46 protein-coding genes are annotated in these 47,844 nt (G+C 71.0%); 29 read left to right on the top strand and 17 right to left on the bottom strand.

Annotated elements, in window-relative coordinates:
- The first annotated feature begins 70 nt into the window (after positions 1 to 70).
- The 5 genes from DEJ06_RS16590 to DEJ06_RS16570 all read left to right on the top strand — a co-directional run bounded on the left by DEJ06_RS16590 (position 71) and on the right by DEJ06_RS16570 (position 6,605).
- The gene (locus tag DEJ06_RS16590) at positions 71 to 1,627 is read left to right on the top strand and encodes a hydantoinase/oxoprolinase N-terminal domain-containing protein (RefSeq protein WP_111028775.1); all 1,557 of its coding nucleotides are present in this window, start codon (positions 71 to 73) and stop codon (positions 1,625 to 1,627) included.
- On the top strand, positions 1,624 to 2,778 hold the full coding sequence (locus DEJ06_RS16585; RefSeq protein ID WP_220036526.1) for a DUF917 domain-containing protein: 1,155 nt from the start codon (positions 1,624 to 1,626) through the stop codon (positions 2,776 to 2,778). The genes DEJ06_RS16590 and DEJ06_RS16585 overlap by 4 nt, the downstream gene beginning before the upstream one ends.
- A complete protein-coding gene (locus tag DEJ06_RS16580; protein ID WP_071248827.1) occupies positions 2,775 to 3,899 on the top strand; it encodes a DUF917 domain-containing protein in 1,125 nt (374 codons plus the stop codon). The genes DEJ06_RS16585 and DEJ06_RS16580 overlap by 4 nt, the downstream gene beginning before the upstream one ends.
- Positions 3,900 to 3,990: 91 nt before the next feature.
- Entirely contained in the window at positions 3,991 to 5,085 is a 1,095-nt protein-coding gene (locus DEJ06_RS16575; protein ID WP_084740633.1) for a DUF917 domain-containing protein, read from the top strand.
- Positions 5,082 to 6,605: a helix-turn-helix domain-containing protein gene (locus DEJ06_RS16570; RefSeq protein WP_111040047.1), complete on the top strand. Its 1,524-nt coding sequence runs from the start codon at positions 5,082 to 5,084 to the stop codon at positions 6,603 to 6,605. Before DEJ06_RS16575 ends, DEJ06_RS16570 begins: the two co-directional genes overlap by 4 nt.
- A 12-nt stretch (positions 6,606 to 6,617) precedes the next feature.
- Here the strand turns inward: DEJ06_RS16570 and DEJ06_RS16565 are convergent, their stop codons facing one another.
- Positions 6,618 to 7,925: an MFS transporter gene (locus DEJ06_RS16565; RefSeq protein WP_111040046.1), complete on the bottom strand. Its 1,308-nt coding sequence runs from the start codon at positions 7,923 to 7,925 to the stop codon at positions 6,618 to 6,620.
- A 115-nt stretch (positions 7,926 to 8,040) separates the two neighbouring features.
- Here DEJ06_RS16565 and DEJ06_RS16560 point away from each other — a divergent pair, with 115 nt between their 5' ends.
- The 4 genes from DEJ06_RS16560 to DEJ06_RS18720 all read left to right on the top strand — a co-directional run bounded on the left by DEJ06_RS16560 (position 8,041) and on the right by DEJ06_RS18720 (position 12,516).
- Complete coding sequence (locus DEJ06_RS16560) at positions 8,041 to 9,168, top strand: substrate-binding domain-containing protein (RefSeq protein ID WP_111040045.1); 1,128 nt, start codon at positions 8,041 to 8,043, stop codon at positions 9,166 to 9,168.
- 225 nt (positions 9,169 to 9,393) lie between these two features.
- The gene (locus DEJ06_RS16555) at positions 9,394 to 10,542 is read left to right on the top strand and encodes an SIR2 family protein (RefSeq protein ID WP_111040044.1); all 1,149 of its coding nucleotides are present in this window, start codon (positions 9,394 to 9,396) and stop codon (positions 10,540 to 10,542) included.
- A complete protein-coding gene (locus DEJ06_RS18725; RefSeq protein ID WP_111040043.1) occupies positions 10,535 to 12,298 on the top strand; it encodes an ATP-binding protein in 1,764 nt (587 codons plus the stop codon). Before DEJ06_RS16555 ends, DEJ06_RS18725 begins: the two co-directional genes overlap by 8 nt.
- Positions 12,295 to 12,516, top strand: coding sequence for a KTSC domain-containing protein (locus tag DEJ06_RS18720; RefSeq protein ID WP_220036525.1), 222 nt, complete (start codon positions 12,295 to 12,297; stop codon positions 12,514 to 12,516). The genes DEJ06_RS18725 and DEJ06_RS18720 overlap by 4 nt, the downstream gene beginning before the upstream one ends.
- Before the next feature lie 266 nt (positions 12,517 to 12,782).
- Here the strand turns inward: DEJ06_RS18720 and DEJ06_RS16540 are convergent, their stop codons facing one another.
- On the bottom strand, positions 12,783 to 13,577 hold the full coding sequence (locus DEJ06_RS16540) for an SDR family oxidoreductase (protein ID WP_111040042.1): 795 nt from the start codon (positions 13,575 to 13,577) through the stop codon (positions 12,783 to 12,785).
- Between the two features lie 67 nt (positions 13,578 to 13,644).
- Between DEJ06_RS16540 and DEJ06_RS16535 the strand changes: the two genes are divergently transcribed.
- A complete protein-coding gene (locus DEJ06_RS16535) occupies positions 13,645 to 14,106 on the top strand; it encodes a MarR family winged helix-turn-helix transcriptional regulator (protein ID WP_220036524.1) in 462 nt (153 codons plus the stop codon).
- Positions 14,107 to 14,137: 31 nt separating this feature from the next.
- Here DEJ06_RS16535 and DEJ06_RS16530 read toward each other — a convergent pair whose 3' ends face one another.
- From DEJ06_RS16530 to DEJ06_RS16520, 3 genes are all read right to left on the bottom strand, one after another.
- Complete coding sequence (locus DEJ06_RS16530) at positions 14,138 to 14,563, bottom strand: hypothetical protein (RefSeq protein WP_111040040.1); 426 nt, start codon at positions 14,561 to 14,563, stop codon at positions 14,138 to 14,140.
- A complete protein-coding gene (locus DEJ06_RS16525) occupies positions 14,560 to 15,780 on the bottom strand; it encodes a lipopolysaccharide biosynthesis protein (protein WP_111040039.1) in 1,221 nt (406 codons plus the stop codon). The genes DEJ06_RS16530 and DEJ06_RS16525 overlap by 4 nt, the downstream gene beginning before the upstream one ends.
- A 68-nt stretch (positions 15,781 to 15,848) precedes the next feature.
- Positions 15,849 to 17,159 (bottom strand): MATE family efflux transporter, encoded by a 1,311-nt coding sequence (locus DEJ06_RS16520; RefSeq protein ID WP_111040038.1) that lies wholly within the window; start codon positions 17,157 to 17,159, stop codon positions 15,849 to 15,851.
- 237 nt (positions 17,160 to 17,396) lie between these two features.
- Between DEJ06_RS16520 and DEJ06_RS16515 the strand changes: the two genes are divergently transcribed.
- Together DEJ06_RS16515 and DEJ06_RS16510 are read left to right on the top strand one after the other, a co-directional pair.
- The gene (locus DEJ06_RS16515) at positions 17,397 to 17,972 is read left to right on the top strand and encodes an RNA polymerase sigma factor (protein ID WP_111040037.1); all 576 of its coding nucleotides are present in this window, start codon (positions 17,397 to 17,399) and stop codon (positions 17,970 to 17,972) included.
- The gene (locus DEJ06_RS16510; protein WP_111040036.1) at positions 17,972 to 18,736 is read left to right on the top strand and encodes a hypothetical protein; all 765 of its coding nucleotides are present in this window, start codon (positions 17,972 to 17,974) and stop codon (positions 18,734 to 18,736) included. Before DEJ06_RS16515 ends, DEJ06_RS16510 begins: the two co-directional genes overlap by 1 nt.
- A 165-nt stretch (positions 18,737 to 18,901) precedes the next feature.
- On the opposite strand, the gene DEJ06_RS16505 is transcribed toward DEJ06_RS16510, so the two are convergent.
- Positions 18,902 to 20,239: a uracil-xanthine permease family protein gene (locus DEJ06_RS16505; RefSeq protein ID WP_111040035.1), complete on the bottom strand. Its 1,338-nt coding sequence runs from the start codon at positions 20,237 to 20,239 to the stop codon at positions 18,902 to 18,904.
- Positions 20,240 to 20,320: 81 nt separating this feature from the next.
- On the opposite strand from DEJ06_RS16505, the gene DEJ06_RS16500 reads away from it, so the two are divergent.
- Positions 20,321 to 22,285, top strand: a complete 1,965-nt coding sequence (locus DEJ06_RS16500) for a M13 family metallopeptidase (RefSeq protein ID WP_111040049.1) — start codon at positions 20,321 to 20,323, stop codon at positions 22,283 to 22,285.
- Positions 22,285 to 23,223, top strand: coding sequence for a serine hydrolase (locus DEJ06_RS16495; RefSeq protein WP_111040034.1), 939 nt, complete (start codon positions 22,285 to 22,287; stop codon positions 23,221 to 23,223). Before DEJ06_RS16500 ends, DEJ06_RS16495 begins: the two co-directional genes overlap by 1 nt.
- Positions 23,224 to 23,264: 41 nt before the next feature.
- On the opposite strand, the gene DEJ06_RS16490 is transcribed toward DEJ06_RS16495, so the two are convergent.
- The 3 genes from DEJ06_RS16490 to DEJ06_RS16480 all read right to left on the bottom strand — a co-directional run bounded on the left by DEJ06_RS16490 (position 23,265) and on the right by DEJ06_RS16480 (position 25,438).
- The gene (locus DEJ06_RS16490; protein WP_111040033.1) at positions 23,265 to 24,590 is read right to left on the bottom strand and encodes a hypothetical protein; all 1,326 of its coding nucleotides are present in this window, start codon (positions 24,588 to 24,590) and stop codon (positions 23,265 to 23,267) included.
- 59 nt (positions 24,591 to 24,649) lie between these two features.
- A complete protein-coding gene (locus DEJ06_RS16485) occupies positions 24,650 to 25,069 on the bottom strand; it encodes a GNAT family N-acetyltransferase (protein WP_111040048.1) in 420 nt (139 codons plus the stop codon).
- Positions 25,070 to 25,243: 174 nt separating this feature from the next.
- Positions 25,244 to 25,438 carry a hypothetical protein gene (locus DEJ06_RS16480; protein WP_111040032.1) on the bottom strand — a complete coding sequence of 65 codons (195 nt, stop codon included), beginning with the start codon at positions 25,436 to 25,438 and terminating at the stop codon, positions 25,244 to 25,246.
- A 129-nt stretch (positions 25,439 to 25,567) separates the two neighbouring features.
- Here DEJ06_RS16480 and DEJ06_RS16475 point away from each other — a divergent pair, with 129 nt between their 5' ends.
- The 3 genes from DEJ06_RS16475 to DEJ06_RS16465 all read left to right on the top strand — a co-directional run bounded on the left by DEJ06_RS16475 (position 25,568) and on the right by DEJ06_RS16465 (position 29,736).
- Positions 25,568 to 26,734, top strand: coding sequence for a sensor histidine kinase (locus DEJ06_RS16475; RefSeq protein WP_111040031.1), 1,167 nt, complete (start codon positions 25,568 to 25,570; stop codon positions 26,732 to 26,734).
- Positions 26,731 to 27,390: a response regulator transcription factor gene (locus tag DEJ06_RS16470; protein WP_111022404.1), complete on the top strand. Its 660-nt coding sequence runs from the start codon at positions 26,731 to 26,733 to the stop codon at positions 27,388 to 27,390. Before DEJ06_RS16475 ends, DEJ06_RS16470 begins: the two co-directional genes overlap by 4 nt.
- A 135-nt stretch (positions 27,391 to 27,525) precedes the next feature.
- Positions 27,526 to 29,736: an MMPL family transporter gene (locus DEJ06_RS16465; RefSeq protein WP_111040030.1), complete on the top strand. Its 2,211-nt coding sequence runs from the start codon at positions 27,526 to 27,528 to the stop codon at positions 29,734 to 29,736.
- Between the two features lie 114 nt (positions 29,737 to 29,850).
- On the opposite strand, the gene DEJ06_RS16460 is transcribed toward DEJ06_RS16465, so the two are convergent.
- Positions 29,851 to 30,522: a DUF4232 domain-containing protein gene (locus DEJ06_RS16460; protein ID WP_111040029.1), complete on the bottom strand. Its 672-nt coding sequence runs from the start codon at positions 30,520 to 30,522 to the stop codon at positions 29,851 to 29,853.
- A gap of 99 nt (positions 30,523 to 30,621) precedes the next feature.
- Here DEJ06_RS16460 and DEJ06_RS16455 point away from each other — a divergent pair, with 99 nt between their 5' ends.
- Positions 30,622 to 30,897 (top strand): hypothetical protein, encoded by a 276-nt coding sequence (locus DEJ06_RS16455; protein ID WP_111022401.1) that lies wholly within the window; start codon positions 30,622 to 30,624, stop codon positions 30,895 to 30,897.
- 89 nt (positions 30,898 to 30,986) lie between these two features.
- Here the strand turns inward: DEJ06_RS16455 and DEJ06_RS16450 are convergent, their stop codons facing one another.
- The gene (locus DEJ06_RS16450; RefSeq protein ID WP_111040028.1) at positions 30,987 to 31,385 is read right to left on the bottom strand and encodes an NUDIX domain-containing protein; all 399 of its coding nucleotides are present in this window, start codon (positions 31,383 to 31,385) and stop codon (positions 30,987 to 30,989) included.
- A 35-nt stretch (positions 31,386 to 31,420) separates the two neighbouring features.
- Complete coding sequence (locus tag DEJ06_RS16445; RefSeq protein ID WP_111040027.1) at positions 31,421 to 32,743, bottom strand: glutamyl-tRNA reductase; 1,323 nt, start codon at positions 32,741 to 32,743, stop codon at positions 31,421 to 31,423.
- A 38-nt stretch (positions 32,744 to 32,781) separates the two neighbouring features.
- On the opposite strand from DEJ06_RS16445, the gene hemE reads away from it, so the two are divergent.
- The 11 genes from hemE to hemL all read left to right on the top strand — a co-directional run bounded on the left by hemE (position 32,782) and on the right by hemL (position 42,656).
- Positions 32,782 to 33,918 carry a uroporphyrinogen decarboxylase gene (gene hemE / locus DEJ06_RS16440; protein ID WP_111040026.1) on the top strand — a complete coding sequence of 379 codons (1,137 nt, stop codon included), beginning with the start codon at positions 32,782 to 32,784 and terminating at the stop codon, positions 33,916 to 33,918.
- The gene (locus tag DEJ06_RS16435) at positions 33,915 to 35,231 is read left to right on the top strand and encodes an NAD(P)/FAD-dependent oxidoreductase (protein WP_111040025.1); all 1,317 of its coding nucleotides are present in this window, start codon (positions 33,915 to 33,917) and stop codon (positions 35,229 to 35,231) included. The genes hemE and DEJ06_RS16435 overlap by 4 nt, the downstream gene beginning before the upstream one ends.
- A gap of 100 nt (positions 35,232 to 35,331) precedes the next feature.
- On the top strand, positions 35,332 to 35,586 hold the full coding sequence (locus DEJ06_RS16430; RefSeq protein WP_017887727.1) for a hypothetical protein: 255 nt from the start codon (positions 35,332 to 35,334) through the stop codon (positions 35,584 to 35,586).
- A complete protein-coding gene (locus DEJ06_RS16425) occupies positions 35,583 to 36,041 on the top strand; it encodes a phage holin family protein (RefSeq protein WP_071404474.1) in 459 nt (152 codons plus the stop codon). Before DEJ06_RS16430 ends, DEJ06_RS16425 begins: the two co-directional genes overlap by 4 nt.
- Before the next feature lie 50 nt (positions 36,042 to 36,091).
- On the top strand, positions 36,092 to 36,322 hold the full coding sequence (locus tag DEJ06_RS16420) for a DUF3618 domain-containing protein (protein WP_071404475.1): 231 nt from the start codon (positions 36,092 to 36,094) through the stop codon (positions 36,320 to 36,322).
- 68 nt (positions 36,323 to 36,390) lie between these two features.
- Positions 36,391 to 37,158, top strand: a complete 768-nt coding sequence (hemQ, locus tag DEJ06_RS16415; RefSeq protein WP_175330816.1) for a hydrogen peroxide-dependent heme synthase — start codon at positions 36,391 to 36,393, stop codon at positions 37,156 to 37,158.
- The gene (locus tag DEJ06_RS16410) at positions 37,155 to 38,387 is read left to right on the top strand and encodes a ferrochelatase (protein WP_110863600.1); all 1,233 of its coding nucleotides are present in this window, start codon (positions 37,155 to 37,157) and stop codon (positions 38,385 to 38,387) included. Before hemQ ends, DEJ06_RS16410 begins: the two co-directional genes overlap by 4 nt.
- Positions 38,384 to 39,436 carry a hydroxymethylbilane synthase gene (gene hemC, locus DEJ06_RS16405; protein WP_232536557.1) on the top strand — a complete coding sequence of 351 codons (1,053 nt, stop codon included), beginning with the start codon at positions 38,384 to 38,386 and terminating at the stop codon, positions 39,434 to 39,436. The genes DEJ06_RS16410 and hemC overlap by 4 nt, the downstream gene beginning before the upstream one ends.
- Positions 39,437 to 39,694: 258 nt before the next feature.
- Positions 39,695 to 40,276, top strand: a complete 582-nt coding sequence (locus DEJ06_RS16400) for a uroporphyrinogen-III synthase (RefSeq protein ID WP_258372530.1) — start codon at positions 39,695 to 39,697, stop codon at positions 40,274 to 40,276.
- Positions 40,273 to 41,328 (top strand): porphobilinogen synthase, encoded by a 1,056-nt coding sequence (gene hemB, locus DEJ06_RS16395; RefSeq protein WP_258372529.1) that lies wholly within the window; start codon positions 40,273 to 40,275, stop codon positions 41,326 to 41,328. The genes DEJ06_RS16400 and hemB overlap by 4 nt, the downstream gene beginning before the upstream one ends.
- Entirely contained in the window at positions 41,325 to 42,656 is a 1,332-nt protein-coding gene (gene hemL, locus DEJ06_RS16390) for a glutamate-1-semialdehyde 2,1-aminomutase (RefSeq protein WP_111028754.1), read from the top strand. Before hemB ends, hemL begins: the two co-directional genes overlap by 4 nt.
- A 48-nt stretch (positions 42,657 to 42,704) precedes the next feature.
- Here the strand turns inward: hemL and DEJ06_RS16385 are convergent, their stop codons facing one another.
- From DEJ06_RS16385 to DEJ06_RS16365, 5 genes are all read right to left on the bottom strand, one after another.
- Positions 42,705 to 43,352: a hypothetical protein gene (locus DEJ06_RS16385; protein ID WP_111040022.1), complete on the bottom strand. Its 648-nt coding sequence runs from the start codon at positions 43,350 to 43,352 to the stop codon at positions 42,705 to 42,707.
- Positions 43,353 to 43,451: 99 nt separating this feature from the next.
- A complete protein-coding gene (locus DEJ06_RS16380) occupies positions 43,452 to 44,249 on the bottom strand; it encodes an ABC transporter ATP-binding protein (protein WP_111040021.1) in 798 nt (265 codons plus the stop codon).
- The gene (locus DEJ06_RS16375) at positions 44,246 to 45,568 is read right to left on the bottom strand and encodes a hypothetical protein (RefSeq protein ID WP_111040020.1); all 1,323 of its coding nucleotides are present in this window, start codon (positions 45,566 to 45,568) and stop codon (positions 44,246 to 44,248) included. Before DEJ06_RS16375 ends, DEJ06_RS16380 begins: the two co-directional genes overlap by 4 nt.
- A 3-nt stretch (positions 45,569 to 45,571) precedes the next feature.
- Positions 45,572 to 46,240, bottom strand: coding sequence for a GntR family transcriptional regulator (locus DEJ06_RS16370; protein WP_111040019.1), 669 nt, complete (start codon positions 46,238 to 46,240; stop codon positions 45,572 to 45,574).
- A gap of 92 nt (positions 46,241 to 46,332) precedes the next feature.
- Positions 46,333 to 47,310, bottom strand: a complete 978-nt coding sequence (locus tag DEJ06_RS16365; protein ID WP_111040018.1) for an MDR family oxidoreductase — start codon at positions 47,308 to 47,310, stop codon at positions 46,333 to 46,335.
- Positions 47,311 to 47,844 lie beyond the last annotated feature (534 nt).

The raw sequence follows: 47,844 nt of genomic DNA, 5'->3' as shown, positions 1-47,844 counted from the left end.
CGCGAAGACCCCGCGAACACCCCGCACCCGCACCACCGCACCCGCACCCGCACCACCGAAGGGAACCCCCATGCGCATCGGCATCGACGTCGGCGGCACCAACACGGACGCCGTCCTGATGGACGGCAGCACCGTCCGTGCGGCGGTCAAGCGGTCCACCACCCCCGACGTCACCTCGGGCATCGTCGCCGCGCTCGACGGCCTGCGCGAACAGCACGCCTTCGGCCCCACGGACATCGACGGCGTGATGATCGGCACCACTCACTTCATCAACGCCCTGGTGGAGGCACGCGGCCTCGCCCCGACGGCCGCGGTCCGCCTGGGCCTGCCGGCGACGGCGTCGCTGCCCCCGTTCACGGACTGGCCCGGGCACCTGGTGTCGGCCGTGCACGCGCAGCCGTTCCTGGCCCACGGCGGCCACGAGTTCGACGGCCGCGTCATCTCGGAGCTCGACCCCGAGGAACTGAAGCGGCACGCCGGTGCCATCGCGGCCGCGGGCATCCGCTCCGTCGCGATCTCGTCGGTGTTCTCCCCGATCAACGACGAGTTCGAGCAGCGCGCGCAGGAGATCATGGCCGCCGAGCTCGGGCCGGACGTGGCGTTCTCGCTGTCGTCCGAGATCGGTCGCATCGGCCTGCTCGAGCGCGAGAACGCGACGATCATCAACGCGGCGCTCCGCGAGCTCGCCGACCGCATCGTCGACGGCCTGTCCGGTTCGGTCACGGGCAGCGGCATCGACGCGCCGCTCTTCCTGAGCCAGAACGACGGCACCCTGATGGACGTCGAGTACGCCCGGCGCTACCCGGTCGCGACGTTCGCCTCGGGCCCGACGAACTCGATGCGCGGCGCCGCGGTGCTGTCCGGCTTCGACACCTGCGCGGTCGTCGACGTCGGCGGCACGACGAGCGACGTCGGCGTCCTGACCGCGGGCTTCCCGCGTGAGGCCACGGGCGAGGTCGCCGTCGCCGGCATCCGCACGAACTTCCGGATGCCCGACGTCCTGTCCGTCGGCATCGGCGGCGGCTCCCGCATCCGCGAGGACGGCAGCGTCGTCGGGCCGGACTCCGTCGGGTACCGCCTGACCGAGGAGGGCCTGGTCTTCGGCGGCACCACCCTGACCGCCACCGACGTGGCCGTCCGCGGTGGCCGTGGTGCGATCGGGGACCCGTCGCTCGTCGCCGGGGTGCCGGCCGAGGTCGCCGCCCGTGCGCTCGACGTCATCGCGGAGCGCGTCGCCGACATCGTCGAACGGATGCGCACCTCGTCCGACCCGCTGCCCGTCGTGGCGGTCGGTGGCGGCTCGGTGCTGCTGCCGGACACCCTGCCCGGACTCGGCACCGTGCACCGCCCGGAGCACTACTCGGTCGCGAACGCCATCGGTGCGGCGATCGCGCAGGTCAGCGGCGAGGTCGACAAGGTCTACGCGATCAGCGACGGCCGCCGGTCCGCCGTGGTCGACGAGGCCCGGCAAGAGGCCGTCGACCGTGCCATCGCGGCCGGCGCCGACCCCGGCTCGGTGGACATCGTCGACTTCGACGAGGTCCCGATCCCGTACCTGCCGGGCAACGCGACGCGGATCCGCGCCAAAGCCGTCGGCGACCTGGCACTCGGGGCGCTGGTCCGATGAGCGCCACGCAAGCCGCGCCGCGCACCGCCGCGCCCACAGCACCCCTCACCGCCATCGGCGCCGACTGCTCCGCACTCGCCCGCGGCGCCGCGATCCTCGGCACCGGCGGCGGCGGTGACCCCTACATCGGACGCCTGCTCGCCGAGGCCGCCGTCCGCGCCCACGGCCCGGTCGAGATCGTCCAGGTCGAGGACCTGCCCGACGACGCCGTGGTGCTCTCGGTCGCGATGATCGGCGCTCCCACGGTGATGGTCGAGAAGCTGCCGTCCGCCGGCCAGTTCGCCGAGGCCATCCGCAGCCTGTCGGCGTTCCTCGGGGTCACCCCGACCCACCTGGCCTGCATCGAGGTCGGCGGCGTGAACTCGACGACACCGATCGTCGCCGCGGCCGAGCTCGGCCTGCCCCTGGTCGACGGCGACGGCATGGGTCGCGCCTTCCCCGAGGTGCAGATGGTGCTGCCGACCCTGTCCGGGGTCAGCGCGACACCGATGGCCCTGGCGGACGAGAAGGGCAACACCGTCGTCTTCGACACGGTCGACAACCGGTGGGCAGAGCGGCTCGCCCGCACGGCGACGGTCGAGATGGGCTGTTCCGCGATCACGGCGCAGTACGCCATGTCCGGCGCGCAGGTGAAGGAGTCGTTCGTCCGGGGCAGCCTGTCGCTGAGCGTCCGGCTCGGCGAGACACTGGTCCGCGCACGCAGCGAGAACGCCGACCCCGTCACGGCGGTCACCGAGGTGCTCGGCGGCACGGTCGTGTTCGAGGGCAAGGTCGCCGACATCGAGCGCAAGACCGTCACCGGGTTCGCCCGTGGCACGGCCCGCATCGCCGGTTCCGGCAGCGACACCGGCCTGGAGGCGGTGCTCCGGTTCCAGAACGAGCATCTGCTGGTCGAGGTGGCCGGCCAGGTCCGCACCACGGCTCCCGACCTCATCATCACGTTGGACGCCGAGACCGGCGAGCCGATCACCACCGAGGCCCTGCGCTTCGGCGCCCGCATCCGGATCGTCACCGCACCGGCCGACGAGCGCTGGCACTCCCCGGACGGCCTGCGCCTGGCCGGCCCGCGGTACTTCGGCTACGACACCCCCGCGGTCCGCCACGACGGCACCACGAGCGCGGGCGAGACGAACACGGGAGCGCACCGATGAGCTGGATCCTCGACGTCGACGACCTGCCCGACCTGGCCCGCGGCGCCGCCCTGCTCGGCACCGGCGGCGGAGGCGACCCCACCATCGGGATGCTCCTGGTCCGTGCCGCGATCGAACAGCACGGCCCCGTCACGATCCTCGACCCGTCCGAGGTGCCCGACGACGCCCTCGTCATCCCCACCGCGCAGATGGGCGCACCGACCGTGGTGCTCGAACGCATCCCGGCCGGACCGGAACCCCTCGGCGCCCTCCGTCGGCTCGAAGCCCACCTGGGCCGGACGGCGACCGCCACGATGCCCATCGAGTGCGGCGGCATCAACTCGATGATCCCGCTGCTCGTCGGCGCAACCGGCGGCTTGCCCGTCGTCGACGCGGACGGCATGGGCCGCGCGTTCCCCGAGCTGCAGATGGAGACGTTCTCGGTCTACGGGGTCCCCGGCAGTCCGCTGGCGATCAGCGACGAGAACGGCCACGGCGTCATCATCGAGACCGGCACGGACAACAAGAAGATGGAGTGGCTCGCCCGCGGGGTCACCATCCGGCTCGGCGGCGTCGCCTACATCGCCGAGTACGCCATGTCCGGCCGCCAGGTGCAGGAGACCGCCGTCCCGCGCACGCTCTCCCTGGCACTCGCCGTCGGTCGGGCCATCCGGGTCGCCCGCGAAGCCCACCGCGACCCCATCGACGCGCTCGCCGAGGCCCTCGGCACGACGATCTACACGCACCTGCGCGAGCTGTTCGACGGCAAGGTCGTCGACGTCGAGCGCCGCACGGTCGACGGGTTCGCCCGCGGTCGTGCCACCGTGCAGGGGACCGACGGCTCCGAGCTCGAGCTCCGGTTCCAGAACGAGAACCTCGTCGCCCGGCGTGACGGGCAGCTCGTGGCCGTCGTGCCCGACCTGATCTGCGTCCTCGATGCCGAGACCGCCGAGCCGATCACCACCGAACGCCTGCGGTTCGGGCAGCGCGTCCGGGTCATCGGCATCTCGACCCCCGACCTGATGCGGACCCCGGAGGCGCTCGCCGTGTTCGGGCCGTCGTGCTTCGGGCTCGACGAACCGTTCGTCCCGGTCGAGGACCTGCACGAGCACGTCCGCCCGGCCGCCCCGGCGGTCGGCTGACGAACGGCCGCGCGCCGACCCCGGCGCCCGGCCCGTGCACCCGCCCCCGGGCTCGGGCCCCGAGACGAGACCACGGCAGCAGAATGGACCCATGGACCAGGGTGAGCGGCGGGGCGGCGGTGTGGCGGGCCTCCAGGCCGACGACGCGACCGTCTTCGGACGCGGCACCGCCCTGCTCGGCTGCGGTGGTGGCGGCCGCGTCGACCACATGGTCAGCGCGCTGCGATTCGCGCTCGGCGACCGCAGCGTGCCGGTCGTCGACCTCGACGACCCCGCGCTCGGCTCGGTGGTGGCCGTCGGGCTGATCGGGTCGACGACCGTGCTCGAGGAGAAGATGCCGAGCGGCGAGGAGCTGCCGGCCGCGCTCGCGGCGGTCGAACGCTGGACGGGCGTCCGTGCCGACGCCGTCGTCGCCGCACAGATCGGCGGCGTGACCGGACCGGCCGCGGCCCTCACCGCACACGCCGCCGGACTGCCGCTCGTCGACGCGGACCTGGTCGGCCGCGCGGTCCCGCGCATCGACCAGCTGTCGGTCTTCGTCGGCCCGACCACGACGGTCACGGCGGCGGCTGCGACCACGAGCGGCCTGCGGATCGTCGTCGACGCCCGGCACCCCCACGACGTCGAGACGGTCTGGCGCGAGGCCGTCTCGCACAGCGGCGGCTGGGCGGCCTTCGCGATCGGCCCGGTCCCGGTGGCCCTGCTGCGCGAGCGGGCCGTCGTCGGCAGCGTGCAGCGCGCCCTCCGGATCGGACGCGCAGCGGGCGGCGCACGGGACGCGGCGGAACTCGCCGCGCTCATCGGCGGCCGCGTCGTCGCGCAGGGCCGGGTCATCGACGTCCAGCGCGAGGGGGACGCGCTCGCGTTCGTGCGCAGCAGCCTGGCCATCCGCGACGCCGGCACCGGTGCGGTCGCCCGGGTCGAGGCGGGCAGCGAGTACGTGCACTGCCTGGTCGACGGCCTGCCGGTCGCCAGCACGCCGAGCGTCATCACCGTCGTCGACGCGCGCTCGCTCGCGCCGGTGGCGACCGACCGCACGCGGGTCGGCAACGAGCTCGCTGTGCTCGTGCTGCCGTCGGCGCCGTGGTGGTGGGCGGACCCCGACCGCACCGCGCGCATGGGGCCGCGGGCGTTCGGCATCGACGCGGACGTCGTCCCCGAGGCCGTGGGCCAGGTGCTCGCGTGAACGCCGTCGGCGACCTGCTCCCGCTCCTGCCGCCCGGCACCCGCCTGCTCGTCGGCCCCGGCAGCACCGCGGTCCGGAGCGTCCGCGGGGTGGTGGGGACGCCCGACCAGGTCGGCCGGTCCCTGTCGCAGGGTGACGACGTCGTCGTGCTGCTCACCCCCGTCGACCGCGCGGATGCGCGCTTCGACGTGCTGCTGCGCCGGGCGTCCGCGGCCGGCACCACCCTGCTCGTCGTCGACGGGGCACTGGAACTCGGCCCCGGCACCACGACGCTCGCCGACCGGCTCGGCGTCGCCGTGCTCGCCACCCCGGACCCGTGGGTGACCTCGGTCCGCCTGCACGAACTCATCGGCACCGGGATGGGTCCGGCGGCCCGTGCAGCCCTCGACGCCTCCCGCGTCGCGCTCGACGCCGGTCCCGAACTCGACGACCTGTTCGCCCGGCTCGACCGCTCGCTCGGCCACCCGGTGCGGTTCCTCGACGCCTCGGGCCTGGCACTCCGCGGAGCCGCCGTCGACGACGCGGCCCGCGCCGTGCTCGTCCGCCGCGCCGGCACCAGCGACGTGCTGACCGCCGAGGGCGTCGACGAGACGCTCGTGGCGATCCCGGTCGGCACCGGCATCGGACCGCGCGCCTGGCTGGCCGTCGGCCTGCCCGTCCCGATCGCCGCCGAACAGCAGGTGGTCGCGAGTGCGCTGCAGGTGGCAGCCGTCGCCGTCGGGCACCGGCTGCTGCTCACCCGGCTCGACGACGAGCGTGACGCCCGCTACCGGATGGCGATGCTCGACGAACTCCGCGCGGCCGACGGGGCACCGGCCCCGCAGCTCGTGCAGCGGACCATCGCCGCCGGGTGGCGGCTGGACGCCTGGCACGTCGGCGCGCGCGTGGTCGCGCGGCAGGGCGTCGACCTGGTCGCGCTCCGCCAGCAGGTCGACGCCGCGGTGCGCGCCGAGGGACTCGACGCGGTCGTCGTCGAACAGGCGGACGGCTGGGTGCTGTGGCTGTCGGAACCCGACGAACCCGGCCGGGAGGCAGTGGCCGACATCGCGGGTCGGCTGCGGCGCGCGCAGAACACGCTCCGCACCACCGTGGAGACCAACGTGGGCGTCGGCAGTCTGCAGGCGGGCCCTGCCGGGCTGGTCCGGACGCTCGGCGAGGCGGGCGACGCCGCCCGCCTGGCCGCGAGCCGTCCGGAGTCGGGGCACTTCGTGCACGTCGACCGGCTCGGGCTCGCGCAGCTGCTGCTCGCGTGGACGCAGACGGACACGTTCCTGCCGGCCTCGCGGCAGTTGCTCGCACCGCTCGAGCGCGGTGGCGGGGCGCTCCTGACGACGCTCGCCGCCTACCTGGACGCGGAGTCGTCGATCGCCGAGACCGCCGCGGTGCTCGGCGTGCACCGGAACACCGTGTCCGACCGCATCGCGCGGGTGGAGCGGCTGCTCGGGGTGGACCTGTCCGACCCGGAGACCCGGCTCGCCCTGCACCTGGCGACGCGGGCGCGGGCCGGCGACGGCGGCTGAGGGCGGGGTGCGTCAGCTGCGGCTGGTCTCGCTCGTCTTGTCGGTCTGGCTGGCCTTCTCGGTCTCGCGCTTCGTCGTCCCGCTCGTCTTGGCGGTCCCGCGGGCGGGCCGGGCGGCGGCGCCGGTCTCGCGTGCCGCACCCGAGGCCAGGCCGGCCGCGATGATGAACACGAAGACGATCAGCAGCGCCCCGAGCAGGCCGATCTCCTCACCGAGGAACCCGATCAGGGGCGGCCCGGCCAGGAACGCCACGTAGCCGATCGTCGCGACGGCGCTGACCTTGGCGGCCGCGGTGCGGGGGTCGTCGGCCGCGGCCGACATGCCCATCGGGAAGCCGAGGCTGGCACCGAGGCCCCAGAGCACGACGCCCACGATCGCGAGCGGCACGTTGTCGATGAAGATGAGCATGCCGAGGCCGACCACCGCGACGGCGGCGCTGATGCGCAGGATCGGCACGCGGCCGAACTTGTCGATCAGCGGGCTGCCGGCGACGCGGCCGGCGGTCATCGCGGCCAGGAACACCGTCAGCACGGCAGCACCGCCGGCGTTGTCGAGCCCGTGGCCGTCGATCATCGCGAGGGGCAGCCAGTCGTTCGCGGATCCCTCGGCCAGCGCCATGCCGAGCACGATCACGCCGATGAGCAGCGTGGAGGGCTGTGCCCAGACCTGCCAGCGGGTGAGCGGGGTCGCGACCGGGCTGGTGTCGGTCGACACCGGCTGCTCGACGAGGTGCTCGTCCTGGAACTTCGCGACGGCGACGAGCATGGCGGCGCTCGTGATGACCACGAGCACGATGAAGTGCCACGACACCGGGATCTCGAGCTTCTCGGCCAGGGCGCCGAGGCCTGCACCGGCGAGCGTGCCGAGGCTGAACGCGGCGTGGAACAGCGGCATGATCGTGCGTCCGCCGGCCTTCTCGGCGGCGGCGCCGGAGACGTTCATCGACACGTCGCACAGGCCGTTGCCGAAGCCGAACGCGATGAGCGCGATCCAGATGGCGGCGAAGCCCCACCCGAGCGTGACCGCCACGCCGGCGAAGATCATGCCGACCGCCAGGCACGCCGCAGCCACCTGCACGCCCCGTCTCGCACCGAGCTTCGCGACGATGTGCCCGGCGAAGGTCAGACCGCCGATCGAGCCGACGGCCATGCCGAGCACGAGCAGGCCCATCTCGAACGTGCTCGCCCCGAGGGAGTCGCGGACGCTCGGGATCCGTCCCAGCCACGTCGCGATGTCGAGCCCGGACAGGGTGAACACCACGAACACCGCGATGATCCAGGCCTTGGTGGTCGGGACGGTGCGGGTGGACGGCGTCGTCATGGTGGTTCCCATCGTGCTGCGGCGCGCTCGGTGGTGCGCGTTCTGGTGCGTGTCGGTGCTGGTCTTGCGGCGGTCGAATCGATTCGACTGCTCGTTCCGGCTACGCTAACGGGCGATGGACGAACCGGCAACAGGACCCGGCGCGTCGCCTTCCCGCGGCGGCGTCACCCGTTCGTCGCGCCCGACGCTGGCAGCGGTCGCCCGTGCTGCCGGTGTCGCGCCGTCGACGGCCTCGCTCGCGTTCAGTGGTCTCGGCCCGGTGTCCGAGGACGCCAAGGCCCGCGTGCTCGCCGCTGCCGCCGACCTCGGTTACGGCGGCCCGGATCCCCGTGCGCGTTCCCTGCGCCGCGGTCGCTCGGGTGTCATCGGCGTCGTGATGGACGAGCGTCTGAGCGATGCCTTCCGTGACCCGGTCAACGTCCTGACGCTCGACGGCATCGCCGAGGTCGCCGGTGCCGCAGGTGCCTCGCTGCTGCTCGTCCGGAGTCCGCTCGACGATGAGCAGGGCGCCGGCCCGCTGGTGGATGCCCCGATGGACGCCGTCGTGCTCGTCGGGTGCAACGTCCGGATCGACCCGGCCGTCGCCGTGTTGCGCCGTCGGCAGATCCCCGTCGTCGCGATCGAGGCGGACGAGATCGAGGGCGCTGTCCCCGTCCAGCTCGACAACCGAGATGCCTCACGCCGTGCTGCCGAGTACCTGCAGGGGCTCGGCCACCAGGACGTCACCGTCGTGACCCTGCCCCTCGATGCCGCGCGCCGCCGTGGCCCGATCGACGCAGCCCGGCAGGACGAGGGCATCGCCTTCACCACGCTCGAACGCCTGCGTGGTGTGCGACAGGTCTACCCGGACGCCGTCGCGGTCGAGACCGCCGGCAGCTCGGTGGAAGAGGGGCGTCTCGCCGGCACCGAGCTCTTCGCACCGGACGGCCCCCGCCCCACCGCCGTCATCGCGCAGAGTGACCTGATCGCCGTCGGGGTGATCTCGGCCGCACTCGACGCCGGACTCCGTGTGCCCGAGGACGTCAGCGTCGTCGGCTTCGACGGCATCACGGTGGACGACAGCCTGCTCCACCGCACCCCGATCCGGCACCTGACCACCCTGGTGCAGCCGTTCGTGCAGAAGGGCCAAGCCGCCGCCCGTGCCGCCCTGGCCATGCTCGAGGGTGCGGAACCCCAGCCGGCGTCGTTCACCTCGGAGTTGCGGGTGGGGGACACGACGGGGCCGCCGCCCGCTGTCCACTGAGACTCAGGAAGGCTCGGAGTGTCCCTGGTCGAGCGGTCCGGACACCGACGAGTGTCTTAGAGAGAAGCTGCTGAACTCCTCCTAACGGAGAGCTCCGATTTATGGCGCTGAGGACGGTGGTTCTGGCGAACGTTAGATCACGAAGCCAGGGCCGAGTGCTACAGCTGGCAGCCGTGCGCTGACAAAACGATAGCGGTAATACCGAGGATCCGTTAGATTCGCTTCATGCTCACCCATGACGTTGCAGTCTTCGCTGGCGGACTCAGCGCGAAGCTTGCCACCCGCTCTCGTCACGTATGCACCTTTTTCGGTGCAGGCACATCCAAGGCGTGCGGACTGCCGGATGTGGTTGAGCTGACGAACAAAATCGCTGGAAGTCTAAAAGGGGACCAGCTCGCATCGTTCAAGCGCATCACAAAGTCCCGCAGCCTGGAGGGCGCACTCAGTCGTCTAAGAAGGATTGAGGCTGTTGCCGAAGGGAGCGACACGATCGATGGACTCACGAAAGATTCGGCAAAACGCCTCGACCTCGTTATCTGCAAACTCATCATAAGGGAACTTAGTCTGGCGGAGGTCAATATGGGTCCTGCTGATAGGTTTGCCTCGTGGGTCGCGCGCGCAGACTACCTCCGACCCGTGGAGATTTTTACGGTCAACTACGACTCCGTCCTCGAGTCCGCCCTCGAGGCGAAAGCTATCCCGTACTTTGATGGGTTCATGGGGACATGGCAGGCGCGTTTCCGAACCGACATGGTGGAGGCAACAAACTCGGAGCCAAATTCCCTCCTGCCGTCCTTCTTCGCGCGCTTGTGGAAATTGCACGGCTCAATCAACTGGGCATGGGATAATACGCAGACTGCTGAACAGGTCATTCGATTAGGCGCAGCAGTTCCCGAAAGTGCGATCGCGGCCATCTTCCCCTCTGACACTAAGTATGAGGAATCCCGCCGTATGCCCTTCGTCGTCCTGCAAGACAGGCTCCGACGTGCTCTAAGTGAGCCAGAGACATTGTTCCTTGTGTCCGGCTACTCATGGGCAGATGAGCATCTGAATGAGCTTTTCTTCGAAGCAGCTGCTCGTAGACCACGCTCGGAAATTATTGCGTTCTGCTATTCGGGTATCGCCGAGAATCTAGCCGAGAAGGCTGCTCAAACCCCGAATCTTCAAGTAGTCACGCAAGTTGAAGCAATCATTGGAGGTGTGCGTGCCAACTGGGGGGCGCCTGATGGTGACACTCGGCTTCCGGCCGATATCTGGGATGGCTCGCGATGTGGCCTTGGCGACTTTGGTAAGTTAACTAGCTTCTTGTCGCGGAGTTCCTCTGTCATCGACCGGTTTGGCCCGAGTGACACGTCGGAGCAAATATATGTCTAATAAAGATGAAACCTACGTCGGCCGGGTGCGACATGTGTTGGGATCGAAGCTCACGGTGGAGCTAGATCCCGGGTTGGCCGGGATCGCGCCAATTTATCGAGGGCAGCTTCAGCAGATTGGCCAAATTGGCTCCTTGGTACGATTGCCGCAAGGAATGGTCGATCTTATCGGCACGGTTACGCTGGTAGGGATATCGGAACTGTCGCCCGGGCCTGTTCCAATCGATTCCCGGGCAGCGGGCGAGCGGTGGCTTCAGGTGCAGCTTCTCGGTGAGGTAGACAAGGGAACCGGGCGTTTCAGGCGGGGTGTTGGTTCCTACCCTGGACTTGATGATCCCGTTCATTTCGCTCGGAATGAGGAACTGCAGTCGGTCTACCCCTCGTCGGCAACGACACATCTCCGTGTCGGGCGTTTGTCTGCGGCTGAAGCGATCCCCGTTGCGCTTGACGTCGAGAAGCTCGTGGTACGGCACTCGGCCGTCGTGGGTTCTACGGGCTCGGGGAAAACGAGCGCGGTTGCGTCGCTACTGCAAGGCTTTGCTAACGACGATTGGCCCGATGCAAACATCGTCGTTATCGACAGCCATGGTGAGTACGCGCACGCGTTAGCGGGACACGCGTCGGTGAAGTCGGTGCTCGGTAAAGGAAGCAAGCGGCTTCGTGTGCCGTACTGGGCGCTTCCTGCGGAAGATATCTTGAGAGCTTTCACCGGGGCTAACGCGGGTCCGACAACTCTGAAAACATGGGCGACCCTTGTTGCGGATGCTCGTAGAAGATTTGTCGAATCAGCTAAATGGTTGAACTTGGATCCGGAGGCGGTGACAGCGGACACTCCTGTGCCTTTCGACATTCGAGAGGTCTGGTTGCTGCTGGACTCCGAGAACAGGGAGACTCGTAGGTCTAAAGGCGATCCCGGTACGGCCTGCTTGGAGAAGGGGGGAGATGCGCCTACTCTGAGGTCGGCAATATATAGCCCGCATGGTCCCGGAGGTGCACCCCCGATGCAAGCTCCAAACTTCGGACTCCACGGCAGTACTCCGGAGTTGCTTCGCCTTGGCCTGCTTGACCCTCGCTTGGCTTTCATGCTGGAACCAACGGGCACTGCGGACGGACCTGACCCGCTAGTTGCTACTCTCGAATCTTGGTTGGGTGGGGCTGAGCCGGTTTCGGTTCTTGACTTCAATGGAGTACCCGACGCGGCTGCCGAATTGGCGGTAGGTGTGATTCTCAAGCTACTGTTCGATATTGCGCTACGGACGCCCGACGGTGTGGATGGAATCGGACGTCCAAGTCCGGTGCTTATCGTTCTTGAGGAAGCTCACCGTTACCTGGGTGAGGCCGCAGCCCCTATCGCTCGAAAGTCTGCGAACCGGATAGCGCGGGAAGGTCGTAAGTATGGCGTGGGACTCATGCTTGTAACGCAGAGGCCGTCGGATCTTCCGGACACCGCATTGGCGCAGTGCGGCACCATCATCGCCCTTCGCCTGAGTAACAGTGCTGACCAGGGGCGAATCAGAACTGCTTTACCAGACAGTGTGGTTGGGTTGGCGGAAACCCTGCCCTCTCTTAGGACGGGGGAAGCAATCATAAGTGGTGAAGCGCTGGTACTTCCTACTCGAGTCATCATTGACCGACCGGATCCTCTACCACTTGCGGGGGACCCTTCCCTAGATGCCTGGCACGCGAACAAAGGAACTCGGGATGTGAGTAGTGCACTGGCTATTTGGCGAGGGATCTATGAGCAGGAGGAAAAGTGACCATAGAGTGGCGCTTCGTTGAATCGACTCGGATTGTGGCTGAGGCGTATGATGCTGACACTGAAACCATATATGTGGAGTTCCCTAGAACCGGCGTTCAGTGGTGGTATTCGGACTGTCCGCCCGACATCTGGGAGCAGTTCACAGCTTCAGGGCAGTCGCGGGGGCAGTTCATCCACGAGGTGCTAAATTACAAGCCCCATGGGAGGTACGCCTAACTAGGCAGGACGATGTTACGTTGATTATTTCGGGCTGCCTTTAGTTTCGCCGCTCCATAGGGCGGCCGTCATCGGCGAAGTGATCTCCTGCGATCGGATAGGGGAAGCGGAGAGCTGCGAGGTGGTGCGGAGCCGCGTCGCTGAGCTCCGTGACGAGATGGCCGCACGGGCTGACGAACTCATCCGGCGCCGCGACGCGCTGGCGGCTTCCTTGGCGGCGACGGACCGCAGCGACGCGTTCGCAGCCCGGTAGCGCCTCCGGTTCTTCAGGCGATGTAGCGCTGCGCGAGGCCCGGCTTGATGTTGCCGGAGAGGATCGCCCGTTCCGTCTCGCCCAGCTGCGCCAGCAGTCCCTCGTCCTCCAGGCCCGGCAGGCACACGACTTCGCCGTTCCGGAAGGCCGCCAGTGCGGCCACGGAGACGTCGTCCGGTGTCATCGCCATCGGCGACACCGATGCGCCGCCGTTCCACTCCGACGACACGAGCCCCGGGCAGACGACCGTCGCGTGCACTCCGGTGTCGGCGAGCTCCGAGGCGAGCACACGGGTGAACGCGACCATCCCCGCCTTCGCACCGACGTAGAGGGCCCGGTGCGGGAGCCCCCGACCACCGGCAGGCGCCTGCGCGACGCCGGCGCTGAACGCCAGGTTCGATGCGATCGCGATGATGCCGCCCCGTGCGCGGTCCAACATGCCGGGAAGAGCCGCTCGGGTGAGCAGCGGCGTCGCGTCCGCGTTGAGGGTCCACGCCCGCCGGAGCTCGTCCGGGTCGATCTCGGCGAACGGGCCGTAGGCGCTGACGCCGGCGTTCGAGACCAGGACGTCGATGTCGCCGGATCCGGCGCGATCGACGACGCGTTCCAGGGCGGCGCGGTCGGACAGGTCCGCGACGAGGACCTCCACCGATGCTCCGTGCTCAGCGAGGTGATCCCGTGCTGCCCGGAGGCGGTCGTCGCGGCGCGCGACCAGGACGAGGTCGTGGCCCTGTTTCGCGAGATCGGTGGCGATGGCGGCACCGATGCCGCTGCTGGCACCGGTCACGAGGGCGAGTGGTCGAGTCATGAGAGTCCTAACGTGGTTGTCAACTATCAAGCACTTTATACCCATCAGTCGATGTAGCATCGGAACCGTGACTGACGACCAGAGGCCCTCGCCCTCACCGGCGCCGGCTGATCGGGTCGTGTGGGCGCTCCGCCGTGCCGAGCTCGTCGTGCAGGCTGAGAAGGAGCGGGGCTTGCGTCCGCTCGGTCTCGCACCAGCGCACTACACGTTCCTTGCGTCCTTGCAGGCCGAGCCAGGACTGACCGGCGCCGAACTCGCTCGGCGGCTCGGTGTGACCCCTCAGGCGGTGGCCTCGCTCGTCCGGCGGCTCGAGGAGCGAGCGCTCGTCGAACGGCGCGCACACCCGCGGCACGGACACGTGCACGAGCTGCACCTGACCGCTACCGGACGCGCGGTGTTGATCGACGCGGAGGTCGTCATCGACGCCGTCGAGCAGGAGGTCACGAGCGTCCTCGGAACCGATGGAGCGCAGCAGCTGCGGAGCCAGCTCGAGTTGTTGACGCGCACCATCGGGGGTTCCGTGAACTGACCGGCGACAGGAACAACGCGGCGCGTGCGGGCTAGTCCTTCTCGGCGGACAGTTCCGCCGTCATGCTCCAACCCTGACCTTCTGTCCACGACAGCGTGACCCAGCAGTCCTTCGCCCGCTTGTCGGCAGGGTGCACGAAGACGCCGACGATGGTCGTCACCACCGCATCGTTCGAGGTGACCTTCGCACCCGGTGTCAGGAGCGGCTCGCAGACCTTCCACGCCGTGACCGCGCCGGAACGCTGATCCTGTCCCACCGCCGACACGAAGCGGTGTTCGTCGTGCTCCTCGAGACCCTCGACCGCTGCTTGTCTCGCGGCGGTCTCCGAGGCGTCGGAGGGTTCGCCTCCGACATCGGTCGGGACGTTGTGTCCGGAGCAGCCGGCCAACGCGACCGCGGCGACGATCCCGATGCTCGTGAGCAGCGGGGTCCGCGAGTGGTTCCGTGCGAGCTTCATGCGACATTCCCTACGGATTGTTGAGGCACGGCGCTGGTGCGCACCCCGAGCCCCACCACCGCGACCAGGTTAACCGCACTCCCCACCAAGAATCCCGTGGTGCCACCAGCGACACCTGCGACGGGCCCGAGTACCGCCATGAGCCCAGCCCCGACGACGAACCCGGCGACCGAAGCCAGGGCGACCTGCCGTGAGCGTCCAGCGGCAAGGAGCAACGCCGCCGGCACGAGCCCGACGGTGAACACCCACACCGCGACCATCAGGTACCGCAGGTCGGCGACGGCAGCGGCACCCTCGGCTGGGTAGACGATGGGCAGGAACCACCCGGCGAGCAGTGCGACCAGGCCGAAGACGACGGCGGAAGCAGCAGCGAACCCGACGACGAGCAGCAGCGCCCCGCGAGAGCGCAACGATCCACCATCGGTCCGGTGCGCGAACGCCGGCACGAGCACCTGCCCCAACGCCTGCCCGAGCATCGACGCCGGCGTCGCCAGGGTGAAGGCAGCGGCGTAGACACCGGCGTCGTGCGCCGATGACGTCACCTGCGCCGAGATCATCGTCAGCTGGAGCAACCCGTTCGAGGTCACCACAGCCAGCACGTTCCACGCCGCGAAGCCGAGCACCCCCGCAGCGGGTTCGCGAGCTGCAGCAGCGAAGCCGTTGCCCCGCGGCCAGCACGCGATCGCGAACACCGTGTACCCGATGGCCAGGGGCAGCAGCACGAAGGGCTCGAGCCGGGCGACGCACGCCACCACGAGCAACCCGAGCGCCAGCACGCTCGTCACGGAGTCCCACAGTGCGACCCGCGGCGCCCGGTCGTAGCCGAGCTGCGCGCCGCGGGCGTAGCAGTAGAGGCCGTAGCCGACGACGACCGCGGCACCACCGAGCACCATGCCGGGGCCGTTGCCCCAGGCCAGCGCGATCGGCACGGTGACCGCCGCGAGCACCACGCTCGACACCAGCATGGACACCCCGAGCAGCCGGTTCACGGAGGCATCGGACCGCCGGCCCCGCAGCGCGATCGCCAGGAACCGTGACGCGGTGTTGCCGGCGGCGTTCGGCCAGAGCAGCGCGACGAAGACCGAGAGCGACAGCAGCGCCGTGGTCTGCCCGAGGGTCTCGGTGCCGAACACCCGCCCGACGACGACGGTCACGAGCAGCTTCGCGACGCCCTGCACCCCGATGCCGACCGTGGCGAGCACGGCCGACGAGGCCACCGACGACGACGGTGCTGCAGGAGAATCAGGCCCGGCGGACGAAGCGGGCCCAGCCGGAGACGGCCCGCTCACCGCGCCAACGCCTGTTCCACCCAGCCGCGCCGGTGCGCCCGCACCCCGAGCGTCACCGCCCGGACCCCGATGTACCCGAGGGCGAAGGCCGCCCACAGCCCTGCGAGCGTCCCACCGGCCCACCAGAGCAGCGGCAGGTAGACGACGAGGTTCAGGCCTCCGGCGATGGCCAGGTACCGCGCGTCGCCGGCACCGATCAGCACCCCGTCGAGCACGAAGACGTACCCAGCGACGGGCATCCCGACGGCGATGAGCACCAGCACGACGGGCAGGGCGTCCCGCACCGCCCGCGAGTCCGAGAACACCGGCCCGAGCACGCCGCTCAGCGCCAGGGTAAGCACCCCGAGCAGCACACCACCGGCGATCCCGAGCAGCACGAGCCGTCGCGTCACCAGTCGCACCCGCTCCGGGTCACGCCCGCCGAGTCCGTGCCCGACGAGCGCCTGCCCGGCGATCGCCAGGGCGTCGAGCGCGAACGCCAGTGTCGAGAAGACGGTCAGCCCGACCTGCGTCGTCGCCAGCCCGGTGGTCCCCAGCCCGGCAGCGGCACCGACGGTCGCGAGCATCGCGATCCGCAGCGACGCGGTCCGCAGGAACAGCCATGCCCCCGACCGCAGGGCCCGGGCGACGCCCGAGGCGCCGGGTCGCAGCGGCGCCCCAGACGACCGAGCGGCCCGCACCGCGATGCGCACGTAGACGACGGCCATCGCCCACTGCACGATGACGGTGCCGGCGGCGGATCCCTCGACGCCCCAGCCGGCGCCGTAGATCAGGACGGCGTTGAGCAGCCCGTTCGCGACGAACCCGATGGTCGCGACGACGAGCGGGGTCTTCGTGTCCTGCAGCCCACGCAGCAGTCCGGTCGAGGCCGTCACCACCAGGATGCCGGGCAGCCCGATCAGCGAGATGGTCAGGTACGCGGTCGCGGCGGCCGACACCTCGGCCGAGGCGCCGAACAGGTCGACGAGCGGCCCGGCGAGCGGCCACCCGACCAGCGCCAGCACCACCCCCAGCACGAGCGCGAGCCACATCCCGTCGATGCCGGCGTGCACGGCTCCGCGACGGTCGCCACCACCGAGCGCCCGCGCCACGGCCGGGGTCGTCGAGTACGCCAGGAACACCAGCAGCCCGGTCACCGTCGACAGCACGGCACTCGCGAGCCCGACGGCCGCCAGCGGCGTCGCCCCGAGGTGCCCGACGAGCGCGGTGTCGGTCAGCAGGAACAGCGGCTCGACCACGAGCGCTCCGAGGGCCGGCACCGCCAGCCGCACGATGTCGCGGTCGACCGCGCGCCGCTCAGCGGTCACAGCGGGTCGCGTCGGTCGGTGCACCGACCCATTCTGTCGGCGATGCCGACCCGTCGTCGTCGCCGGGCGGGGTGGGCGTGCCCCCGTGACGGACTGGAGGCCCGTGGCCGTGTCCGCCACGGGCCTCCAGTCCGGTGGTCCCACGTCCTCGGGCTTGCGCCACGGACGACCTCGCTGCGCGACGAGCCGATCCGCGGGCGTCTGTAACGCTGGAGCCATGACCGGACACTCCAGAGTGTGAAGGACGAACAGGACGACGGCCCGCTGTGGACGCGAGCGGTCCGTGATGACGGGGCTGCGTTCGCCGCGCTGTTCGACCGGCACCGACCACGCATCTACCGACGGGCGTTGAGCCTGACGGAGAACTCGCACGACGCCGAGGACATCACGGCGGCGGCGTTCTACGAGCTCTGGCGCAAGCGCAAGAGCGTCACCCTCGTGGCGGGTTCCGTCGCTCCGTGGTTGCTGGTCACGACGGTCAACCTGACCCAGAACCATCGACGCGCAGCGGCGCGGTACCGGAAGCTCCTCGACGCACTCCCTCGGGACGATCCCCACGCTCCAGCCATGGACGCCGAAGACCTCGAGGCCCGCGAACGCCTCAGGACGACGATCCGGGGACTCGCGCCGCAGGACGCCGCACTGCTGGTGCTCACCGGGGTCGAGGAGATGCCGGTCTGGCAGGCCGCGCAGGCGGTCGGTCTCAAACCGCCGGCGGCACGCGTGCGGTTGCACCGGATGCGGCAGCGCCTGCAACGCGACCTGCACGACCTCCGTCCCAGTGTCCGCAACGCACCGGAAGGCACCTACTGATGAGCATCGACATGAACCCCGACGCTGCTGCAGCGGTCCGCTCGGAGCTGGCCGCCATCGGGACACAGCGGAGCGCCCTGCAGCGCCAGCAACGACGTGCACGCATCGGCGTCTCGATCGTCTCCGTTGCGGCGATCGCGGTGACGACGAGCGCCGCCGCCCTGGTCGTCGCCGGGCTCCCGGGCACCACGACGACGGCAGCAGTCGGGCGCACGACCACTGCGACGCACACCGGCCCCGCACTGATCGACATCGGGCAGGCTCCCGACACCGCGGGTGCCGTGATCGTCGACATCACGTGCCGCAACGACGTCGGCATGGTCCGCGTCCTCACCGTCAGAGGTGGCGCATCCGGCCTGAGTTGTCGGGACGAAGGGACGATGCGCGTCGTCGACGGCCGCCTCCCGGAGCGAGGGACCACGACGTTCAGCATCGAAGCGTCGGCGGGGACGCGGTGGACGGCGACGCTGCAGTACGCCACCGCGGTCACGTCGGATTGGGCGGTCAACGACAGGGGCCAGACCTACGGAGTCCCGAACGCGTCGGGTCACCCGGATCTGGTCCCCGGGAGGGCGGACAACGGCCGCGAGGGCTGGGTTCTGTGGAGCGAGCCGGACGGCGGCGACGTGTACGAGTCCGACGGCACGACCGTCGTCGGGCAGTGGACGGCGGGGGTCGCCGATGAGGTCCCGCTCGATCAGCGGTACATCGACGAGCAGGAGTCCGTGCAGACCGCGACCCCGTCGCCCAGCGCGCCCCGCTGAACCGGGCGAGGAGCGCGTGCGGACCGGAGCGACCGACTGGGGGGCGTTCCGGTCCGCAACGCACCACGTGACGGACTGGAGGCCCGTGGCCGTGTCCGCCACGGGCCTCCAGTCCGGTGGTCCCACGTCGTCAGGCCGGACGCGCGTTCCGGCCGACCACTCGCGTCAGTCGGCGCGCGGTTCCACGGGGACGGCGCCGGTGGCGGCGTGCGCGGGGTCGGCGGCCTCGGTCGAGGGCTCGTCGGTGCCGCGGGCCCGGCCGATGACGTCCATCAGGTGGTAGACGACGATCGCGGCGATCGTGCCGACGATGATGCCGCCGAAGCTCGCCTGGCCGAAGCGGAACGTGAAGTCGGCGATGCCGATGATCAGGGCGATGCCGGCGGTCAGCTGGTTCTTCGGCTTCGAGAAGTCGACGCGGTTCTCGACCCAGATCCGGATGCCGATGATGCCGATCAGGCCGTAGAGCGCGGTGGTGGCGCCACCGAGCACGCCCGCGGGCACCGAGGAGATGACGGCGCCGATCCTCGGCGACAGGCCGAGCAGGACGGCCGCGATCGCGGCGACCCAGTATGCGGCGGTGGAGAAGACGCGGGTGGCGGCCATGACGCCGATGTTCTCGCCGTAGGTGGTGGTGGCGGAGCCGCCGCCGACGCCGGCCAGGACGGTCGAGATGCCGTCGGCGAAGAGCGCGCGACCGGTGAGCGGGGTGAGGTCACGGCCGGTCAGCTGCCCGACGCCCTTGACGTGGCCGACGTTCTCGGCGACCAGCGCCAGGACGACCGGCACGAACGCCAGGTAGATCGGGAGCTGGGACGGGTCGAACGCGGGAGCGGTGAAGTCCGGCAGGCCGATCCACGGCTTGTCGCCGACCTTCGAGAAGTCGACCTGACCGCCGATGAGCGCTGCCACGTACCCGACGAGCACGCCGATGACGATCGACAGGCGGCCGATCAGGCCCCTGAACAGGACCGTGACCAGGATGATCGTCGCGAGGGTGATGAGCGCGATGACCGGGGCTTCCGTGAAGTTGTCCCGGGCCGACGGAGCCAGGTTGAAGCCGATCAGGGCGACGATCGCGCCCGAGACCACCGGGGGCATCAGCCGGTCGATCCACCCGGCGCCGGCCAGGTGCACGACGAGCCCGACGATCGCGAGCAGCGCGCCGACGACGATGATGCCGGACAGGGCGAGCGGGATGCCGCCGATCTTGGTCGCCGCACCGATCGGGGCGATGAAGGCGAACGACGAGCCGAGGTAGCTCGGCAGGCGGTTGCCCGTGATGAGCAGGAACAGGATCGTGCCGATGCCGCTGAACAGCAGCGTCGTCGACGGCGGGAACCCGGTGATCAGGGGCACCAGGAACGTGGCGCCGAACATCGCGACGACGTGCTGCACGCCGAGGCCGATGGTCCGGGGCCAGGTGAGCCGTTCGTCGGGTGCCACGATCGTCGTCGCGGAGACGGTCTTGCCGTCGCCGTGCAGCTTCCACGGAAGTCCCATGCGATGACCGTACCGGCAGCCGTGTGCCGGTGACGACCCGGATCGACCTGCCCCATGGGGTCGGTGGCTATCGTGGACCGCATGACCGACGTCGCACGTGCCTCCGGCATCCACACTGACGAACTCGACCCCGCGGTGCGCCCCCAGGACGACCTGTACCGCCACGTGAACGGGACCTGGATCGAGGCGACGCCGATCCCCGACGACAAGGCCCGGTACGGATCCTTCACGGTGCTGGCCGAAGCCGCCGAGATCGCCGTGCGCGACATCATCGAGCGCTCGCAGCAGGCCGCCCCCGGCACCGAGGAGCGCAAGGTCGGCGACCTCTTCACCTCGTTCACCGACGAAGCCCGGCTCGAGGAGCTCGGCACCGCACCGATCGAGCACCTGCTCGCCGAGATCACCGCCATCGAGTCCGTGCCCGAGGTCATCGCCGCCGTCGGCCGCTTCGAGCGCATCGGCCTGCCGAGCTTCCTGCAGCTCTTCGTCGACAACGACCCGGGCGACCCCGAGTCCTACGTCGTGTTCCTGGAGCAGTCCGGCCTCGGGCTGCCCGACGAGTCGTACTACCGCGAAGAGCGCTTTGCCGACATCCGCGAGAAGTACCGCGAGTTCGTCGCGGCGATGTTCCCGCTCGCCGGCCTCGACGACGGCGGCGCCCGCACCGAGCACGTCATCGCGCTCGAGACGGCGCTCGCCGCCCAGCACTGGGACAACGTCACGACCCGCGACAGCCAGAAGACCTACAACAAGCTGCCCTGGGCCGAGGTCGCCGCGCTCGCGAAGGGCGTCGACCTGCAGACCTGGTGGCAGGCCATCGACGCCCCCGCCGGTGCGTTCGAGACCGTCGTGGTGCGCGAGCCCTCGTTCATCACCGGCCTGGCCGACCTGCTGAACGACCAGCCGCTCGAGGTCTGGAAGGACTGGCTGCGCTGGCAGGTCATCCGTGGTTCCGCGGCGTACCTGACGAGCGCGTTCTCGGCCACGAACTTCTCGTTCTACGGCACCGCACTGACCGGTGCACCCAAGCAGCGCGAGCGCTGGAAGCGTGGCGTCTCGCTGGTCGAGGGTGCGATGGGTGAAGCCGTCGGCCGCATCTACGTGCAGGAGCACTTCGACGAGACCTCGAAGGCCAAGATGGACGACCTCGTCGCCAACCTGGTCGAGGCGTACCGGCAGAGCATCACCGCGCTCGACTGGATGACCGACGAGACCCGTGCCCGTGCGCTCGACAAGCTCGACAAGTTCACGCCGAAGATCGGCTACCCGGTGAAGTGGCGCGACTACTCGGCGCTGCCCGTCCTCTCCGACGACCTGGTCGCGAACGTCCGCGCCGTCGCCTCGTTCCAGGTCGACCGCGAGCTCGGCAAGATCGGCAAGCCGATCGACCGCGACGAGTGGTTCATGACCCCGCAGACGATCAACGCGTACTACAACCCCGGCTTCAACGAGATCGTGTTCCCGGCCGCGATCCTGCAGTTCCCGTTCTTCGACGCAGACCGCGACGCCGCCGCGAACTACGGCGCGATCGGTGCCGTCATCGGGCACGAGATCGGCCACGGCTTCGACGACCAGGGGTCGCAGTACGACGGCGACGGCAAGCTCGAGAACTGGTGGACCGAGGCCGACCGCGCGGCGTTCGAGGAGCGTACGAAGGCCCTCATCGCCCAGTACGACGCCCTGGTACCGACCGAGGTGCCCGACAGCCACGTGAACGGTGCCCTGACGATCGGCGAGAACATCGGTGACCTCGGTGGCCTGTCGATCGCGTGGAAGGCGTACCTGCTGTCGCTCGACGGCCAGGAGCCCCCGGTCGTCGACGGACTCACCGGTGCTGAGCGCTTCTTCCTGAGCTGGGCCCAGGCCTGGCGCATGGCGATCCGCCCGGAAGAGGCGGCTCGTCTGCTGAGCATCGACCCGCACTCGCCCAACGAGTTCCGCTGCAACCAGGTCGTGCGGAACATCGACGTCTGGTACGACACCTTCGGCGTGACCGAGCAGGACGCGATGTACCTCGACCCCGCCGAGCGCGTCGCGATCTGGTGATGACGGAGCCGGACGCGGCCCGGTCGTCGCGCCGCCGGCGACCGGACGACCGCCCAGCAGGTGGCGGCCGCGGTCGTGGGCGGCACAGCGGCCGGGCCGACGACCGCTTCACCGCCACCACCGAGGCCATCGGCGCCCTCGCGCTCGAGGGCGCCGGGGTCAGCGCCTCGGTGATCGACACCTCGAGCGGCAAGGCCCTGCTCGCGATCGACGACACCCTGGTGCAGCCGGTCGCGAGCCTGGGCCGCGTCCTGCTGCTCATCGAGGTCGCCGCTCAGCTCGAGGACGGCCGCCTGCACGGTGACCGCCTGCAGCGCATGGCCCGCGACACCGCGACCGGTGCCGGCCTGTGGCAGTTCCTGCAGGAGCCGACCATGCAGGTGCCCGACCTGGCGACCCTGGTCGGGGCGACCGCCGACGCCTGGGCCATGAACGCTTTGCTGTCGACCGTCGGCATCGACGCCGTCCGGGAGCGCGCGGAGTCCCTGGGGATCGAGCGCACCGCGTTGATCGACCGGGTGCGGGACCGCCGCGGCCCGGACGACGCCCCCGACGCCTCCGTCGCACCGACCGGGGAGCTGTCGTGGGTGATGCGCGGGCTGGCGCTCGGCGAGGTCGTCGACGAGGCGGTGTCGAACCGGGTGCTCGGCTGGTTGTCCCTGGCGAGTGACCTGAACCTGGTCGCCGGGTCCTTCGGGCTCGACCCCCTGGCACACCGTGCGCTCGACCACGGGCTGCAGGTCGTCGCGGTCACCGGGTCGAGCACGGGCGTGCGGGCCGAGGCGGGGATCCTGCGGGGGCCCGGGTCGTCGGTCAGCTACGCCGTGACCGTCACGTTCGACGATGCTTCGTTGCAGCGGCGGTTGGCCGTGGTGGAGGCGCTGCGGACCATGGGGACCGAGGTGCTCGAGGCGGTGCACGCGCCGGCTCGTCGCTGACGGCGTTCGATGCTGTTCGTGGCGGGTGCGGTGTCTCCGTGTCAGGACCGGGGGACGCAGACCGACTCGGCGCTCAGGCTCAGCCCGTCGACGGTGCCGCGGATGCTCGCCGTGGCGGGGTCCGCATCCGTTGACGACGACCAGTAGTCCCGCCCCATCGCCCGGCCGCTGACCTCGAGGCCCTCCGACGTCCACAGCGCGGTCACGGCGTCGAACGGCTCCTGCGCGTCGTCGACGATCTGGAACACGGGCACGATGCTGAACGCCGTCGCGCGGGTGCCGGTCGCATCGGGTGACCAGGTCGATCCGGGCGGCGCGCACTGTTCGGTGCCCGTGGTCACGGTCGCCGGGACTCCGGCGGCCTCGGCCGAGCGCTCGAGGAACGCCCGGAGCGTCGCGGCCCGGTCGCTGACGTCGGCGGGCACCCACGGGGTCGGCGACGGGCCCGACGTCGGGGTGCCCGGGGCAGTGGCGTCCTGCGGCTTCTCGGCGTCGAGGGGGAGTCCGAGCCAGCCACTCGTCCCGTCGATGCCGACGGAGAACGCGGTGCGCGGAGCGCGGTGCGCGTCGGCGGCTTCGTCCTTCGTCCGGACGAGGACGTCGGCGACGGCACCGGTTCTGTCGCCGTAGATCGACAGGGAAGGCCGTTCGGGCTCGGGAGCCGCTCCGTGCTCGTCTGCGGGTGCCTGCGCAGCGTCGGCGTAGGTCGTGCCCGGTGAGTAGTACAGGCCCTCGACGTCGTGGTCACCGTCGCGGTCGAACCCGTCGATCGTGCGCAGGAGTGCTCGCCCGGGGTGCGTCGCCGTGATCCCCACCGAAACGTCACCACGGTCCAGCGAGGCCGGGTGGCCAACGACGATCGGACGGGCCTGCGCGACGGCGTCGGTGAAGCTGACGCCCGGCACGAGCCAGATCGTGGAACGTGACGGGGTCGCCCACAGCCGGTGCACGAAGGGCTCCGTGCGCAGCCGTCCGGCCAAGTCGACGACGTCGGGGTCCATCGGGTCGACTGCGACCGGCGCCGACGCCCGGCCGCGGGGCACGTCCACGGTCACCGACAGCGTCGTGCCGGTGACGCCCCGCGCTGCCGTGTGCCGGATCCGTTCGGCGACGGCGAGGTCCGTCGTGTCGGCCTGCACCTCGAGCGAGGTGATCCAGTTCTGCGGGTCGTCCTTCGCGTCGACCTGACGGATCTCGCCCTCGGCCGTGTCGACCCCGGGCAACCGCTCGACCCGGGTGATGAGCTTCGCGAGCGCCGGTTCCGACCCGGCCGGCGGTGGTGGCGACGTGCACGCGGCGAGGGCGAGCACGACGCCGAGCGCGGTCGCGAGGGCTGCCGCTGAACGTGTCCGTGCGCGAGCCCCCATGCGTCCGAGTCTAGGAACGGCGCCGTGCGGGCGGAATCGGTCGCGGGACCCATCCGTGCTCAGCGCAGGAGCACGAAGGAGCGCAGCGGATGGGGTTCGACGTCGTGGACCTCGACGAGGCCACGTGACTCGTAGAACGCTCGCTGCCCCGGCTCGTCGTCGGTGAGCAGGACCGTCTGGCGAACGCCGGCGTACCGCTGCAGGACGGCGTCGAGCAGTGCGCCACCGATGCCGGACCGGTGCGCGGACGGCAGGACGAGGACGTCCTGCACGTACACGATCGTCACCCCGTCCGAGACCGTGCGGACCAGGCCGAGCAGGTGTCCATCGTCGTCGCGGGCGGTCAGCACGGTGTGGGAACCGGCGATCGCCGCGGTGAGGGCTGCGGGGTCCTGCGAGTACGCGGTCCACCCGACGGCGTCGTACAGCGCCACCAGTTCGTCGGTGCCCGGTCGTTCGTCGCTGATCGTGGTGGTCACGGTGCCCATCGTGCCCGAGCCGGACGCGTGATGCGGCCTCGGGATCGCACCGGGGCGACCGTCAGCGATCGGCGGAGTCCGCTCCGCCGGACTCGGCCTCGCGCATGAACGCGGTGATGTCGATCGATCGGGTGTCGGGGAGCGTGATGTCCTCGGGGCGGATGGGACGCACGCTCATGCCTCCTCGTGGTCGATCACGCGTCGGGCGCCGGCTTCGACGCCCATCGCGATGAGCAGGGTCATGAACCCGGCGAAGCGGACGACCTCGGAGACACCCATCAGGGCGGCCCACGCGGTGAGCTGCGGTGCGCGGGTGAGGGAGTGCCGTCGCGTCGTCGGTGCGGAACGGGGAGCGGTGATGATCGTCATGGGGTGCCTTCCGGTGGGATTGGTGCCAATCCTCCGGATCGGGACGCGGCGCCTCGTCGTCGTCGCGGATCGTCGAACCTACTGCGTCCGCAGTACGTGTCGACGGGGTGGAGGCAGGAGACTCGGGGGATGACGAACGACGGTGATCTCGTGCTGCCACCGAACCCGTGGTGGCTCCGGTCCCCGGCGCTCCTGCCCGAGCTGGCCGCGGGTCTCGCCGTGGCCGGTGCAGCGGTGGAGATCGTCCGAGTCCTCGTCGCGGGTGCCGGGGTCTTCCCGTTGGTCGGTGTGCTGCTCGGCATCGCCGGTGTGGCCGTGGCTCGTCGGTACCCGTGGCCGGGGGTGCTGCTCACCGTGGTCGGCTGTGCGGTGGCAGCGGTGCAGGGGTGGGACCCGATCGTGGGGTGGACGATCGTGGTGTTCGCGCTGTTCTCCGTCACCCTCCGCGGTGCGGCCCCGTTTCGCATGGTCGTCGCGACCGCGCTGCCGCTCTACCTCGTGGTCGCGGTGGAGTCCGGTGCGGGGCTGGTCAGTCCCGACGCGTTGGCGGCGGTCGCGGCGTGTGCGGCTGCCGGCGCCACGGGGGCCGCGGTCTGGGCACAGCTCCGGTACTGGTCGGCCCTACGGGAGCAAGCCCGCGAGGCGATAGCGTCACGGGATCTCGAAGCGCGCCGACGCGTGGACGCCGAGCGGCTCCGCATCGCCCGTGACCTGCACGACGTCGTCGGTCACCAGATCGCGGTGGCGAGCATGCACCTGGGTGCGGTCGAGGTCACCGTCGACCGCGACCCGGTGACGGCGGCACGCGCAGCAGGTGACGCGCGTGAGGCGTTGCGGATGGTCACCGCCGAGACGCAGCAGATCCTCGAGCTCCTCCGGTCACGGGATGCCGCTCCGGACCAGACCGTCGCCGGGCTGGGCTCGCTGCCCGCGTTGGTGTCGTCGTTCACGTCGATCGGGCTCGACGTCGTGGCTGACGTCGAGCTGCCGGACGAACCGGTCGCCCCCGTGGTCGAGGTCACCGTCTACCGCGTCGTGCAGGAGGCCCTGACCAACGCACACCGGTACGGGACCGGCCCGGTCACGATCACCGTCCGCGCCGAGCAGGGTCGACTCCACGTGGTCTCCGACAACCCACGCGCGCCGCGGACCAAGCAGACGCAGGGGTCCGGGTTCGGGCTCGTGGGCATGCGCGAACGCGTCGGGGCCGCAGGCGGGACACTGGACGTCGACGAACGACCCGATCGGTTCGTCGTGCACGCCGTGCTGGCGCTGGACGGAAGGAAGCTGTCGTGACGACGATCCTGCTGGTCGACGACCAGGCGATGATCCGCGTCGGGCTCCGCACCATCCTCGAGGCGCACGACGACCTCACCGTCGCCGGCGAGGCCGGCGACGGCTTCGAGGCCCTGCGGTTCCTCGAGACGACGACGGTCGACGTCGTCCTGTTGGACGTGCGGATGCCGGGGATCGACGGCGTCGAGACCACACGCCGCCTCCGTGAGCGGTTCTCCGCCGAGCAGCTCCGCATCGTCATCCTGACGACGTTCGAGCAGGACGAGATCGTGGTCTCGGCGCTCCGGGCGGGTGCGAACGGCTTCCTCGGCAAGACCGTCGGACCCCGCGAGCTCGTGGCGGGCATCAACGAGGTCGTCCTCGGTGGTGGAGCACTCTCCGCGGCTGCGCAGGCCGCGGTCATCGCGCAGGTCAGCTCCCAGTCCGACCGCGTCATCGACACCGATGCGCAGGAACGTCTCCGAGCGCTGACCCCGCGTGAACACGACGTGGTGGTGGCGATCGCCCGCGGTGGCGACAACGACCGGATCGGCCGGGAGATGTTCGTCTCGCCCTACACCGTGAAGACCCACGCCAACCGCGCGATGGCGAAGCTCGGCGTCCGTGATCGTGCGCAGCTGGTGTCCCTCGCCTACCGCGCCGGACTCGTCGACTGACCAGGACCTACTGCGGACGCAGTAGGTCCGTCGCTCCGACGGGACGACGGCCGGACGGAGCGTTGCTCGGAGCATTGAGGAGTACCCGCCGCGACGGTCTCCGCGTGGCTTCCTCTTCTTCTCTCCGGGAGCATCATGCCCAAGGTCCTCGCCGCGATCGGACGCTTCAGCGCCCGGCACCGGCTCATCATCGTCGCCGTGTGGTTGGTGCTCTTCGCGAGCCTCACCGCCGTCACCGCCGCCGGCATGGACACCAGTGCCACCGGCTCGGCCGGCAACAAGACCGCCGCCGCGAAGGCGCTCACCGTCGTCAACGAGAAGTTCGACCTCGGTTCCTCGTCGTCGGGCGACGCGAAGACGCTGCAGCTCGTCCTCCAGGCGCGAGACGGCGCGAAGGTGACCGACCAGGACACCGCCGCCGAGGTGCAGGCAGTCCTCGCCGACGCGAAGAGCCTTCCGCACGTGCAGACGGTCTCGGACCCGTTCGCCCAGCGGAGCCCGATGGTCTCGAAGGACGGCACCACGGTCATCTCCACGCTGACCTTCTCCGGCGTCACCGAGGCGAACCAGGAGAAGACGTACGACACCGTCCTGGACTTCGCAGCCGACCACCGTGCTGCCTTCCACGCCGAGGTCGGCGGTCACCTGTTCGGTGACACCTACGCCACCTTCGGTCCCGGCGAGGTCATCGGGATCCTGGTCGCGTTCCTGGTGCTGTTCCTGACCTTCGGTTCGCTCCTGGCCGCCGGAGCGAACATGCTCGTCGCGATCTCCGGGGTCGCCGTGGGGACGGTCGGTGTCCTCGCGTACTCCGCGATCAACCCGATCCAGGGGACCACCCTGACGCTCGCGACCATGCTCGGCCTCGCCGTCGGGATCGACTACACGCTGTTCATCCTCACCCGGTTCCGCTCGGAGCTCCGCGAGGGACGCAGCGTCGTCGACGCGATCGCCCGGGCCACCGGCACCGCGGGCACCGCAGTCGTGTTCGCGGGCCTCACCGTCATCATCGCCCTCGTGGGTCTCGTCGTGACCGGCAACGAGGTCATCACCGTGATGGGCTTCGCCGGAGCGTTCAGCGTCCTGATCGCGGTGCTGATGGCCCTCACGCTGCTCCCCGTCATCCTGGGGACCCTCGGGTTGCGCGCCCTGCCCCGGAAGCACCGGGAACTCCTCGCCGCCGGCCAGCCGATCCCGCAGCGTCCCGCGAACCGCAAGAACTTCCTCCGCGGGTGGGCCAGGTTCGTCACCGGACGCCCGTGGCTCGCACTCTTCGGCGCCGTCGTCGTCCTCGGGCTCGTCGCCGCACCGGTCCTCGACATGAAGACGGCCTCCAACATCCCCGGTGGCTCCGACCCGACGTCGTCCGAGCGGAAGGCCTACGACCTGATCGTCGACGAGTTCGGCGGCATCCAGTCCCCGTTGCTCGTGCTCGTGCAGGGCGACGACGTCACCAGCAACCTCACCGCGGTCGAGGACGAGATCACGGGCCTCGACCACGTCGAAGCCGTCGTCCCCGGCCAGGTCACGAAGACCGACGACGCCGCACTCCTCACCGTCATCCCGACCGGCGGTCCGATCGCCGAGAGCACGAAGCAGCTCGTCACGGACATCCGCGACGAGACCACGGCGATCAGCGGCGTGCGCGTCGAGGTGACCGGCGAGACCGCGATCGGGCTCGACGACACCGCGCAGATGAACCGGGCACTGATCACCTACATCATCGTGATCGTCGCGCTGTCGTTCCTGCTCCTGATCGTGATGTTCCGATCCCTGCTCGTGCCCCTGTTCGCCACCCTCGGGTACCTGTTCTCCGTCGGGGCGGCGTTCGGTGCATCGGTCGCGATCTTCCAGTGGGGCTGGCTCGACCCGCTCATCGCCGCACCCCAGGGTGACCCGATGTTGAGCCTGCTGCCGATCATCCTGGTCGGGGTCCTGTTCGGGCTGGCGATGGACTACCAGGTGTTCCTCGTGTCCCGGATGAAGGAAGAACACTCCCGCGGGCTGAGCCCGAAGGACGCCGTGTTCTCCGGGTTCACCAAGTCCGGCACCGTCCTCGTCGCAGCAGCCACGATCATGGCCGTCGTCTTCGCGGGCTTCGCCACGAGTGAGATGGCCGTCGCCGCGTCGATCGCCGTCGGGCTGCTCGTCGGGGTCCTCGCAGACGCCTTCATGGTGCGGATGATGATCATGCCGGCGCTCCTCACGCTCTGCGGGGAAGCAGCCTGGTGGATGCCGAAGTGGATGCAGAAGGTCATCCCGAACCTGGACACCGAGGGACACGGACTCGACCGGGCTCCCGAGCCCGACCGGGGGACCGGGGCCGTCCCGGTGCCGGTCAGCTAGTCGGTCAGCACGTCAAGACCGAAGGAGCCGTCCCGCTGCGATCGCAGCGGGACGGCTCCGTCCGTGGCGGCAGCAGCCCGTGCTCGGGACCCGCCGAGACCGGCCGGCTGACCGCTACGAGGTCGCCTGCCCCTCCGGCACGAACGCCTGCACGGACAGCAGTGAGGCATCGGCCGACGCGCATGCCTGGTAGTCGGTGTCCTTCACGAATAGGGACTGCTTCGACCCGGGCGGGTACACGCGGAAGCCGTCCGGGGTCTTGGGCGAGCAGTCGCCCGCCGAGTAGTTCTCGGCCCGGACGATCTTCAGCGGTGCCACGGCGGTCTTGCCGGGAGCGAGTGTGACGGTCGGGTGCGGGGAGCTCTTCTCCGCGACGGCCGCCGCTCCGATCTGCTTGCCGCTGCCGCCCCCGACGAACGAGACGCCGGGCCACCCCTGCACGGTGCAGGTCGTCGACCCGGTGTTCTCGAGCACCAGGTGCACGATGACGCTGCCGGCGGCACCACCACTGCCGGCCTCGATGCGTCCGGCGAGCGACGACACCGCGCACCGGTCGCCGGAAGACGAACCGGTGGACGGCCCAGAACCGGACCCGGAGGACGGTGCCGCCGAGGCGGACTCCTCCGACGACTGCGGGGTGGACGCCGACGCGGACGGCGACGGTGCGGGCGCCGTGACGGTCTCGGTGGCTGCGGGCTGCCCGTCCGAGGCGCACCCCGCCAGTGTCCCGACGGCGACGAGCCCGGTCACGACGAGCAGGAACTTCGATCGGCTGCTGCGTTGCATGGTGCACAGGCAACCACCGAACGCCGCATCCGGTTCGGTCGGCGTCCAGGGACCACGGGCACACTCCGAGGCAAGCAACCCGAGCAGCGGAGGTCGGACATGACGGGCAAGCACGAACAGGCACGAGGCGACGAGGGTCGCGCGGACGGGGTCGAACCCCGCGCCGGAGCCTTCACGGACAGCGAGATCCCGGGCGACGAGCACGTCGAGTCGACGGAGCCCGTCGGCGAGTTCGTCTCGAGCGACATCCCCGGCGAGACGCGTCCGACCGGAACCGGACCCGACGGCGAGTACGTCGACTCGGACATCCCCGGCGAGGCCGAGCCGGCCCAGAACGGCGAGGTCGGGGAGTACACCGACACCGACAAGGCCTGACGAACCCGAGCCGATGCGAGCCCATACTCAAGGATGAGTACTCATCCTTGAGTATGGGCTCCTCTGCGTCGTCGCTCTGCGCCTGACGGTCAGTCGATCAGCTCCGCCGCCACCAGGCGGCGGAGCGTCTCCATGCCCGCAGGCGGGCAGCGGTCCGCGTCGGCGGAGGTGACCCACTCGACCTCGTCCACCTCGGCGGAGGCGACGGGCGTGGCGGAGTCCAGCGGGCCTCCCGGCCGGACCAGGAACAGCGTCATCGCGACCATGGTCCCCGGAGCCTGCCCGTGGGCGGGCTCGAGCACGACGCCGAACGGGTCGACGTCGTCGGCGGTGAGCCGCAGGCCGGTCTCCTCGTAGGCCTCGCGCACGGCGGCCTCGACGTCGGTCTCGTGCGGCTCCGCCTTGCCGCCGGGCAGGTAGAGCACGTCGCGCGCCCGGGCGCGCACCATCAGGACACGTCGGTCACGCACCAGCAGCAGCGCACTCACGCGCAGCGTGGGTGGTTGCGAGCCTGTCTGGAGGCTCAGCTCGCGTCCGCCTGGTCGTCGCGATCCGAGGCGATCGGGTCCAGTGCCGTGCGGTCGGCCAGCGGGACGACGGGCGACGGCAACTCCGGCTCGGCCTCCGGCCGGACGCCGTACAGGGAGTCGATCGCCCCGACGAACTCCTCGCCGCGACCGGCGCGACCGAGCTCACGAGCGCGGACCGAGGGACGGTGCAGCAGGACGCCGACCAGGTGCCGGAGCGCCCGCTCGGTGTGCTCGACGGACTCGCCGTCGGCGTCCGCGCGGCGCTTGGCCCGCTCGATCTCGTCGTCGAGGATGTCGAACACGTGCTTGCGGAACGCCACGAGCGCCGGGGTCGTCGACTGCTCCATCGCCTGCGCGCGGAACCGGGACACGGCGTCGTCGACCATCGCGCGGGCCTCGGACTCGGCGTTCAGCTCGGAGATCGGGGCGTGGATGCTGATCGTCTCGAGGTCGAGCAGTTCGACGCCGTCGACACCGGCGGCCGCGGGGTCGACGTTGCGGGGGAGCCCGAGGTCGATGACGATGCGGCGGACCCCGTCGTCGAGGTCGGCCGGTGCGACGACCGGGACCTCGCTCGAGGTGCAGGTGATCAGGACGTCGCTCTCGCCGATGGCCTGGCGCAGGTCACGGGCGGCGACGAGGTCGTGCTTGGCGGCGAACCAGGGCGCCCGGCCCGAGGGCGAGAAGACCTGGATGTTCGTGGCGCCACGGTCACGCAGGGCGGCGATGGTGGTGGCCGCGTAGCTGCCGGTGCCGACGAGCAGCACGCGGGTGCGGGCCCAGTCGGTGACCCGCGACGAGGCGAGTTCGAGGCCGAGGCGCACGAGGGACCGGCCGGCGGCACCGATGCGGGTGCGGGTCTTGACGCCGCGCGAGGTGTGCGCGGCCTCTTGGAACAGGCGCTCGAGGTCCGAGGTGGTGGTGCCGTTCGACCGGGCGTCCTCGAGCGAGCGACGGACCTGGCCGGAGATCTCGGTCTCGCCGACGACGACGGACTCGAGACCGCTCGACACGGCGAACAGGTGCTGCACGACGTCCTTGCCGTCCAGCACGTTGACCGAGTCCAGGACCTCGGTAGCGTCCAGGTCGCTCGCGGCGGCCACGGCCTGCACGGTGGCGGAGACGGCGGACTCGCTCTCGTCGCCCGCGATGTCGAGGTACGCCTCGAAACGGTTGCAGGTCGCGAGGACCACTGCACCGTCCAGGACGCCGGCATCCGTGACGAGTCGGCTGGCTGCCGCGGGTGCACCGATGCTCAGTCGCTCCAGGAGATCGAAGCTGGCGTTGCGATGCGACGCCGTGAGACAGATGAGCACGTAGTCAATGGTAACGCGCTCGATGGGAGAATCATCCGGTGACCGAAGCGACGACCACATCCCTCCCCGACTCCCACCCCCTGGCATCAGGGCGGACGAGTGGTTCCCGCCTGGTGCGGGCCCTGCGGGGTGACCGTCCGGAGACGCTCCCGGTGTGGTTCATGCGGCAGGCCGGACGGTCCCTGCCGGAGTACCGGGAGCTTCGGATCGGCACAGCCATGCTCGACGCGTGCCTCGACCCGGAGATGGCGTCGGAGATCACCCTGCAGCCGGTCCGCCGGCACGGGGTCGATGCGGGCATCTTCTTCAGCGACATCGTCGTGCCGATCAAGCTCGCCGGTGTGGACGTCGAGATCGTCCCCGGTCGTGGCCCGGTGCTCTCGTCGCCGATCCGGACCCCCGCCGACGTCGACGCCCTCGAGCAGCTCGACCCCGCGGCCCTCGCCCCCATCGAGCAGGCCGTCCGACGCACGGTCGACCAGCTCGGCGACACCCCGCTGATCGGCTTCGCGGGGGCGCCGTTCACCCTCGCCGCCTACCTGGTCGAGGGCGGCCCGTCCAAGGACCACATCCGCGCCCGCACGCTCATGCACGCCGACCCCGAGACCTGGTCGCGGCTGCTCGCCTGGGCCGCCGAGGTGTCCGGGATGTTCCTCCGGGCACAGGTGCTCGCCGGGGCCTCGGCCGTGCAGCTCTTCGACTCGTGGGTCGGGTCGCTCTCCCGCGCCGACTACGTCCGGTCCGTCGCACCGCACTCCGCGCAGGCGATGTCGCACGTCGCCGAGCTCGGGGTGCCGCGCATCCACTTCGGCGTCGGCAGCGGCGAGGTCCTGGCCGACATGACGACCTTCGGCACGGACACCGTCGGCGTCGACGCGGTCGGGGTCGACTGGCGCCTGCCGCTCGACCAGGCGGTCCAGCGTGTCGGCACCGGGGTCAGCGTGCAGGGCAACATCGACCCGGCGATGCTCTCGGCACCGTGGGACGTCCTCGAAGCGCACGTCCGCGACGTCGTCCGTCGGGGCGGCGCCGCACGGGCCCACGTCGTGAACCTCGGCCACGGGGTCCCGCCCGAGACCGACCCGGACGTCCTGACCCGGGTGGTCGAGCTGGTCCACTCGCTCGGCGACGGCCGCGCGGACGACGGTGCAGCGCAGGACGGAGCCGGCGCGTGACCGACGTCGTCGTGGTCGGCGGCGGGATCGCCGGGCTCGTCACCGCCCGTGACCTCGCCAAGGGCGGCGCCCACGTGGTGCTCGTCGAGTCCTCGGGTGCGCTCGGAGGCATGATCCGTCGGCACACCGTCGGCGGGATCGACCTCGACATGGCGGCGGACTCCTTCGCCACCCGCACGGACGCCGTCGGCCGCCTGGCGCTTGAGCTCGGGCTCGGCAACGACGTCGTCGCCCCCGACCCCCGCGGCGCCTGGCTGATGACCCGCGACGGCCGGACCTCCCCGATCCCGGCGACCGGACTCCTCGGCATCCCGAGCACCCCGATGGCCGCCGACGTGCTGGCCGTGGTCGGGCAGAAGGGCGGCCTGCGCGCCCAGATGGACTCGCTGCTGCCGGCACCGGTGGGCGCCAAGGCCTCCTCGCTCGGCGAACTCGTCCGCCGGCGCATGGGGGAGCGGGTGCTCGACGACCTCGTGGTGCCGATCGCCGGTGGGGTGCACTCCACCCACCCCGACCAGCTCGACCCCGACCGGGTGGCCCCGGGCCTGCGCGCCGCGCTGCTGCGCGAGGGCTCGCTCGCCCGGGCCGTCCTGTCGCTGCGGGCACGCGCGGCCGCCGGCACCCCGGTGCAGGGGATCCGCGGTGGGACGGTGCGCCTGGTGGACGAGCTCGTCGCCGACATGGCGACCTACGGGGTGGACGTCCGGCTGCACACCCGGGCGACCCGCATCGAGGCGCACGCGGTCGAGATCGTCGGCGCCGACGGCACGACCGAACGGTTGCCGGCCCAGCACACCCTGTCCTCCGTCGCCGACCCGGAGCGTGCCGCTGCTCCCGACCGGACGGGCATCCAGCTCGTCACGCTCGTCGTCGACCAGCCCGAGCTCGACGCCGCCCCGCGAGGCACCGGGATGCTCGTGCACCCGGACGCGCAGGCCGTGTCGGCGAAGGCCCTCACGCACGCGACGGTGAAGTGGCCGTGGCTGGCCGACGTGGCGGACGGACGCCACGTCCTGCGGCTCAGCTACGCGACCACCGCGACGGACCCTGCGGGCGTGGCCACGAGCCTCCCGGTCGACCCGACCGACCCCGTCGGCAGCCGTGCGCTGCAGGACGCGTCCACGCTGCTCGGTGTGACGATCACGGCCGACCGCGTCAGCGGAGCCGCACGCGTCGGTTGGTACGGACCGGACCTCACCGCGGCCGGGCTGGCCGAGGGCGTCGTCGGGATCGGCGAGGCCTCGACCGGACGCGGCCTGGCGGGCATCATCGGCGCCGCTCGGAAGGCAGCCGACGAGATCCTCGGTTCCTGAGCGGACCGCGCAGCCCCTGAGGGCTACTGTTGGTGAGACCGCCGGACGTATTCCGTTCGGTGCATGACCACCGCACAACCAATGCACGGAGGAATCGCACATGCGCGGAAAGCTCCTGTTCGTCGCCGGCGCCGCACTCGGGTACGTCCTGGGATCGCGAGCCGGACGGGCGCGGTACGAGCAGATCAAGACCGTCAGCGGCAAGGTCTGGAACAGCAACGGCGTCCAGAAGGGCGTGCACGTCGCCGAGGACTTCATCGCCGACAAGACCCCGGACGTCGCCGAGTTCATCGGTGAGACGACCAAGAAGGCCGTCCGCAAGGTCGGCCAGAAGAAGGACACCACCACCTCATGACCGACACCCGCGATCGCAAGTCGCGTTCGCTGTTCGGCCTGGTCGGCGACGTCCCGAAGCTCGTCAAGGGCCTGGTCAAGGGCGAGATCGACCTGCTCAAGGCCGAGATGCTCGCGAAGGCGAAGATCTTCGGCCTCGCAGCCGGTCTGCTGGTCGGTGCGCTCGTCGTCGTGCTCTACGCGATCGGCGTCCTGCTGACCGCAGCCGTGATGGGCCTCGCGACCGTGATGCCGGCGTGGCTGGCCGCACTGGTGGTGGCCGTGGTGATGCTGATCATCGCCGCGATCCTCGGCCTGATCGGCTGGAAGCGCCTGAAGAAGGGCCTGCCGATCACGCCGAAGCGCACGATCGCCAGCGTCAAGGACGACATCAACGCGGTCAAGGGCCTCGGCAAGAAGCCGACCCCGCCGACGCAGTACGGCAGCCGCAAGCCGGACGTCGACGGCCGCTCCTGAGCTCCGACAGCCCCGACAGCCCCGACAGCCGCACCATCGACGGAGGAACCGTGACCGACCCGCACGACGATCTCGCTGCTCGCGTCGCCGCGACCCGCGCCCAGCTGTTCGACACCCTCGACGCGATCGAGGACAAGCTCAACGTCCCGAAGCAGATCGGGATCGCGGCGTCGAAGTTCAAGCGCGGCCTCGACGAGAAGCCGGTGCCCTACCTGGCCGGTCTCGCAGCCGGCGTAGCGGTGGTCGGGGGTATCGTCGTGCTGGTGCTCCGACGGCGGTAGACCGCCCGAGCGCGGTCCACCGGATGCGGGGCGGCCAACACCCTGGCAACCGATAGGACAATGGATCCATGAGCTCCGACGCGCCCACGAACACCGGGCCCGTGCCCGCGCACGACCACCCCCACACGGAACCCGCCGAGACCGGTCAGCCGGACTCCGGGATCGACCCGAACCTGCTGACGGCCTACGCCCTCTGGGCAGTGTTCCGCCGGCCCCTCGGTCCGGTCCACCGCGTCGGCGACGACGCCGTGGCCGAACTCGACACCGTGATCGCCAGCGCCGCCGAGCGCGGGGTCACGATCCGTGGCTTCTACGACGTCTCGGCCTTCCGTGCCGACGCCGACGTCATGGTCTGGCTGCACGGCGACGACGCGCAGGCCATCCAGGCCGTGCTGCGCGAGATCCGTCGCACCGGCCTGTTCCAGGACGCCGAGCCGGTCTGGCACGTCATGGCCATGCACCGCGAGGCCGAGTTCAACAAGCGGCACACCCCCGCGTTCCTGCGCGGCAAGGACCCCGAGGCGTGGATCACGGTGTACCCGTTCGTCCGCTCCTACGAGTGGTACCTGCTGCCGGAAGAGGAGCGCTCGAAGATGCTCCGCGACCACGGGATCGCCGGCGCGAAGTACCGCCGCGTGCTCACGAACACCATCGCGACCTTCGCCCTGAGTGACTACGAGTGGATCCTGCCGCTCGAGAGCCCGGACCTCGTCGACCTCGTCGACCTGATGCGCGATCTCCGCTACACCGAAGCGCGCATGCACGTGCGCGAAGAGGTCCCCTTCTTCACGGGTCGTCGCGTGACGACCGCCGAACTCCCGGAGGTGCTGTCATGACCGACACCAGCATGATCACGAACGGCCAGGTCCTCGCCGCCACCCCCGCGGCGGCGTCCGGTCCCGAGCACGTCGAGACGCCGACCGCGTACGACGCGATCCTGCTCGCCGGCTTCGGCGGCCCCGAGGGCCAGGACGACGTCATCCCCTTCCTGCGCAACGTCACCCGCGGACGCGGGATCCCGGACGAGCGCCTGGAAGAGGTGGCGCACCACTACCGCCACTTCGGCGGCGTGAGCCCGATCAACGCGCAGAACCGTGCGCTGAAGGCCGCGCTCGAGGCCGAGCTGGCGTCGCGCGGCATCGACATGCCGGTCCTCTGGGGCAACCGCAACTGGGAGCCGTACCTGGAGCAGGCCTTCACCGAGGCGGCGGACAAGGGCTACACGAAGCTCGTCGCCATCGCCACGAGCGCGTACTCGTCGTTCTCGAGCTGCCGGCAGTACCGCGAGGACTACGCCCGCGTGCTCAACGAGACCGGTCTGATCGACACCATCCAGATCGACAAGGTCCGCCAGTTCTTCGACCACCCGGGCTTCGTCCGCCCGTTCATCGACGGCGTCCGCGACGGCATGGCCCGCGCGATCGCCGAGAACGAAGGCCTCGACGTCGCGACCGAGCTGCAGGTGCTCTTCTCGACGCACTCGATCCCCTCGACCGACGCCGCCCGCTCGGGCCCCGACTACCGCGGGTTCGACGAGCACGGCGCGTACGAGGCGCAGCACCTGGCCGTCGGCGAGGTCGTCCTCGACCAGGCCTGGGCCGAGCTCCTCGAGCAGCCCGAGCACGCCCACCTGCAGGGCACGTCGAAGCCCGCCTGGAAGCTCGTCTACCAGTCGCGCTCCGGCCCCCCGACGCAGCCGTGGCTCGAGCCCGACATCAACGACTACATGAACGAGGACCTCAAGGGCGGCCCGACCCGTGCCGTGCTGATCGTCCCGCTCGGCTTCGTCAGCGACCACATGGAGGTCATGTGGGACCTCGACGAGGAAGCCACCGAGACCGCCGGTGAGCTCGGCTTCTGGTCGCTCCGCACGCAGACCCCCGGCATCGACCCGGCCTACGTGTCCGGTCTCGTCGACCTGGTGCTCGAGCGGGTCAACGGCACGCCCAAGGCCGAGCGCCCGCACATGACCGACATCGGCCCCTGGTACGACGTGTGCCGTCCGGGGTGCTGCGAGAACGTGCGAGCGGGGTTCAAGCCCGCCGCCGCGGGCGTCGCTCCGTGACCGACACGACCGTGAACGACCCCAGCGCCACAGGGCCCGACGGCCCGACCCCGATCCGGCTCGGCACCCGTGCCAGCCGGCTCGCGGTCGCGCAGTCGCAGGACGTCGCCGACCGCCTGGCGAAGGCGGCCGGCCGCCCCGTCGAGCTCGTCACCGTCACGAGCGAGGGCGACACGAACCGTGCCTCCCTGGCCTCGCTCGGCGGCACCGGTGTCTTCGCCAGCGCCCTGCGTGAAGCGCTCGTCGCGGGCGAGGTCGACGTGCTCGTGCACTCGCTCAAGGACCTGCCGACCGCGCCGTACCCGGGCCTGACGATCGGTGCCGTGCCGAAGCGTGCGGACGCCCGTGACGTCCTCGTCGCCCGGAACGGCGCCACCGTCGACACCCTGCCCGAGGGCGCGAAGGTCGGCACCGGCTCGCCCCGCCGTGCCGCGCAGCTCCGTGCGCAGCGCCCCGACCTCGACGTGGTCGACATCCGCGGCAACATCGACACCCGCCTCGGCCGGGTGGACGACGACCTCGACGCCGTGGTGCTCGCCGCCGCCGGCCTCGGGCGCATCGACCGCCTGTCGGCCGCCACGGAACTGCTCGACCTCGGTTTCTGGCCGAGTGCTCCCGGACAGGGTGCGCTCGCGGTGGAGATCCGCTCGGACGAGACCGACCGTGGGCTGCTCGCCGCACTCCGCAAGATCGAGCACGCCCCCACGCGCCTGACGGTGACGGCCGAGCGCGAGGTCCTCGCCAAGCTCGAGGCCGGCTGCTCCGCCCCGATCGGTGCGACGGCCGTCGTGGACGCCGAGCTCCTGCTCGTGTCCGCGACCGTCTACCGCCCCGACGGCACCGAGTACCGCACCGCGTCGCACGCGGCCGTGCTCGACGGCTCGGCGCAGGAGCGTCTCGACGAAGCACTCGCGGTCGGTGGCCGTGTGGCGACCGAGCTGCTCGAGAACGGCGCCGCTGACCTCGCCGACCTGGCGACCACCGTCGCCGAGGACACCACGGACGGGCCGTACACCGCGGGCCCCGGCCTCGCGACGCCGGCCGAGTAGGCGGTCACCACGGAACCCTCCACCACCGCGACGGACGAGGCGCGACCCCCGGTCGTCCTCGTCCCGCGTGGCGGTGCGTGGGGGGACCGGGTCGCCGAAGCGGCGCGGGCCCGAGGGCTCGCGCCCGTCGTCGTCCCCCTCATCACGGACGCTCCGCCGTCCGACCCTTCCGCGCTCGATGCTGCGGTCCGCCGCCTGGTCGCCTCCGGGGCGGCCGGGAGGAACGGATCACCCGGTCCTGTCGGTGACCGAACCCCTGTGGCTGGTTATGCGTGGGTGGTGGTGACCAGTGCGACGGCCGTGACGGTCCTGTCGGAACGCATGGCGGGCCTCCCGGCCGGGGTGCGCGTCGCCGCGGTCGGCGAGCCGACCGCCCGTGCCGCGCGCGCTGCGGGCTGGGTCGTCGACCTGGTGCCGGACGAGACGTCCGCAGCCGGCCTGGTGCAGGAGTTTCCGGACACCGACGGCACCGTGCTGTTCCCCCGCTCCGAGATCGCGGCACCCACGCTCGTCGACGGCCTCCGTGCCCGCGGCATCGACGTGGACGACGTGGTCGCGTACCGTACCGTGGGGACCGGCGACGAGCCGATCACCCTCGAGACGGCGCCCGCTGCGGTGCTCGTGACGAGCGGCAGCGTCGCCCGCGAGATCGCCCGCCGGATGACCCCGCTCGACCCCCGCACCATCGTGGCCTGCATCGGCCCCGGGACCGCGACCGACGCCCGTGCGGCCGGACTCCCCGTGCACGCCGTCGGACGCACCCGGTCCGCAGAAGCCCTGCTCGACGCCGTCGTCGAGGCACTGAACCCAACCACCCCCCACCAGGAAGGTCACCCGTGACTGGACGCTTCCCCCAGGTCCGCCCCCGTCGGCTGCGCGCCACCCCCGCGATGCGACGACTCGTGGCCGAGACCCGGCTCCACCCCGCCGAGCTCGTGCTGCCGATGTTCATCCGCGAAGGCGCGACCGACGCCGTGGACATCTCGAGCATGCCGGGGGTGCAGCAGCACTCCCTCGACTCGTTCCGCCGCGCGCTGGTCGACGCCGCATCGGTGGGTGTGGGTGGCGTGAACCTGTTCGGCGTGCCGACCACGAAGGACGCGGAGGGCTCCGGCGCGACCGACCCGGACGGGATCCTCAACGTGGCGATCCGCGTCGCTCGGCAGGAGGTGGGGGATGCCCTCGTGGTGCAGTCCGACCTGTGCCTCGACGAGTTCACCGACCACGGACACTGCGGTGTGCTCGCCGCCGACGGCTCCGTCGACAACGACGCCACCCTGCTGCGCTACCGCGACATGGCGGTCGCACAGGCCGAAGCCGGTGCCGAGCTGGTCTGCATGAGCGGCATGATGGACGGCCAGATCGCCGCCGCACGTGACGCCCTCGACGGCGCCGGGCACAGCGGCACCGCGCTGCTCGCCTACGCCGCCAAGTACGCCTCGGCGTTCTACGGTCCCTTCCGCGAGGCCGTGTCGTCGTCACTCGTCGGCGACCGCCGGACGTACCAGATCGACGCCGCGAACGGTCGGCAGGGGCTCCGCGAGGTCGAGCTCGACGTCGACGAGGGCGCCGACATCGTGATGGTGAAGCCGGCGATGAGCTACCTCGACGTGCTCGCCGAGACCGCTGCGACCTCGCCTGTGCCGGTCTGGGCGTACCAGATCTCCGGCGAGTACGCGATGATCACCGCAGCAGCGCAGAACGGGTGGATCGACCGCGACGCCGCCGCGATGGAGTCGCTCGTCGGCATCAAGCGCGCCGGTGCCGACGCGATCCTGACCTACTTCGCCGTCGACATCGCGCGGAAGCTCAACGAGGAAGCGGGCCTCCGCACCTCGGGCAGCACCGCGGACGTCGCCGGCATCGCCTCGACCGGGAAGGCCCCCGAATGACCACGAACGACCAGCTCTTCGGCCGTGCCAAGAACGCGATCCCGGGTGGCGTGAACTCCCCGGTCCGCGCCTACGGGTCGGTCGGCGGCACCCCGCGGTTCCTGGTGTCCGCGAAGGGCGCCTACGTCACCGACGCCGAGGGTCGCGAGTACGTCGACCTCGTCGCGTCGTGGGGTCCCGCGATCCTCGGGCACGCCCACCCCGGCACGGTCGAGGCCGTGCAGCAGGCCGCCGCGCGCGGACTGTCGTTCGGGGCGTCGACCCCGGGGGAGACCGAGCTGGCCGAACTCGTGAAGCAGCGGGTGTCGGTGGACGGCGACGGCCCCATCGAGAAGCTCCGCATGGTGTCGACCGGCACCGAGGCCACGATGACCGCGATCCGGCTGGCCCGTGGCTACACCGGTCGCGACCTGCTCGTGAAGTTCGCCGGGCACTACCACGGGCACTCGGACTCCCTGCTGGCCGAGGCCGGCTCGGGCGTCGCGACCCTGGCGATGCCGGGCAGTGCGGGCATCACCGCCGAGACCGCCGCGCAGACCCTCGTGCTGCCGTACAACGACCTCGACGCCGTCCGCCGGGCCTTCGACGAGCACTCCGAGCGCATCGCCGCCGTCATCGTCGAGTCGGCCGCCGCGAACATGGGCGTCCTGGCACCGGAGCGCGGCTTCAACCGGGCACTGGCGCAGATCACCCGGTCGCACGGCGCGCTGCTCATCGTCGACGAGGTCCTGACCGGGTTCCGCGTCGGCGCTGCCGGCTGGTGGGGCCTCGAGGCGTCGAAGGTCGTGCCGGACGGTGCCGGGTGGAAGCCCGACCTCATCACGTTCGGCAAGGTCATCGGCGGTGGCATGCCCCTCGCCGCACTCGGCGGACGGCGCGAGGTCATGGACTTCCTCGCCCCGCTCGGGCCGGTGTACCAGGCGGGGACCCTGTCGGGGAACCCGTTGGCCGTCGCCGCCGGCATCGCCACGCTGCGGGCCGCGACGCCGTCGGTGTACGAGTCGCTGAACGGTACCGCTGCCGTCATCTCCGCGGCCACGTCGGAGGCCCTGTCGGCCGAGGGCGTCGCCCACACCGTGCAGCGCGCCGGCAACCTGTTCTCGTTCGCGTTCACCGAGCAGGCACCGCGGAACTACGACGACGTGCGGGCGCAGGACGTGTTCCGCTACGCGCCGTTCTTCCACGCGATGCTCGACGCCGGGGTGACCCTGCCGCCGAGCGTCTTCGAGGCGTGGTTCGTCACGGCCGCACACGACGACCGTGCCGTCGGACGGATCCTCGACGCCCTGCCCGCGGCCGCGAAGGCTGCTGCCGCCGCGACCGTGTGACGGGCGCGGAGGCTGCTGCCGCCGCGCCCGCGTGACGGGCGTCGGGGCTCAGGAGCAGTCGGCCTTCGTGAAGGTCGTGTCGACGGTCTTCGACGAGCCCTCGAACTTGTACGTGTACCGCATGTCGACGTCCTCGTCGAGGAGCTTCTTCGTCTCGCTGTTCGAGCAGAGGTTCGGCCCGACGGCGTCGCGGATGGCCCCCTCGGTGATCGAGGCCGGATCGACGTTCGACGACACCGTGTAGTCGTAGTGGATCGCGGCGCCCTCGGCCTCGATCCCGGTCCACGTCGTGACGGAGTCGACCTGCTTGGGCAGGTCGCTCTGCTCGCGGATCTGCTCGACGGCCTTCGAGACCTTCTCTTCCGTGGAGTCGCTGAAGGCCGCGTTGAGGCCCTGGCGGACGAGGAACGCCACCACCACGGCAACGACGACGCCGAGCACCGAGATGAGGACGCGCTTGCCGCGGGAGGACGACGACTTGGGCGGGGGAGCGTAGGGAGCGGCTCCGGCGGGAGCGGCCTGGGCGTACGGCTGGCCGGCGGGCTGCTGCTGCGTGTAGGGCTGGCCGGCGGGCTGCTGCTGGGGCTGGCCGACGGGCTGCTGCGGGTACTGCTGGCCGTTCGGCTGGCCGGCGTTCGGCTGCCCGTCGTTCGGCTGCGGCTCGGACCCCGGGTAGGGCGGCGGCGTGTTCGTCATGGTTCCCCCTGGTGACGGTCCGCGGCGTGACACCGTGGTGCGGTGCCGGGTCCCTCCCCGACACGGGCCGCGGACACTGAACAGCCATTCAAGCACGCGTCAGGCGGATCGGCGTGCCGCCCAGCGCCCTTCCGACCGCAGGATCGCGAGCGGGAAGTCGAACGCGTGCGACACCGCCGACGACGTGATGACCTCGTCCGAGGTTCCCTGGGCCACGACGGCACCGTCGCGGAGCAGCATTGCGTGCGATGTCGAGGCCGGCAGGTCCTCCAGGTGGTGGGTCACCATGACGCTGCCCAGCTCGGGATGCCGGTGCCGCAGCGCGTCGACGGTCTCGAGCAGGTGCTCCCGTGCGGCGACGTCGAGCCCGGTCGCCGGTTCGTCGAGCAGGAGCAGCTGGGGTTCGGACATCAGGGCACGGGCGATGAGGGCGCGTCCCCGCTCACCCTGCGAGAGCACCGGCCAGCGGGCGTCCCGTCGAGCGGTGAGTCCGACGTCGGCGATGTGCTGCTCGGCCAGCGCGACCTGCTCGGCCGAGGGGTCCCACCGCATCATGAGGTCCGTCGTGCCGGTCAGCCCGGTCAGGACCGTCTCGAGCACCGTGAGCGGCGAGAGCATCCGGTGCCGGGGGTCGACGTGGCCGATGTGCTCCCGGAGTTCGCGGACGTCGACGCGTCCGAGCCGGCGGCCGAGGACCTCGACCGTGCCGGCGGTGGGGTGTCCGGTCGCGCCGAGGACGGCCAGCAGCGTGGACTTGCCGGCGCCGTTCGGTCCGAGCAGCGCCCAGTGCTCCCCGCGCCGGACGGTCAGGTCGACGTCGTGCAGCAGGTCGCGGCCGGAGCGCGTGACGCGGACCCCGGTGGCGTGGATCAGGACGTCGTCGTGCGGGTCGGTCATGACCCCATCGTGCCCCACCGGGCCGTGACGTCGTCCACGTGCGCCCGTGCGACGTCGACGAACCGGCGGGCCGCGGCCCGGGCGGCACCGACGTCTCCGCTGCCGGCCGCTGAGTCGAGCGCCAGCCAGAGCGCTTCAGCGTCCCACTGCCGGAACGCCGGGGCCTCGGGCAGCGCGTAGGCGAGCCGGGCCATCGAGAGGCGGAGGGCCTGCCGCGTCCAGCGGTTGCCGGACTGCTCGGCCAGGAACCGGGTGACGGCGAACGCGCTCTCCGTGTACCGGTGGTCGCGCACCTGGCCGTCCGCCCGCGCCCGTTCGACGAGCGCGCGGAACTCCTCGAGCGCGGGTCCCTGCAGGCCGGGCAGGACGTGGACGGCACCGTGCGTGAAGACGCCGGGGAGCAGTTCCATGGTGTCGCGCCAGGTCGCGAGCGACGGTTCCACGACGCGGTACCGACCGCCGTCGTCCTCGACGAGCCCGAGGTCGTGCAGCCAGCGCAGCCCGTCGAGGACCTGCTCGGGTGGAGCACCGGTCCGTGTCACGAGGTCCTCGAGCGTGTGCCTGGACCCGACCGCCAATGCGTCGGAGCGGACGTCGCGGAGCAGGGCGCGGCCGACCGGGCCGACACGCTGTTCGGTGGTGTCGTCCGCCGAGCGGCTCGTCCGCGGGACCCCGACGTTCCGCCGGTGGATCTCGAACAGCCCGTCGATGACCTCTGCCGCGGTGGTCGCGACTGCCGGGTCGCCGGTGCCCACGGCACGGCCGGTGGTCACGAACCACGCGTGCACGTCGTGGACCGACCAGGTCTGGGTGGGGACGCGTGCCCATCGCATCCGCTCGAACGCACGCAGGCCCAGGCTGCGCACCAGGGTGTTCGGGGAGTGCTCGAACCAGAACTGGCAGGCGGCGGAGAACGCTGTCGGGTACTCCGGCAGCCGGAGGGCAGCGGTGGTGCGAGCCCGCGCGACCCGGCGATCGAGCTCGGCGTGCAACTCCGGGGTGAGCGCCGGGATCGTCGCGCGGAGGGCCGGGCCGACCAGGGACACCCAGAAGTCCAGTGTGTCCGAGAGGTCGGCGTCCGAGAGCTCCTCGTACCACCACGTGCCGTCCGGGCTCCGGGACAGGATGCCGAGGTCCTCGAGCCGAGCGGCCGCTGCACGGACGCGGCCGCGGGACGTGCCCCACTCCCAGCTCAGTGCTTCGAGGTCGACGGCCACGGGCCCGCGGGGGCCGGTCCGGACGTGGGCGAGCAGGGACGCGTAGGCGTCGTCGTTCGCCGCCGCCCAGGGGTCGGCGTCACCCCACTCGCCGACGACCACGGGTCAGCCGCGGTCGGCGCGGACCGCCTCGATGTGCTGTTCGAAGTTGCGAGTGAGGGCGCGGCCGGCCTCGGCAGCGCCTTCGCCGTCGCGCTCGGTGAGTGCTTCGCGCAGGATCGAGAAGAACGCCTCGGACCCGTACTGCTCGAACGCCGGCGTGGGGTTGAGTGTGAAGCGGACCCGCTCCATGGCACCGACCGCGGCGTTCTGCACCAGGGGGTTGCCGGAGTGCTCGACCGCGAACTCGATGATCTCGTTGAGGGCGCCGCTGAAGCCGTAGTCCCGCACCTTGCGCATGCGGTCGGCCTTGTCGAGCAGCGTGCTGAGGGCCTCGACGTCCTCGTCGCTGTACTCGGGGACGCCCCAGCGCAGGCTGAGCTCGAAGAACCCGGCGGTCGCGCGGGTCGCGGTGACCCAGTCCTCGAAGGTCGGGGTGGCGACGCGGGTGTACCGGTTCGCCTCCATCTCGACCAGGCCGATGTCGACGAGCTTCGCGATCGCCTCGCGGATCGGGGTGCGACTCACACCCAGCCACTGGACCAGCTCGTCGTCGTTCAGGCGCTCGCCGTGCTGCAGTGTGCCGTCGCGGAGGGCCGCGAGCATCTTGTCGTACACGACGTCGCGCAGGAGCTTCCGGGGAGAGCTCTCCACGGTGGACTTGGGGACCGGCATGTCATCTCCTCGAGGACGAAATCGACACTCGAAATCCTAGCGTGCCAATATGCAAACGTTTGCTAAATGAATCGCTCGGAAAGCACGCCGGATCAGCCCGTGACGGCGACGACCGTGCGTCCGTGCACCCGTCCCGCGACGACCTCGGCCCCCACCGCGATGGCCTGCTCGGGCGTCACCGTGCGGGTGACGTCCGCCAGGAGCGCCGCGTCGAGGTCGGTCGCCAGTCGGTCCCACGCCCGACGACGGAGCTCGAGCGGGGCGTCGACGGAGTTGATCCCGAGCAGCGACACCGACCGCAGGATGAACGGCAGCACGGTCGTCGGCAGTGCGGAGTCCTGCGCCAGCCCGCACGCTGTGACGGCACCACCCCACCGGGTCGATGCCAGCACGTTCGCCAGCGTGGCCCCGCCGACGCTGTCCACCGCTCCGGCCCAGGTGGCACGCTGCATCGGCTTGCCCGGCTCGGACAGGGTGCCGCGGTCGACCACCTCGGTGGCCCCGAGTCGGCGGAGCGAGTCCGTGTTGGCTGCGCGACCGGTCGACGCCGTGACCCGGTACCCGCGCGCCGCGAGGAGCGCGATCGCCACGGTGCCGACCCCGCCGGATGCCCCGGTCACCAGCACCGGCCCGTCGTCCGGCGCGACGAAGCGCTCCAACGCCAGCACACTGAGCATCGCCGTGAACCCCGCGGTGCCGATGGCCGCCGCGAACGAGTCGTCGATCGCCTCGGGCAGCACGACGAGCGACCCGGACGGCACCACGGCCTGCGTTGCCCAGCCCCCGTGCCGGGTCTCACCCAGGCCGGCGCCGTTCAGCACCACCCGGTCACCGATCGCGACCTCGTGCACACCCGGCCCGAGCCCCGACACCGTGCCGACGACGTCGATCCCCGGCACCAGTGGGTCGAGCCGGGCGACACCGGGGTTCCGCGCGAGGGCCAGGCCGTCCTTGTAGTTGACGCTCGAGTACGTGACGTCGACGAGGGCCTCGCCCTCGGCCGGATCCGGCAGGTCGACGTCGGTGACGGTGGGCGGGGCTGCACTGGACACGAGGACGGCGCGGGTCATGCGCCGGACGCTACCCCGGGCCTCCCGGCCTTCGGTCCGTTCTTTCCCAGAACGCGCGCGATGCCTGGTGATCTGACCCGGCGCAGAGTCGGCGGGTCCGTCGGCGTACCCGTTCTTTCCCAGAACGTGCGCGATGGCTGGTGGATTCGGGCGTACCGGGGCAGAACATCCGACCAGGTACGCCCGATCTGACCAGGTACGCCCGATCCGACGAGGGACGCCCGATCCGACGAGGGACGCCCGATCTGACCCGGCGCAGAGTCGGCGGGCGCCTCGGCATGCCCGTTCTTTCCCAGAACGCGTGCGATGCCTGGTGGATTCGGGCGTTCCTGGGCAGAACATCTGACCAGGTACGCCCGTTCTGACCAGGGACGCCCGATCTGACCCGGCGCAGAGTCGGCGGGCGACTCGGCATGCCCGTTCTTTCCCAGAACGTGCGCGATGCCTGGTGGATTCGGGCGTACCGGGGCAGAACAACCGACCAGGTACGCCCGATTCGACCCGGTACGCCCGAAACAGCCCGGCCCCTGCCCC

Origin of the sequence: Curtobacterium sp. MCLR17_051 (assembly GCF_003234395.1) — a bacterium.
Taxonomy (GTDB): Bacteria; Actinomycetota; Actinomycetes; order Actinomycetales; family Microbacteriaceae; genus Curtobacterium; species Curtobacterium flaccumfaciens.
Note: the sequence above shows the minus strand (reverse complement) of the source record. Positions and strands in the feature narration are given on the sequence as shown.

What these genes read in the sequence shown, in the direction of transcription:
- DEJ06_RS16590 (WP_111028775.1), top strand. Translation starts at nt 71, where the DNA reads ATGCGCATCGGCATCGACGTCGGCGGCACCAACACGGACGCCGTCCTG.
- DEJ06_RS16585 (WP_220036526.1), top strand. Translation starts at nt 1,624, where the DNA reads ATGAGCGCCACGCAAGCCGCGCCGCGCACCGCCGCGCCCACAGCACCC.
- DEJ06_RS16580 (WP_071248827.1), top strand. Translation starts at nt 2,775, where the DNA reads ATGAGCTGGATCCTCGACGTCGACGACCTGCCCGACCTGGCCCGCGGC.
- DEJ06_RS16575 (WP_084740633.1), top strand. Translation starts at nt 3,991, where the DNA reads ATGGACCAGGGTGAGCGGCGGGGCGGCGGTGTGGCGGGCCTCCAGGCC.
- DEJ06_RS16565 (WP_111040046.1), bottom strand. Translation starts at nt 7,925, where the DNA reads ATGACGACGCCGTCCACCCGCACCGTCCCGACCACCAAGGCCTGGATC.
- DEJ06_RS16560 (WP_111040045.1), top strand. Translation starts at nt 8,041, where the DNA reads ATGGACGAACCGGCAACAGGACCCGGCGCGTCGCCTTCCCGCGGCGGC.
- DEJ06_RS16555 (WP_111040044.1), top strand. Translation starts at nt 9,394, where the DNA reads ATGCTCACCCATGACGTTGCAGTCTTCGCTGGCGGACTCAGCGCGAAG.
- DEJ06_RS18725 (WP_111040043.1), top strand. Translation starts at nt 10,535, where the DNA reads ATGTCTAATAAAGATGAAACCTACGTCGGCCGGGTGCGACATGTGTTG.
- DEJ06_RS16540 (WP_111040042.1), bottom strand. Translation starts at nt 13,577, where the DNA reads ATGACTCGACCACTCGCCCTCGTGACCGGTGCCAGCAGCGGCATCGGT.
- DEJ06_RS16530 (WP_111040040.1), bottom strand. Translation starts at nt 14,563, where the DNA reads ATGAAGCTCGCACGGAACCACTCGCGGACCCCGCTGCTCACGAGCATC.
- DEJ06_RS16510 (WP_111040036.1), top strand. Translation starts at nt 17,972, where the DNA reads ATGAGCATCGACATGAACCCCGACGCTGCTGCAGCGGTCCGCTCGGAG.
- DEJ06_RS16505 (WP_111040035.1), bottom strand. Translation starts at nt 20,239, where the DNA reads ATGGGACTTCCGTGGAAGCTGCACGGCGACGGCAAGACCGTCTCCGCG.
- DEJ06_RS16500 (WP_111040049.1), top strand. Translation starts at nt 20,321, where the DNA reads ATGACCGACGTCGCACGTGCCTCCGGCATCCACACTGACGAACTCGAC.
- DEJ06_RS16495 (WP_111040034.1), top strand. Translation starts at nt 22,285, where the DNA reads ATGACGGAGCCGGACGCGGCCCGGTCGTCGCGCCGCCGGCGACCGGAC.
- DEJ06_RS16490 (WP_111040033.1), bottom strand. Translation starts at nt 24,590, where the DNA reads ATGGGGGCTCGCGCACGGACACGTTCAGCGGCAGCCCTCGCGACCGCG.
- DEJ06_RS16480 (WP_111040032.1), bottom strand. Translation starts at nt 25,438, where the DNA reads ATGACGATCATCACCGCTCCCCGTTCCGCACCGACGACGCGACGGCAC.
- DEJ06_RS16475 (WP_111040031.1), top strand. Translation starts at nt 25,568, where the DNA reads ATGACGAACGACGGTGATCTCGTGCTGCCACCGAACCCGTGGTGGCTC.
- DEJ06_RS16465 (WP_111040030.1), top strand. Translation starts at nt 27,526, where the DNA reads ATGCCCAAGGTCCTCGCCGCGATCGGACGCTTCAGCGCCCGGCACCGG.
- DEJ06_RS16460 (WP_111040029.1), bottom strand. Translation starts at nt 30,522, where the DNA reads ATGCAACGCAGCAGCCGATCGAAGTTCCTGCTCGTCGTGACCGGGCTC.
- DEJ06_RS16455 (WP_111022401.1), top strand. Translation starts at nt 30,622, where the DNA reads ATGACGGGCAAGCACGAACAGGCACGAGGCGACGAGGGTCGCGCGGAC.
- DEJ06_RS16430 (WP_017887727.1), top strand. Translation starts at nt 35,332, where the DNA reads ATGCGCGGAAAGCTCCTGTTCGTCGCCGGCGCCGCACTCGGGTACGTC.
- DEJ06_RS16425 (WP_071404474.1), top strand. Translation starts at nt 35,583, where the DNA reads ATGACCGACACCCGCGATCGCAAGTCGCGTTCGCTGTTCGGCCTGGTC.
- hemQ (WP_175330816.1), top strand. Translation starts at nt 36,391, where the DNA reads ATGAGCTCCGACGCGCCCACGAACACCGGGCCCGTGCCCGCGCACGAC.
- DEJ06_RS16410 (WP_110863600.1), top strand. Translation starts at nt 37,155, where the DNA reads ATGACCGACACCAGCATGATCACGAACGGCCAGGTCCTCGCCGCCACC.
- hemL (WP_111028754.1), top strand. Translation starts at nt 41,325, where the DNA reads ATGACCACGAACGACCAGCTCTTCGGCCGTGCCAAGAACGCGATCCCG.
- DEJ06_RS16385 (WP_111040022.1), bottom strand. Translation starts at nt 43,352, where the DNA reads ATGACGAACACGCCGCCGCCCTACCCGGGGTCCGAGCCGCAGCCGAAC.
- DEJ06_RS16380 (WP_111040021.1), bottom strand. Translation starts at nt 44,249, where the DNA reads ATGACCGACCCGCACGACGACGTCCTGATCCACGCCACCGGGGTCCGC.
- DEJ06_RS16370 (WP_111040019.1), bottom strand. Translation starts at nt 46,240, where the DNA reads ATGCCGGTCCCCAAGTCCACCGTGGAGAGCTCTCCCCGGAAGCTCCTG.
- DEJ06_RS16365 (WP_111040018.1), bottom strand. Translation starts at nt 47,310, where the DNA reads ATGACCCGCGCCGTCCTCGTGTCCAGTGCAGCCCCGCCCACCGTCACC.